Annotated in this window: 42 protein-coding genes and 2 pseudogenes (1 of these 44 running past the window's edge); 35 read left to right on the forward strand and 9 right to left on the reverse strand. The window is 71.1% G+C overall.

Annotation, left to right across the window (positions count from 1 at the left end):
* From hflX to IEX31_RS08065, 4 genes are all read left to right on the forward strand, one after another.
* A protein-coding gene (hflX, locus tag IEX31_RS08050; protein WP_188742907.1) for a GTPase HflX crosses the window boundary here: on the forward strand, nucleotides 1-518 show its end. 1,012 nt of this gene lie to the left of the window's left edge; the window shows 518 of its 1,530 coding nt (coding positions 1,013-1,530); the start codon falls outside the window, past its left edge; the stop codon is at nucleotides 516-518.
* A gap of 224 nt (nucleotides 519-742) precedes the next feature.
* Nucleotides 743-1,729 (forward strand): methylenetetrahydrofolate reductase, encoded by a 987-nt coding sequence (locus IEX31_RS08055; protein ID WP_188742908.1) that lies wholly within the window; start codon nucleotides 743-745, stop codon nucleotides 1,727-1,729.
* On the forward strand, nucleotides 1,726-4,071 hold the full coding sequence (metE, locus tag IEX31_RS08060; RefSeq protein ID WP_188742909.1) for a 5-methyltetrahydropteroyltriglutamate--homocysteine S-methyltransferase: 2,346 nt from the start codon (nucleotides 1,726-1,728) through the stop codon (nucleotides 4,069-4,071). Before IEX31_RS08055 ends, metE begins: the two co-directional genes overlap by 4 nt.
* A 233-nt stretch (nucleotides 4,072-4,304) precedes the next feature.
* The gene (locus IEX31_RS08065) at nucleotides 4,305-5,069 is read left to right on the forward strand and encodes an alpha/beta fold hydrolase (protein WP_188742910.1); all 765 of its coding nucleotides are present in this window, start codon (nucleotides 4,305-4,307) and stop codon (nucleotides 5,067-5,069) included.
* Between the two features lie 54 nt (nucleotides 5,070-5,123).
* On the opposite strand, the gene lexA is transcribed toward IEX31_RS08065, so the two are convergent.
* On the reverse strand, nucleotides 5,124-5,822 hold the full coding sequence (gene lexA, locus IEX31_RS08070; RefSeq protein WP_188742911.1) for a transcriptional repressor LexA: 699 nt from the start codon (nucleotides 5,820-5,822) through the stop codon (nucleotides 5,124-5,126).
* Between the two features lie 270 nt (nucleotides 5,823-6,092).
* On the opposite strand from lexA, the gene IEX31_RS08075 reads away from it, so the two are divergent.
* The 7 genes from IEX31_RS08075 to IEX31_RS08105 all read left to right on the forward strand — a co-directional run bounded on the left by IEX31_RS08075 (nucleotide 6,093) and on the right by IEX31_RS08105 (nucleotide 11,268).
* Nucleotides 6,093-6,491: a LysM peptidoglycan-binding domain-containing protein gene (locus IEX31_RS08075; RefSeq protein WP_188742912.1), complete on the forward strand. Its 399-nt coding sequence runs from the start codon at nucleotides 6,093-6,095 to the stop codon at nucleotides 6,489-6,491.
* Nucleotides 6,492-6,537: 46 nt separating this feature from the next.
* On the forward strand, nucleotides 6,538-7,638 hold the full coding sequence (locus IEX31_RS08080; protein WP_188742913.1) for a histidinol-phosphate transaminase: 1,101 nt from the start codon (nucleotides 6,538-6,540) through the stop codon (nucleotides 7,636-7,638).
* A 9-nt stretch (nucleotides 7,639-7,647) separates the two neighbouring features.
* Nucleotides 7,648-8,262: an imidazoleglycerol-phosphate dehydratase HisB gene (gene hisB, locus IEX31_RS08085; protein ID WP_188742914.1), complete on the forward strand. Its 615-nt coding sequence runs from the start codon at nucleotides 7,648-7,650 to the stop codon at nucleotides 8,260-8,262.
* Nucleotides 8,259-8,897 (forward strand): imidazole glycerol phosphate synthase subunit HisH, encoded by a 639-nt coding sequence (gene hisH, locus IEX31_RS08090; protein WP_188742915.1) that lies wholly within the window; start codon nucleotides 8,259-8,261, stop codon nucleotides 8,895-8,897. The genes hisB and hisH overlap by 4 nt, the downstream gene beginning before the upstream one ends.
* 96 nt (nucleotides 8,898-8,993) lie before the next feature.
* Nucleotides 8,994-9,740, forward strand: coding sequence for a bifunctional 1-(5-phosphoribosyl)-5-((5-phosphoribosylamino)methylideneamino)imidazole-4-carboxamide isomerase/phosphoribosylanthranilate isomerase PriA (gene priA, locus IEX31_RS08095; protein ID WP_188742916.1), 747 nt, complete (start codon nucleotides 8,994-8,996; stop codon nucleotides 9,738-9,740).
* Nucleotides 9,724-10,581, forward strand: a complete 858-nt coding sequence (locus IEX31_RS08100) for an SseB family protein (RefSeq protein WP_188742917.1) — start codon at nucleotides 9,724-9,726, stop codon at nucleotides 10,579-10,581. Before priA ends, IEX31_RS08100 begins: the two co-directional genes overlap by 17 nt.
* A gap of 36 nt (nucleotides 10,582-10,617) precedes the next feature.
* On the forward strand, nucleotides 10,618-11,268 hold the full coding sequence (locus IEX31_RS08105) for a hypothetical protein (RefSeq protein WP_188742918.1): 651 nt from the start codon (nucleotides 10,618-10,620) through the stop codon (nucleotides 11,266-11,268).
* Here the strand turns inward: IEX31_RS08105 and IEX31_RS08110 are convergent.
* The 5 genes from IEX31_RS08110 to IEX31_RS08130 all read right to left on the reverse strand — a co-directional run bounded on the left by IEX31_RS08110 (nucleotide 11,155) and on the right by IEX31_RS08130 (nucleotide 20,373).
* Entirely contained in the window at nucleotides 11,155-12,738 is a 1,584-nt protein-coding gene (locus tag IEX31_RS08110; protein WP_188742919.1) for a dynamin family protein, read from the reverse strand. The genes IEX31_RS08105 and IEX31_RS08110 overlap by 114 nt on opposite strands.
* Complete coding sequence (locus tag IEX31_RS08115) at nucleotides 12,735-14,636, reverse strand: dynamin family protein (protein WP_188742920.1); 1,902 nt, start codon at nucleotides 14,634-14,636, stop codon at nucleotides 12,735-12,737. The genes IEX31_RS08110 and IEX31_RS08115 overlap by 4 nt, the downstream gene beginning before the upstream one ends.
* 101 nt (nucleotides 14,637-14,737) lie before the next feature.
* The gene (locus IEX31_RS19265) at nucleotides 14,738-15,829 is read right to left on the reverse strand and encodes an IniB N-terminal domain-containing protein (protein ID WP_188742921.1); all 1,092 of its coding nucleotides are present in this window, start codon (nucleotides 15,827-15,829) and stop codon (nucleotides 14,738-14,740) included.
* A gap of 123 nt (nucleotides 15,830-15,952) precedes the next feature.
* Nucleotides 15,953-18,571 carry a LuxR C-terminal-related transcriptional regulator gene (locus IEX31_RS08125; RefSeq protein ID WP_188742922.1) on the reverse strand — a complete coding sequence of 873 codons (2,619 nt, stop codon included), beginning with the start codon at nucleotides 18,569-18,571 and terminating at the stop codon, nucleotides 15,953-15,955.
* Nucleotides 18,568-20,373 (reverse strand): Hsp70 family protein, encoded by a 1,806-nt coding sequence (locus IEX31_RS08130; RefSeq protein ID WP_188742923.1) that lies wholly within the window; start codon nucleotides 20,371-20,373, stop codon nucleotides 18,568-18,570. The genes IEX31_RS08125 and IEX31_RS08130 overlap by 4 nt, the downstream gene beginning before the upstream one ends.
* Before the next feature lie 175 nt (nucleotides 20,374-20,548).
* Between IEX31_RS08130 and IEX31_RS08135 the strand changes: the two genes are divergently transcribed.
* The 5 genes and pseudogenes from IEX31_RS08135 to IEX31_RS08155 form a co-directional block, all read left to right on the forward strand.
* Nucleotides 20,549-22,078 carry an alpha/beta hydrolase gene (locus IEX31_RS08135; protein WP_188742924.1) on the forward strand — a complete coding sequence of 510 codons (1,530 nt, stop codon included), beginning with the start codon at nucleotides 20,549-20,551 and terminating at the stop codon, nucleotides 22,076-22,078.
* Between the two features lie 82 nt (nucleotides 22,079-22,160).
* Nucleotides 22,161-23,570, forward strand: coding sequence for a pyridoxal phosphate-dependent decarboxylase family protein (locus IEX31_RS08140; protein ID WP_188742925.1), 1,410 nt, complete (start codon nucleotides 22,161-22,163; stop codon nucleotides 23,568-23,570).
* A gap of 44 nt (nucleotides 23,571-23,614) precedes the next feature.
* A complete protein-coding gene (locus tag IEX31_RS08145) occupies nucleotides 23,615-28,174 on the forward strand; it encodes an ATP-dependent helicase (RefSeq protein ID WP_188742926.1) in 4,560 nt (1,519 codons plus the stop codon).
* A pseudogene (locus tag IEX31_RS08150) lies at nucleotides 28,161-28,936 on the forward strand (DNA-formamidopyrimidine glycosylase family protein). Before IEX31_RS08145 ends, IEX31_RS08150 begins: the two are co-directional and overlap by 14 nt.
* 49 nt (nucleotides 28,937-28,985) lie before the next feature.
* Nucleotides 28,986-29,717, forward strand: a pseudogene (locus tag IEX31_RS08155) (glycosyltransferase family 2 protein); the annotation flags it as partial.
* Between the two features lie 218 nt (nucleotides 29,718-29,935).
* Here IEX31_RS08155 and IEX31_RS08160 read toward each other — a convergent pair.
* Nucleotides 29,936-30,286 (reverse strand): DUF1844 domain-containing protein, encoded by a 351-nt coding sequence (locus IEX31_RS08160; protein ID WP_229662195.1) that lies wholly within the window; start codon nucleotides 30,284-30,286, stop codon nucleotides 29,936-29,938.
* Nucleotides 30,287-30,561: 275 nt separating this feature from the next.
* Here IEX31_RS08160 and infC point away from each other — a divergent pair, with 275 nt between their 5' ends.
* The 17 genes from infC (at nucleotide 30,562) to IEX31_RS08245 (ending at nucleotide 47,406) form a co-directional block, all read left to right on the forward strand.
* Entirely contained in the window at nucleotides 30,562-31,179 is a 618-nt protein-coding gene (gene infC / locus IEX31_RS08165) for a translation initiation factor IF-3 (RefSeq protein WP_188742963.1), read from the forward strand.
* A 54-nt stretch (nucleotides 31,180-31,233) separates the two neighbouring features.
* The gene (gene rpmI, locus IEX31_RS08170) at nucleotides 31,234-31,428 is read left to right on the forward strand and encodes a 50S ribosomal protein L35 (RefSeq protein WP_188742929.1); all 195 of its coding nucleotides are present in this window, start codon (nucleotides 31,234-31,236) and stop codon (nucleotides 31,426-31,428) included.
* Between the two features lie 49 nt (nucleotides 31,429-31,477).
* Nucleotides 31,478-31,864, forward strand: a complete 387-nt coding sequence (gene rplT, locus IEX31_RS08175) for a 50S ribosomal protein L20 (protein ID WP_142140328.1) — start codon at nucleotides 31,478-31,480, stop codon at nucleotides 31,862-31,864.
* Nucleotides 31,865-31,950: 86 nt separating this feature from the next.
* On the forward strand, nucleotides 31,951-32,763 hold the full coding sequence (locus tag IEX31_RS08180) for a TrmH family RNA methyltransferase (protein WP_188742930.1): 813 nt from the start codon (nucleotides 31,951-31,953) through the stop codon (nucleotides 32,761-32,763).
* 57 nt (nucleotides 32,764-32,820) lie between these two features.
* Nucleotides 32,821-33,609 (forward strand): amino acid ABC transporter ATP-binding protein, encoded by a 789-nt coding sequence (locus IEX31_RS08185; RefSeq protein ID WP_188742931.1) that lies wholly within the window; start codon nucleotides 32,821-32,823, stop codon nucleotides 33,607-33,609.
* Nucleotides 33,610-33,662: 53 nt separating this feature from the next.
* Complete coding sequence (locus IEX31_RS08190; protein ID WP_188742932.1) at nucleotides 33,663-34,526, forward strand: glutamate ABC transporter substrate-binding protein; 864 nt, start codon at nucleotides 33,663-33,665, stop codon at nucleotides 34,524-34,526.
* Between the two features lie 69 nt (nucleotides 34,527-34,595).
* On the forward strand, nucleotides 34,596-35,243 hold the full coding sequence (locus tag IEX31_RS08195) for an amino acid ABC transporter permease (protein WP_188742933.1): 648 nt from the start codon (nucleotides 34,596-34,598) through the stop codon (nucleotides 35,241-35,243).
* Complete coding sequence (locus tag IEX31_RS08200) at nucleotides 35,240-36,184, forward strand: amino acid ABC transporter permease (RefSeq protein WP_188742934.1); 945 nt, start codon at nucleotides 35,240-35,242, stop codon at nucleotides 36,182-36,184. The genes IEX31_RS08195 and IEX31_RS08200 overlap by 4 nt, the downstream gene beginning before the upstream one ends.
* Nucleotides 36,185-36,229: 45 nt before the next feature.
* Complete coding sequence (gene pheS, locus IEX31_RS08205) at nucleotides 36,230-37,270, forward strand: phenylalanine--tRNA ligase subunit alpha (protein WP_188742935.1); 1,041 nt, start codon at nucleotides 36,230-36,232, stop codon at nucleotides 37,268-37,270.
* Nucleotides 37,271-37,273: 3 nt separating this feature from the next.
* Nucleotides 37,274-39,799: a phenylalanine--tRNA ligase subunit beta gene (gene pheT / locus IEX31_RS08210; protein ID WP_188742936.1), complete on the forward strand. Its 2,526-nt coding sequence runs from the start codon at nucleotides 37,274-37,276 to the stop codon at nucleotides 39,797-39,799.
* A gap of 271 nt (nucleotides 39,800-40,070) precedes the next feature.
* Complete coding sequence (gene argC, locus IEX31_RS08215; protein ID WP_188742937.1) at nucleotides 40,071-41,114, forward strand: N-acetyl-gamma-glutamyl-phosphate reductase; 1,044 nt, start codon at nucleotides 40,071-40,073, stop codon at nucleotides 41,112-41,114.
* Entirely contained in the window at nucleotides 41,111-42,262 is a 1,152-nt protein-coding gene (gene argJ / locus IEX31_RS08220; RefSeq protein WP_188742938.1) for a bifunctional glutamate N-acetyltransferase/amino-acid acetyltransferase ArgJ, read from the forward strand. Before argC ends, argJ begins: the two co-directional genes overlap by 4 nt.
* Before the next feature lies 1 nt (nucleotide 42,263).
* Nucleotides 42,264-43,166, forward strand: coding sequence for an acetylglutamate kinase (gene argB, locus IEX31_RS08225; RefSeq protein ID WP_188742939.1), 903 nt, complete (start codon nucleotides 42,264-42,266; stop codon nucleotides 43,164-43,166).
* A gap of 14 nt (nucleotides 43,167-43,180) precedes the next feature.
* The gene (locus IEX31_RS08230) at nucleotides 43,181-44,383 is read left to right on the forward strand and encodes an acetylornithine transaminase (RefSeq protein WP_188742940.1); all 1,203 of its coding nucleotides are present in this window, start codon (nucleotides 43,181-43,183) and stop codon (nucleotides 44,381-44,383) included.
* Nucleotides 44,384-44,414: 31 nt separating this feature from the next.
* Nucleotides 44,415-45,347: an ornithine carbamoyltransferase gene (argF, locus tag IEX31_RS08235; protein WP_188742941.1), complete on the forward strand. Its 933-nt coding sequence runs from the start codon at nucleotides 44,415-44,417 to the stop codon at nucleotides 45,345-45,347.
* Nucleotides 45,344-46,777 (forward strand): argininosuccinate lyase, encoded by a 1,434-nt coding sequence (gene argH / locus IEX31_RS08240; protein WP_188742942.1) that lies wholly within the window; start codon nucleotides 45,344-45,346, stop codon nucleotides 46,775-46,777. Before argF ends, argH begins: the two co-directional genes overlap by 4 nt.
* Nucleotides 46,778-46,785: 8 nt before the next feature.
* Nucleotides 46,786-47,406 carry a DNA-3-methyladenine glycosylase gene (locus IEX31_RS08245; RefSeq protein ID WP_188742943.1) on the forward strand — a complete coding sequence of 207 codons (621 nt, stop codon included), beginning with the start codon at nucleotides 46,786-46,788 and terminating at the stop codon, nucleotides 47,404-47,406.
* Nucleotides 47,407-47,517: 111 nt separating this feature from the next.
* On the opposite strand, the gene IEX31_RS08250 is transcribed toward IEX31_RS08245, so the two are convergent.
* Nucleotides 47,518-48,117, reverse strand: coding sequence for a hypothetical protein (locus IEX31_RS08250; protein ID WP_229662196.1), 600 nt, complete (start codon nucleotides 48,115-48,117; stop codon nucleotides 47,518-47,520).
* 71 nt (nucleotides 48,118-48,188) lie between these two features.
* A complete protein-coding gene (locus tag IEX31_RS08255) occupies nucleotides 48,189-48,812 on the reverse strand; it encodes a DNA-binding protein (RefSeq protein WP_188742944.1) in 624 nt (207 codons plus the stop codon).
* Nucleotides 48,813-48,963: 151 nt separating this feature from the next.
* On the opposite strand from IEX31_RS08255, the gene tyrS reads away from it, so the two are divergent.
* Both tyrS and IEX31_RS08265 read left to right on the forward strand, forming a co-directional pair.
* Nucleotides 48,964-50,265: a tyrosine--tRNA ligase gene (gene tyrS, locus IEX31_RS08260; protein WP_188742945.1), complete on the forward strand. Its 1,302-nt coding sequence runs from the start codon at nucleotides 48,964-48,966 to the stop codon at nucleotides 50,263-50,265.
* 11 nt (nucleotides 50,266-50,276) lie between these two features.
* Nucleotides 50,277-51,659 (forward strand): CoA transferase, encoded by a 1,383-nt coding sequence (locus tag IEX31_RS08265; RefSeq protein WP_188742946.1) that lies wholly within the window; start codon nucleotides 50,277-50,279, stop codon nucleotides 51,657-51,659.
* Nucleotides 51,660-52,106 lie beyond the last annotated feature (447 nt).

The following is a 52,106-nucleotide window of genomic DNA, read 5'->3' on the forward strand; positions in this document are numbered from 1 at the left end:
CCGACACGGTCGGCTTCGTGCGGAACCTCCCGCACCAGCTCGTCGAGGCGTTCCGCTCGACACTGGAAGAAGTGGCCGACGCCGACCTCATCGTGCACGTCGTCGACGCGGCGCACCCCGACCCGGCCGGGCAGATCGCCACCGTGCGCGACGTCATCGGCGAGGTGGGGGCGCGCGACATCCCCGAACTCGTCGTCTTCAACAAGGCCGACCTGATCACCCCCGAGGAGCGCCTCGTGCTGCGCGGCCTCGAGCCGAACGCGGTCTTCGTCTCGGCGCGCACGGGGGCTGGTGTCCACGAGGTGCTCGACGCCATCGGGCGCATGCTGCCCGACCCGGCGGTCGAGATCGACCTGCTCGTGCCGTACGACCGCGGCGACATCGTGTCGACCCTCCACGAGACCGGTCGGGTGCTCTCGGTCGAGTACGTCGAGGACGGCACGCGCGTCCGGGCGCTCGCCTCGCCCGAGCGGGCAGCGCACCTGGCCGAGTTCACCGCGGCATCCGTGCCCGCGTAACATTCCGCGTCTCCCGGTGTCACACGAAGTCACACGCGTGACCGGGCCGTGGAAACTGCCGTATCGTTGCACCTGATCGTGGCGAGCGGCCGGATGCCGCCCGCCTGGAGCGACCGCCGAGCCCGGCACCCGCCCGCGAGACCCACCCGCCGTGACGGCTGGACGGGACGCGGCGTGTGCCGCGTGTCCGACCTCCCGGTGCGGCATCCGCCACCAGGAGCACCATGACAGGAACCGCGCCAGACGGCGGCGACTGTCGGCCGCGGCCGCCGATCTCGTTCGAGCTGTTCCCGCCTCGGACGGATGCCGCGGCGCTCGCGCTGGGCAGAACCATCGACCGGCTCGCCGACGTGGACCCATCGTTCATGTCGGTCACGTTCGGCGCGGGGGGATCCTCGCGCGACCGTTCGCTGACCCTGCTGCGCCATGTGCTCGAGCACACCCGGGTCGAGCCGATGGCGCACCTGACGTGCGTCGGCTCGAGCCACGCCGAGGCCAATCGCCTCGTGCGCGAGTTCCTCGACGCCGGGATCACGAGCTTCCTCGCGCTGCGCGGCGACCCCCCGGCCGGCGCCGACCCCGAGGCGGGCCTCGGCGACCTGCGGAGCGCCGCCGAGCTCGTGCAGCTCATCCACCGCGTGCAGGAGGAACGCGAGCCGTTCGGTCAGGCGGGCATCCCCGGCATCCCGGGCGCCACGAGCATCCGCGAACGGCCACGGCCCGAGCGCGTCGCCGTGGCGGCGTTTCCGACCGGGCACCCGCGTTCCCGCGACGCCCAGCAGGACATCGACACGCTGCTCGCCAAGGAGGTCGCCGGGGCGAATCTCGCCATCACCCAGCTGTTCTGGGACGCCGACGACTACCTCGGCTTCGTCGCGCGTGCCCGTTCGGGCGGCGTGACCATGCCGATCCTGCCCGGCATCATGCCGGTCACCACGCCCGCCCGCCTCGCACGGCTCGCTGAGCTCACCGGCGTTCCGGCGCCGGGCGGGCTCGCCGCCTCGCTCGCGGCCGATCCCGACCCCGACCGGCAGTTCGCCATCGGCGTCGAGCACGCCGCACGCCTCACCGACGACGTGCTCGACGGCGGCGCTCCGGGACTGCACCTCTACACCTTCAACCGCCATGAGGCCGTACTCGCCGTGCTCGACCGGCTCGGCCTCCGCACCCGCGCGTACGCGGGCACCGAGAGGAACTCGAGAACACCATGAACGCACCCGCCTTCCCCACCGGAACCATCCTCGGCTACCCACGCATCGGGCGTCGCCGCGAGCTCAAGCACGCCGTCGAGGCGTTCTGGGCCGGCCGCATCGACGCCGCCGAGCTCGAGGCCCGCGCCGCCGAGCTCCGTGCGGCGACCCGCGAACGCCTCGTCGTGCTCGGACTCGGCCGCGACGACTCGTCGATTCCCGAGTCGTTCTCCTCCTACGACCAGGTGCTCGACGCCGCCCTCACCGTCGGCGCGGTGCCCGAGCGGTTCCGTCGGCTGCAGGACGAGCACGGCGCGGTCGACCTCGCGGGCACCTTCACCATCGCACGCGGCGAGGGTGACGACGCCCCGCTCGAGATGACGAAGTGGTTCGACACGAACTACCACTACCTCGTGCCCGAGATCGGTCCCGACACCCCGTTCACCCTGCACGCCGAACGCCTCCTCGCCGAGTTCGCCGAGGCGAAGGCGGCCGGCTACCTCACCCGCCCGGTCATCGTCGGGCCGGTCACGTTCCTGTTGTTGTCGAAGGCCGCAGACGGCGCTCCCGCGGGCTTCCGGCCACTCGATCGCCTCGACGACCTCGTTCCGGTCTACGTCGCGCTCCTCGCCGAGCTGTGTACCGCGGGCGTCGAGTGGGTACAGCTCGACGAGCCTGGGCTCGTGAGCGAGAGCATCGACGAGCCGCGCGAGCGCATCCTCGAGGCAATCGGCGTCGCCTACGACCTGCTCGGCGCGGCCGACCACCGCCCATCGGTGTTCGTCGCGTCGCCGTACGGCGGCCTCGACGACGCCCTGCCGGCCCTCGCGGCGACCCCGGTCGAGGCGATCGGCCTCGACCTCGTGCGCGGCGACCTCCCCCAGCACCTCGATCCCGCGACCGCCGAGTCGCTCGCCGCGAAGACGCTCGTCGCGGGCGTGATCGACGGGCACAACATCTGGCGCGGCGACCTCGCGCACGCGTTCGACCGGATCGAGGCGCTGCGCTCGCTCTCGGGCGACGTGTCAGTGTCGACGTCGACGTCGCTCCTGCACGTGCCGCACGACGTCGCCGACGAGCGCGAGCTCGACGGGCGCCTCGTGAGCTGGCTTGCGTTCGCCGACCAGAAGGTCGCGCAGGTCGCGACGCTCGAGCGCGGTCTCGTCGCCGGACGGGAGACGATCCAGCACGAGCTCGACGCGGCATCCGCTGCCCTCGCCGATCGCGCCGGTGCGCCCGGCGTGCGGGTGGCGGGCGTGCGCGACCGCCTCGCCGCCCTCGCCGACCGCGACTTCACCCGGGCGGCCTACGACGAGCGCGTCGCGGCACAGGCGACGCTCGAGCTGCCCGAGCTGCCGACGACGACGATCGGCTCGTTCCCGCAGACCGGGGAGATCCGCCGCGCCCGCGCCCGACTCCTCAAGGGCGAGCTGACGGATGCCGCGTATCGCGAGCTCATGCACGAGGAGATCGCCCGGGTCATCCGCCTGCAGGAGGACCTCGGCCTCGACGTGCTCGTGCACGGCGAGCCCGAGCGCAACGACATGGTGCAGTACTTCGCCGAACTGCTCGACGGCTTCGCCGTGACGCAGCACGGCTGGGTGCAGTCGTACGGCTCGCGCTGCACGCGCCCGTCGATCCTCTGGGGGGACGTCTCGCGGCCTGCGCCGATGACCGTGGACTGGTCGACGTACGCCCAGTCGCTCACCGACAAGCCGGTCAAGGGCATGCTCACCGGGCCGGTGACCATCCTCGCGTGGTCGTTCGTGCGCGATGACCAGCCGCTCGGCGACACCGCCCGTCAGGTGGCGCTCGCCCTCCGCGACGAGATCGCCGACCTCGAGGCCGCCGGCATCCGCATCATCCAGGTCGACGAGCCGGCGCTGCGGGAGCTGCTGCCCCTGAAGCGCGCCGACCAGCCCGCCTACCTCGACTGGTCGGTCGACTCGTTCCGCCTCGCGACAGGCGGTGCCGCGCCGGCCACGCAGGTGCACACGCACCTCTGCTATTCGGAGTTCGGCGCTGTCATCGACGCGATCCGCAACCTCGACGCCGACGTCACGTCGATCGAGGCTGCGCGCAGCCGAATGGAGGTGGTCGACGACCTCGCGACGAGCGGGTTCGACCACGGCATCGGCCCTGGCGTCTACGACATCCACTCGCCGCGGGTGCCGAGCGCCGCCGAGGTGCAGGCGCTCCTCGAGCGCGCCGTCGCCGAGATCCCCGCCTCACGGCTGTGGGTCAACCCCGACTGCGGCCTGAAGACGCGCGGCTACGACGAGACGGTGGCGTCGCTCGGGAACATCATCGAGGCGACGCGTGCGGTGCGGGCCACCCTCCGGGAGCCGGTGCCGGTCGACTGACCCGAGGCGCTGCGGGCGGCCAGGTCTCATGTTTCCGTTCCCGCGTCATGTTCCCCGCGCAGCGGGAACGTGACGCGGGAACGGAGACATGGGCGGGTCGGATGCCGCGGCGACGTGGCATCCGACCGCCTCGCTGCTCGGCGGTGGACCGCCGATGCCACACCGTCGCCGTGAATGCAGCCCCGCCCGCCGCATCAGGCGATCGTTCAGGGAGGTGACGTAACGTCGTCTACATGCGACTCGCGGTACACGAATCGGGTGGGGGCACCAAGACGGCCATCCTCATCCACGGCATCATGTCGGACTCGCGTGCGTGGCACCGGGTCACGCGCGAGCTCGAATCGCACGGATTCCGGGTGCTCGCCGTCGACCTGGCCGGACACGGGCGCAGCCCGCGGGCGCGGAACTATTCGCCGGGGGCGTGGGCCGACGATGTCGTCGAGACCCTCGAGCCCCTGCTCGACGGCCCGCCCGAGGTGGTCATGGGGCACTCGCTCGGCGGACTCGTCGCGAGCCTCGTGGCCGATCGCCTGGCACCCCGCGCCGCGATCTACATCGACCCCGCGTTCTCGTTCCCGTCGGGCATCCGAGGCTTCGCGTTCAAGCTGTTCTTCGCGATCGCGCCGCGACCGAAGCGCTCGGCACTCGTACGGATGAACCCCAAGTGGAGCGCCGCGGACGTCGACATCGAGCTCGCGACCCTCCGTGACTGGGACAAGCGCACGATCCTCGGATTCTCCGATACCCGCCACCTCGTGCCGCCGGCTCGCCTCGTGGCGCCGAGCCTCGTCGTGCTCGCTGAGAAGAGCCTGCTCATCACCGAGCGGGTCGCGGGGCAGCTGCGCCGCAGGGGCATGACGGTGGCGACCGTCCCGGGCACCGGCCACACGGTGTTCCGCGATGACCACGCCGGATTCATGGACGCCGTGTGCGGTTGGCTGTGCGACCACGTGCGCCTGGCGGAGCCCCTGCCGGCCCGGATCGCAGTGGCCGCGTAGCGACGTCGCATCGGGCCCCGTGAGGCGGGTGCCAGGTCGGCGGCTGGACGTGCCTCAGACGGCGCGGAGCACGGCGACGACCTTGCCGAGCACCTCTGACCGGTCGCCCAGGATCGGCTCGAACGCCGAATTGCGGGGGAGCAGCCAGGTGTGCCCGTCGCGCTGGCGGAAGACCTTGACCGTCGCCTCGCCGTCGAGCATGGCCGCGACGATCTCGCCGTTCTCCGCGGTGCGCTGCGACCGCACGACGACCCAGTCGCCGTCGCAGATCGCGGCGTCGATCATCGAGTCGCCGACGACCTTGAGGATGAACAGCTCGCCCTTGCCGACGAGCTGGCGGGGAAGCGGGAAGACCTCGTCGATCTGCTGCTCGGCCGTGATCGGGATGCCCGCCGCGATGCGCCCGACAAGCGGCACCATGGCCGCGTCGCCCACCGGAGCGGGGCCGCCCTCTCCCGAGGCCGCCGACCGGTCGGAGGTGTCGGGAAGCTCGATGAGCACCTCGAGCGCGCGTGGTCGGTTCGGGTCGCGACGAAGGTATCCCGCGAGCTCCAGCTGGTTGAGCTGGTGGGTCACGCTCGAGAGCGAGGAGAGGCCGACGGCGTCGCCGATCTCGCGCATGCTCGGCGGGTAGCCGCGCGAGGAGACGGAACGCTGGATCACCTCGAGGATCGCGACCTGCTTGGCGCTGAGGTTCTTCCGGCGTCGCTGCCGGCCGGTCTCGCGCGCATCGTCGATGTCGGTGCTCAACATCTCCGCCCTTCGTTGCGGTCGCACGCGACCGGATGTCAGTGGTGTCTGTTCGACTGTCGGGTGTCTGTTCGACTGTCGTCGGACATTCGAAACTGTATCCGGCTGCGGCCGGTGCGGCAAACATTCGTTCGAGTGTGTCGCGGAATCCGTGGCGCGAATCGTCGGATGCGAGGCTTGCGAGTTCGAACAGTCGAAGATATATTCGGAACAGAGTTTCGCATCCGGTCCTCCCGGCCGAGGACCGGATGCGGCTCCCATCGGAGGTGTGACATGAGCGCAGCGATCGTTCCCAACGGGTTCGCCACGTCCGGTCGGTCGCGACCCGCCGACGTGGCGGCGTCGTCTCCGACGCCCGCCCCGACCCGGCTCCGGCTCACTCGCCGCGGGCGCATCGTGTTCACGGCGCTCGGCTCGTTGCCCTTCGTGGTCTGGGCAGTCGTCACGATCCTGGGCTCGGGCGGTGCCGCAGCCGACATCGGTGCGCTGGTCGGGGCGCGCACGTTCGAGTACGTCACCGTGCACCAGGGAGACTCGCTCTGGGCCATCGCCGAGTCGATCGCGCCGCAGGGCGACCCGCGTGTGGTGATCGACGAGATCATGCGGCTCAACGGCCTCGACGAAGCGACGCTCGAGCCCGGCCAGCGCCTCGCCCTGCCGGTCGTCCCGTGACACCGCACGGGCGGGGCGATCTCGCGCGCGTGGCTAGCATGGTCTGGTGACGAGCCTCGACGACCTTCCCATCCGTGATGACCTGCGCGGTCGCACGCCGTACGGCGCCCCGCAGAAGTCCGTCCCCGTCGCACTGAACGTCAACGAGAACACGCATCCGATCCCCGAGGATGTCGCGCACGACATCGTCGCCCGCGTCGCCGCAGCGATCCTCAGCCTCAACCGCTATCCCGACCGCGAGTTCACCGAACTCCGCGAAGCGCTGGCGGAGTACCTCGGTCACGGCCTCGACTCCGACCGCATCTGGGCCGCGAACGGTTCGAACGAGGTGCTGCAGCACCTCCTGCAGGCCTTCGGCGGGCCTGGACGCACCGCCCTCGGATTCGCGCCCACCTACTCGATGTACGGGCTCCTGGCGTCGGGCACCGGCACCGAATGGGTCACTTCCGGGCGCGACGCCGACTACGAACTCGGCGCCGACACCGCGGTGGCCGCGATCCGCGAGCACGACCCCGACCTCGTGCTGCTGTGCGCGCCGAACAACCCAACGGGCACGCCGGTCTCCCTCGACACCATCACCGCGGTCGCCGACGCCGCGCGCGGCATCGTCGTCGTCGACGAGGCATACGTCGAATTCGCCGATCCCGGCACGCCCAGTGCGCTGACGCTCCTCGAGGGGCGGCCGCGCCTGGTCGTCTCCCGCACCATGAGCAAGGCCTTCGCGTTCGCGGGCGCCCGGGTCGGATACCTCGCGGCCGATCCCGCAGTGATCGACGCGTTGCGCCTGGTGCGGCTGCCGTACCATCTCTCCGCGCTCACCCAGGCGGCGGCCCTGGGCGCGCTCGCGCACGCCGACGAGATGCTCGCGATGGTCGACGAGATCCGTTCGCAGCGCGACCGCATCTCGACGGAGCTGGCGGGAATTGGCTTCCGCCCGTACCGGAGCGGCGCGAATTTCGTGCTCTTCGGCGGGGTCGACGACCCGCACGCGGTGTTCGAGGCGCTCCTCGCACGAGGCATCCTGATCCGCGAGATCGGGTTGCCGGGCAGCCTCCGCGTGACGGCGGGAACCGAGGCGGAGACGACCGCGTTCCTCGAGGCGATCGCCGTGTTCGCCCCGGCGAACGCCGCGCGACGTGGCGAATAGGATGGACGCATGACCTCTTCCGGCTCCCCGCGTACCGCGCGCGTTCAGCGCGAGACGAGCGAGTCGAGCATCGACCTGTCGCTGAACCTCGACGGTTCGGGTGTGAGCGACATCGAGACGACCGTGCCGTTCTACGACCACCTGCTCACGGCGTTCGCGAGGCACTCGCTCACCGACCTCACGCTCCGCGCCAGCGGCGACATCGAGATCGACGTGCACCACACCGTGGAGGACGTCGGCATCGTGCTCGGCCAGGCGATCCGCGAGGCGCTCGGCGACAAGCGCGGCATCTCCCGGTACGGCGACGCACTCGTGCCCCTCGACGAGGCGCTCGCGCAGGCCGTGGTCGACATCTCCGGGCGTCCCTTCCTCGTGCATTCGGGGGAGCCCGCCGGATTCGAGTACCACCTCATCGGCGGTCACTTCACCGGCTCGATGGTGCGCCACGTCTTCGAGGCCATCGCGTTCAATGCGGGCCTCACGGTGCACGTCACCGTCCTCGGCGGCCGCGATCCGCACCACATCGCGGAGGCCGAGTTCAAGGCTCTCGCGCGTGCGTTCCGGCAGGCCAAGTCGCTCGACCCGCTCGTCGCCGGGATCCCGTCCACCAAGGGCGCGTTGTGAGCCGGACCAGGCGAGTCGTGCTGCTCGACTACGGCTCGGGCAACGTGCACTCCGCGGCCAAGGCGCTCGAGCACGCCGGCGCCGAGGTCCAGGTCACGGCGGATCGCGCCGCCGCGCTCGAGGCCGATGGGCTCGTCGTACCCGGCGTCGGCGCGTTCAAGGCCGTGATGGACCAGCTTCGCGCCGTGCGCGGCGATGGGATCGTCGACGGTCGCCTCGCGGGCGGCCGCCCGGTGCTCGGCATCTGCGTGGGCATGCAGGTGCTCTTCGAGCGCGGCGTCGAGCGGGGCGTCGATACCGAGGGCCTCGGCGAATGGCCGGGCACGGTCACCGAGTTGCCTGCGCCCGTGCTGCCGCACATGGGTTGGAACACCGTCGCGCCCGACGAGGGCTCCGCGCTCTTCGCGGGCATCGAGCACGAGCGCTTCTACTTCGTGCACTCGTTCGCCGCGCAGGCGTGGCAGCTCGACGTGATGCCGCCGTTCCCGACGCCGAGGCTCACCTGGGCCGAGCACGGCGGCCCGTTCCTCGCCGCGGTGGAGAACGGCCCGTTGTCGGCGACGCAGTTCCACCCCGAGAAGTCGTCGGATGCCGGCATCCGCCTCTTGGCAAACTGGCTGGCAACGCTCGGCTGAACGCACGGCGTCATGCGCGAACGGCGGCGTTCGCCTCGGACTAGGATCCTGTGACTGTGCCGACGTGGCGTTCACAGCCGACGAACAAGGACAGTGATGAGTGAGTTCAGCAAGACCCCGCGCCTCGTGCTGCTCCCGGCGGTCGACGTCGCGGGCGGCAAGGCCGTCCGCCTGACGAAGGGCGAGGCGGGTACCGAGACGAACTACGGCGACCCGGTCGACGCAGCGGCCGACTGGGCCGCGCAGGGTGCCGAGTGGATCCACCTCGTCGACCTCGACGCCGCCTTCGGTCGCGGCTCCAACGCGGGCGTGCTCAAGAAGGTCATCCGGCAGGTGCGAGGCGTCAACGTCGAGCTCTCGGGCGGCATCCGCGACGATGCGTCACTCGAGCACGCGCTCGAGATCGGCGCGAAGCGCATCAACCTCGGCACGGCGGCGCTCGAGAATCCCGAGTGGGCGGCGTCCGTGATCGCGCAGTACGGCGAGGCGATCGCGGTGGGCCTCGACGTTCGAGGCAAGACCCTCGCCGCACGCGGCTGGACGAAGGAGGGCGGCGACCTCTGGCAGGTCATGGACCGCCTCGAGGAGGCCGGTGCCGCCCGCTACGTCGTGACCGACGTGGCCAAGGACGGCACCCTGCAGGGGCCGAACCTCGACCTGCTCCGACAGATCATGGAGCGCACGCGCCGGCCGGTGGTCGCCTCCGGCGGCGTGTCGAGCCTCGACGACATCGCTGCGCTGCGCGAGCTCGTGCCGCTCGGCCTCGAGGGCGCGATCGTGGGCAAGGCCCTCTACGCCGGCGCGTTCACGCTGGCCGAGGCGCTGGATGTCGCCGGCCACTGACCCTGACGAGGGCGCGACGGATGCCGCGGCCGCGCGCCGCGGCGACGTCCCGCAACACGTGGCCGCCGACTCCGCGGGCGTGCCGTGGGCCGGGCGGGCGTTCCAGCCGAACCCGCACGCGGACGATGACGGTCGCGCACCCGAGGGCCTGGCCGCGGCGATCCGGCGCTTCCACGCGGGCGACGGCGGACAGGCCGAAGTCGTCGCCGAATTCGCCCGCTCCCGCCTGTTGATCCCGCTCCTCGCCGAACTCGGCGACGGCGGCACCGAGGTGGGTGCGCACGGCCTCGCGGTCGACAAGAGCCAGGAGCTGTCGATCGTGACGGTCGAGGGACCCGACGGCCGGCGCGTGCTTCCGGTGTTCGCATCGGTCGACGCGATGACGCGGTGGAACCCCGCGGCCCGGCCGGTCCCGGCGGACGGCGTGCGCGTGGCCCTCGCTGCGGCCGACGACGGAACCGACCTCGTGGTGCTCGACCCGGGCTCCGACGGCGAGTTCGTGCTGCGCCGGCCTGCGGTGTGGGCGGTGGCGCAGCAGCAGCCGTGGCATCCGTCGTCCGAGGCTCCCGAGGTGCGCGCGGCGTTCGAGCGCTCGATCCGCACGGAGCTCTCGGTGCTCGGCATCGAGCTCGCGGCGGGAGATCCCGACGCCCGGCTCGCCGGTCCCGAGCTCGTCGTGCGGCTCTCGCTCGTCGACGGACTCACCCGCGTCGAGCTCGACGCCGTGCTCCAGCGGCTGGCGAAGCGGTGGGCGGCCGACGACGCGATCGCGACCCTCGTCGACTCGCTCAACGTGCGACTCAGCGGCGCACGCCCGGCACCCGACGCTCCATCCGGCTGACCGCGCCCGACGCAGACGCGTCGTATGGTGGCGGGTATGGGGGAACGCGAATCGGATCGACCCGTCGACGAGGCGGGGGACCAGGGCCCGCAGGCCGAGCGACGGATGCCACTGCGGCCGCCGTCGCTCGACGACGCCGCGCCCCCGCCGCCCCCACGGCCGCCGCTCACCGACGAGACCAAGCCGCCGGTACTGCGTGCCATCCCCACGCCCGGCGTGGTCAGGACCGCACGCACGCTCTGGATCCTCAGCTTCGTGCTCGGCGGCGCCGCGGTCTTCATCGCGTTCCTCGGCCGTGACGGGATCGTCGACGAGCTCACCGAGCGTCTCGGCCGGCTGGCGCCGGGCTACGACGCCGACGAGATCGCCTCGCTGGTCGACGTCGTCTACTGGTCGAGCATCGCCGGGCTCGGGCTCATCATCACGATCGAGGCGGTGCTGCTCGGCTCCCTCATGAAACGTCGCGGCGGGGCGCGGTGGCTGCAGCTGATCGTCCTGGTCCTGCACGCGGGCGCGGCGCTGGTGGGGTCGGCGTTCCTCGCGATCGGCGACCGCGCCCTGCTCATGGCGGCCCTACTGATGGTCGGCTTCGTCCTCTGCGTCGTCGCGTGGGGACTGTGCCTCGCGCCCGCCGCCAACCGCTGGTTCCGGATGCTGGACGAGGCGCAGCGGGCTGCGCTGGACTGACGTCGGCGCAGATTCGACGACGAGCGCCTCGCACGTTCGCGTGACCACCTGGCATGCCTCGAGGGCGGCGCGGTCGAGCAGCGGGCTTCCGAGCAGCATCCGCCACCGCTGGAGCGCGTCGATCGCCGACCGGTGGACGTCGTCGGCGGGTGCGTCGTCGGGCAGGCCGAGCCGACGCCTCGCCGAGGTGCCCGACCCTCCGATGAGCCGCTCGGCATCGGCGGCCTGCTCGGGCGCGAGCCCCAGCCCGATGGTGCGCGCGGCCGACAGCAGCGAGAGTTCGCGCAGTTCGTGCGCGTTCGCCTCCAAGCGCTCGATGGCGTTCGCGAGGTCGGGGGAGCTCGGACCGGGACGCTGCCGGATCAACGCTCCGAGCGCCGTCAGGGCGGTCCGCACCTTCAGCACGTCGGCGCGGGAACGGAACTGGTCGGACACGTGCCGCAGCAGGTCCTGCATGCCACTGCGCCGGTAGAGCTCGTCGGCGAGCTCGGTGGAGTCGTCGCAACCCGAGCGGATCACCACGGCCGAGAGCCGGATGCCGAACATGCCGTAGCGGTCGAGGAGGCCGACGCGATCCTCGGGCGACACGTCGATCGAGGCGTCCGACCGCACGAACCGGTCGACCGACACGAGCATCCGCTCACGCGACTGCCGGCCGAGCCGCGCGATCTGACGGAGCGCATCGAACTCGCGCTGCCGCAGCGTGCGCGCCGACTGGGCGACGAGCCCGGCGATCGGCACGACGTCGAGAGCGAGCGAACGCAGCGCCGCATCGGACCGGTACCGCTCGGCGATGGTCCGCGCGGAGAGCAGGGCGTCGATTCGACCCGCGCCGATCTCGTCGGCGCGCGACAGCACGGCCAGCGCGTTTACGGTGGCCGACGTGCCCACAGAGGTGTCGTGGAACGCCGAGAGGAAGCCGAGGTCTGCCGAGTGCAGGTGGCGCATCAGGTAGATGATGGCGTCGGCTTCCGATGGGGTGTCCTGCGGGATGAGGAAGGACGCCGACCGTGCGGAGACCTCGGTCGACAGCGAGGCGATGCCCGGCGTGTCGATGAGGGTGACCTCCTCGAGCCGCTTCGACGGCCACTGGACCTCGACGCGTTCGACCTCCTCGACGGGCGTTCCGCCGAGATCGATGACCAGTCTGCCGTCATCGCGTCGCACGGGCAGCGACCGTTCGGCGCCGCCGAGCACGTGCATCGTGATGCGCGGGGTCGGCCCGTGGCGGTACCAGGTGATCACCTTGGTGCATTCGCCGGCATCGGTCGGTGCGATCTCCTCGCCGATGATCGCGTTCAGCAGCGTGGACTTGCCCGCCTTCACCATGCCGGCGATGGCCACTCGAATCGGTTCGCCGAGGCGCCGGCGGTACTCCCGGATGCGTCGAAGCGCCTCGGCGTCGTCGCGGTAGTCCGTCTCGGCGGCGTCGAGGAGTGCGTCCGCCTCGTCGAGCAGGCGCAGGTTCACGCCGGGGCCGTTCCGGCCTTCGCACGCGCCGCGCCGACGGCGGAGACGGTTCTCGGGTCCTCCGGTGATGCCGACGACGGGCGCGCGCTCCCGTCGATGTCGATCGCGGCGGCGCGCTTGGTGAGTGCGTCGACCCGCGCGAGGTCGCGCCTGAGGGCGGTGACGCGCTTGTCGCGCTCGGCGGCGTACAGGCTCGCCGCCTTCTGCGCCGCGAGCACCGAGTCGGCCAGGGAGCGGTGATGCTCGTCGGCGATCGTGGTGAAGTGGTCGCGGGTCGTTCGCTGCACGAGCCGGAGCCGGTCTCGCAGCTGTTTGCCGACCTGGAAGATGATCTCGTCGACCTGTCGGCGGATGAGGACCTTCGCCTCGTTCCGGCGGCGCTGCAGCCGGGCCTCGGTGTCGTCCTTGTAGGCCTTCCGCCCGATCACGGCTCCGGCGGCCAGCGACAGGGGGTTGATGATCGACATGCCGATGATGCCGGTGATGATGCCGACCATGAGCACGCCGCCGTACGAGCCCTTGAGCCCGATGTAGAACTTCTGGCCGAGCCCCAGGCGCCCCGAGTCGAGCTCCGCGACCTCGCCGACGGCGTCGAGCACGTCGCGAGTGTCGTCGACGTTGATGACCGGGAGGGCGACCTCGTCCTCCGTGAAGTGGCGCGCGACCTTCTCGGAGAGCCAGGTCGCGCGCTCCTGGGTCCACACGAACGTGTCGGTGACGGCGGATGAGACGCGGCGTTCGAACCACTCCACGAACTGGTCCCAGACCGGCCCCGGGTCGCCCTCGTCGATCGAGTCCTCGGCCTCACGCTGGATCGAGCGCATCCGGTCGCGGAGGTCGTGCTCCATGTCGGCGATCAGGTCGGTGACCCCGTCGTTCAGCGTCGTCTGCCAGCGCGACGAGAGCCGTCGCAGCTCGTCGGCCCGGCCCTTGGTCGCCTCGAGCTGGGCGACGATCTCGGGAGTCTTCTCGGGGCTCTCGAGCGCGCCGAGCTCCGCGTCGATGGCGAGCCGCACGTGTTCCGAGGTCGAGAGCAGGTCGCTCGCCGTCGATCGTCGTTGCAGCAGCTCGGCCTGCCCGACGATGTCCCTGCGGAGGTACGACACGAGCGCCGGGAACCCCGACTCCGCATTGAGTTCGGGGTCGGATGTCTCGACCGCCGTGAGGCGCAGGTGCGACGACACGGGGAACAGCGGGATGTCGGGATCGATCGCGCGGAGGTGCGCGCGGTCCAGATCCTCGACCCGGCGCCACTGGGGATACATGTCGGTCTTGGTGAGGACGCAGGCCACGTTCGGCGTGATCCGCATGGCGTGGCGGAGGAACTGGATCTCGGGCTCCGTGTACTCCTGCGAGGCATCCGACACGAAGAGCATCGCATGGGCGGAGGGGAGCGTCGCCAGCGTGGTGAGCGCGTGTGCGGAGGTCAGGCCGCCGACCCCTGGGGAGTCGATGAGGGTGAGGCCGCCGCGCAGGAGCTTCCGCGGAAGGAAGACCTCGGCACCCGTCACCTGACGGTCGGACTCGGGTGCGGCACGCTCGGACACGTAGTCCGCGAGCTCGGTGGGCGCGACCTCTCGCCGTTCCACCGGGGCGCCAGATTCCACCGTGCCATCGCTCGACCGCTGCGTGAGCACGAACGCCGCGGGCATGTCGCCGTGCCGCACGCTCGTCGGCACCGCCGTCGCGATGTCGTCGTCGACGGGGCAGACCGGCGCGTTCACGAGCCCGTTCACGAGCTGGCTCTTGCCCTGCTTGAACTCGCCGACCATGATCACGCGGATGCTCGGGTCGAGCAGGCGTTCCTTCGTCTGCTCGAGCCGACGACGCAGGTCGGCACGCGAACTGCGCTCGGCCAGCGCGATGCCCAGGTCGACGAGTTCGATCAGGTGTTGCATCGCCGCGATCCCCCTTCGCAGGTTGTACCCCATTCAAGCAGACCACGCACGAACCCGGCCCGGCACGGGAACATCCGTGCCGGGCCGAGCCGCCGTGGTGACTACAGGGTCACGTCTTCGACCTCGACCTCGACCTCGGTCAGGTCGCCGGGGCCGGTCTCGAGGTTGTTGTCGCTGAACGACTCCTCGACCACGACGTTGTCCTCGACGACGGTGTTGTCGTCGAACGAGTCGACCGCGACATTGTTGTCCTCGATGACGGTGTTGTCGTTGGCCTGGAACGAGTCCTCGACCACCACGTTGTCGTCGAACGAGTCGACGACGTTGTCGTTGGCCTGGAACGAGTCCTCGATCTCGACGTCCACGTCCGTGTTGGTCGAGTTGTCGACGGAGTTGTCCTCGTTGAAGGAGTCCTCGATGTCGACCTCGACCTCGGTCTCGGTCTCGTTGAACGAGTCCTCGATGTCGACCTCGGTCGAGTTGTCCTGGAAGGAGTCCTCGATCTCGACGGAGTTGTCCTGGAAGGAGTCCTCGATCACCGTGACGTTGGTGGTGGAGTTGTCCGAGTTGTCGTTGAACGAGTCCTCGATCTCGAGTTCGTTCTCCTCGTTGAAGGAGTCCTCGATGTCGACCTCGAGGTCGTACTCGGTGTTGCCGGCCACGATGGTGCCGCCGGTCGTGGCGACCATGCTGCCGTCGCCGACGGTCGTCGAAGTGTTCTCGATGTCGTTCTCGACGGCGACGATGCTGTCGTTCGCCCAGATGGCCTGGTTCACCGACTGGTCGTTGATGACGTCGCGGTCGTCGATGTACGAGTACGTGTTCACGACGCTCACGAGCTTGGCCTTGGCCGCGGCGTAGTCGCCGTGGTCGTCCTTGCCGCCCCAGCCGCCGCCATCGCCGCCGCCCCAGCCGCCGCCATCGCCGCCGCCCCAGCCGCCGCCGCCATCGCCGCCGCCCCAGCCGCCGCCGCCGACGTTGATGGAGTTGCCCCCGGTGTCGTACTCGCGATTGCCGACCGGCGAGAAGTCGAGTGCGACCGGCAGGACCGCATCGACGTCCGCGGCGCAGATGCCGTTGAGACCGGCGTTGTGCAGCGCGGTGTCAGGGTCGGCGACGAAGTCCGCGCCGGCCTGTGGGTTCTTCAGCAGGCCCATCAGGAAGTCGAGCAACGCCGTGGTGATGTTCGTCATGATCAGTTCCCCCTCAGTGAGGTGTGCATTCGTCGACCGGCGTCAGTGCCGGCCCTCACGAGGAAGTCTGTCGTCTCGCGTTGCCGCGGTCATCGGTGCACATACCCGTCCCTCCCCGCGCCGTTAGGGGTTCGGGCTGCCGGGCCGCCTAGGGGGTATGGGGGCCGGCGCCGGGGCCGGCCGGCTCGCCGAACGATCCTCATCCTCGTCGAGCACCAGGCGGAGTCGGGCGAGCAGTTCTGATCGGGTGGTGACCCCGAGGCGCCGACGAATGCGGGCGATGTGGTGTTCGGCGGTACGCGGCGAGATGAAGATGGCGCTGCCGATCTCCGCGTAGGTCTTCCCCTCGAGCACCAGACGCGCCACCTCTCGCTCCCGTGCGGTGAGCCCCGCATCGTCGGGCCGATCGAGCTCCGAAGCGTCGTCGTGGTCACCGGGCTCCTCATCACGGTGATGGTCGGCGTGCAGGCTGCGGGCGAGGGCGAGGAGTTGCAGCGTGTCCGCGTGCTCCGCCGCCCGGCCGGCGGCGTGTCCGGCCAGCCGGCCCGCGTCCCAGCGGTACCCGGCCGCCGCGAGCTCCCGCACCGCTCGCTCCACCGCAGGAACGTCCACCTGGCCGGCGAGGGCGGCAGCCCAGACGCGGCCCGCCTCCGCCAGGGTCCGCGAGACCCGGTTCGCGGATGCTGCGTCGACCAGCACTTCCGAGTGGCGCTCGAGTTCCGCCCGATCCTCCCGGAGGATCGCCGACTGGATGCCCGCCCAGTGCAGGTTCATCGACCACGTCGCGGGCCGGCCGGCGCAGTCGAGCAGCTTCCATGCCGCGGCAAGCGGCTCCTCGACGAGATGCGATTCGTGCAGGCGTGCCGCGGCGATGACGAGCTCGGCGAGCGCCGGGAGCCCCATGAGGTCGACCGGCATGCGCGCGACCGTCGGCCGGGCGGCCCGCCAGGCCTTCACGAGGTTCGCGAGGTCGTCGGTGCGGCGGGCGAGGCCGATGCGCACGGCGTGCGCGAGCACCTCGGAGTGCAGTCCGAGCGGGCGCTGGGACTCCTCGACGCCGGTGAGCAGGGCACGTGCCCGGGCCGGGCGGTCGGCTCGCAGTTCGATCAGGGCCTCGGTGAGACGCAGCCGATGCCGGAACGCCGGTCCACCCTGCACGGCCTCCCCGGCCGCGTGGAGCACCTCCGCCGCGATGCCGAGCTCGCCGGCGTTGACCGCGACGTGAGCGGCGAGCACCGCCGGGACCTCGGGCAGTGGAATCGTCTCGCCGGATTCGTTCATGAGGCTCGAGGCCTGGAGCAGGGCCGAGAGGCCGCGGTCGGCGGCCCCTTCGAGCGCGGCGATCATGCCCTCGGCCATCAGGGAGACGGCCACCTGCGACGAGCCCGGATACTCGGGGTCGGGTGCCGCGGCGTATGCCTCCCGTGCCCGCCTGATGTCGCCGACCGCCGCGAAGCAGACGGCGGCAAGCGGTGCTGCGCTCCACGCTCCCGCGTCGTCGAGGCCGGCATAGGCGGCGGCGGCGCGCCCGAGCATCCCCTTGCGTGCCCACGTGGCCGCCGCCACGCTCAGCGCGCGTGGAAGATCCGGATGCCCGGTTCCGGCCAGCACGTCGTCGACCAGTCGCTCGGCGGTTCGGACGTCACCGGCCGACCATGCGGCCTGGGCCCGCCTCCCCGCGACCGATGCCGCGTCGGTGCCGGCATCGATGGCCGCCGCATAGTGTCGCCAGGCTTCCACCGGGTCGGTGAGGAGCAGACCGTCGCCACGGTCGACCAGCGCGCGTGCGACACGAGGGTCTCGGAACCCGCCGACGGACAGTCCGAGTGCCGAATCGCCGAGGGGGAGCCCTGCCGCCTCCATGGCGTCGACGAGCTCGCGTCGCATTGCCCAGAGTTCGTGCGCCGGAGTGCTCTGCATCAGGCCCAGTCGCACGATCGGCAACGGTGATCCATCGGGGGAGACGAGACCCGACGCCCGGCTCCGGGATGTGAGTTCGTGCAGGTCGGAACGACTGAACCGCGGTGCCGTGGACAGCACGGGGCCGGATGCCGCGAATCCGACGGCGAGCGCCAGCAGGTAGTCGAGGAACTCCTGGTCGTGTCGGTCCAGTCGGTGTCGGAGCCGTTCGAGAAGGGTGGCGGGCAGCGGGCCGGCCTCCCGAGGGTCCCATCCCTCGTCGCGCACGGCCGCCACGACGAGGTCCACCATCCGGGGATTCCCGCCCGCGAGTTCGGTGATACGTTCGGCGAGCCCCTGCGGTTGCTCGGCGCCCAGCAGCTCGCTCGTCCGGGCCCGGACCCGGGTCGGTAGCAGCGGATGGAGCAACAGGTGCGGTCGCTGTCGGCCCAGTCGCTCGACGAGCTCTGCGGCGAGCGGCGATCGTGGCCAGGACCGGAACGCGGCGATGACGTGCGGTCCGCCGTCGACGACGAGAGCGGACAGTCGCGCGATGTCATCGTCCCCGAGACGTTCCAGGTCGTCGATCAGGAGCGTGATGCGCCGCCCGTCCGCGTCGACGTGCGCGAGCGCATCGAGACCGTCGGCCACTTCGATCGCCTCGGCCCGGAGCGCGGCAGCGATCTCGCGGAGCAGCGTCGTCTTGCCCGAGCCGCCGGGGCCCGTGATGCCGGCGTGCACCGCCGCGTCGTCATCGAGGATCTTCCGCACCAACTCCGCGGACTCCTCCCACCCGGCCAGACCTGCGTTCCGTCGCTCGGCCGACGAGCGCGGCTCGGTCATGGGGTCGGTGCGGCCGGCTCGGTTGCGTCGGGCGATGGTGCGGGCTCGGGTGCCGGTTCCGGTGCGGGCTCGGGTGCCGGTTCCGGTGCGGGTTCCGGTGCGGGCTCGGGTGCCGGTTCGGGTGCGGGCTCGGGCGCGGGCTCGGGTGTGGGTTCCGGTGTGGGCTCCGGTGCCGGTTCCGGTTCGGGCGCGGGAGTCGGGTCGTCGGCCGGGTCCACCGAGGTGGCCGGGTCGGTCGTCGACGCGGCCGGGGCATCCGTCGTTCCGGAGGAACCGCTCGGCGCCGCCGTCGTCGTGCTGTCAGCCGTCGCGTCGTTCGTCGGTTCGTCGGCTCCCGTGTCGTCCGGGACGAAGGGATCGAGCGCGCTGTCGAACGGCGGCGCGAACCTCGGTTCGAACGGTGGCGCGAGCGGGCCTTCACCTTCCGCCAGCGGCGCGGCGCCGACGGCGTACCGGCCGAGGAGGTCCCCGGCCAACCGGGCTGGCCCGCCATCCTGATCGTCGGGCCGCTCCGGGGTGCCGATCGCGAGCGGCGTGATGGGGATGAGGATCGCCAGCACGGCCGCGACGACCCCGGCCAGCACGGTCGCCCGAAGACCCACCGACATGCGATGCCACTCGAGGATCCTCGGCGGTGCCGCCGTCGGCGCGGATGCGGGCTCGGCCGCCGGAGCATCCGTCGACGTCTCGCCGGTGAGGTCAGCGGTGACGACGAACGGTTCCAGCCTCCGCGCGGCGGCCACGGCCGCGCCCAGGCTGATCGATGCCTTCGGGTCGGCGTCGACGGCGACCGGGAGTTCGAGCTCGGCGGAGACGAGTTGCGCGACCGCGGGGATGCGCGAGGACCCGCCGATGAGCAGCACCGTGGCGACATCCGTCACGTCCATTCCGGCATGGTCGATCGCACGCCGCAGCGTGTCGATGGTGCTCCTGAGCGATTCGTCGATCATCTGCTCGAACTCGGGCCGCACGAGGCGAACGCGCGTGTGGCTTCCGGGGAGGAGGAGCGGCACGCTCGTCTCGGAGTCGAACGAGAGCGCCTCCTTCGCGTCGGTGCACTCACGTCGCACCCGTGCGAGGGCGAGGGCCGACTCGGGCACCTCCTCGTCGAGGCCGTCGAATGCGGCGGGCATCAGCGACTTCACGTGCTCGAAGATGCGCTGGTCGAAGTCGGCGCCGCCGAGGCGTTCGATGCCTGCCGGGGCGCCGATCACGTGGAAGGCGTCGTCATCCTGCTTCCGGAGCAGGGCGACGTCGAACGTGCCGCCGCCGAGGTCGTACACCGCGATGGTGTCGCCGGTCGCGGCCTTCTCGCGGTCCAGGTAGTGCAGGCCGGCGGCTTCCGGTTCACTGACGAGCTCGACGTTCGCGAGGCCGACGCCGGCGAGGGCGGTGCGGATGCGTCCGAGCCGATGCTCGCCCCACGACGCCGGGTGCGACACGGCCACGATGGCGGGGGCGGAGCCCTCGTGCCCCTCGGCGCGTTCGACCACCCACTGCGCGACGACGGCGAAGATGTCCTCTGCCGCCACGCTGAGGCCGCCGACGATGATCGGCGTCTCGTCGCCGATGCGACGCTTGAACTCGCGCACCACACGGTCGGGTTCGTCCATCGCTCGCCGCTCGGCCATCTCGCCGACCACCACGCCGCCGTCCTCGCCGAGGTACACGACACTCGGCACGGCGGCCCGGCGCGTGCCGAGCTCGAGCGGCTCGTGCGCCATCGACCCGTCGGCCCGACGCCGACCGATCGCGGCGGCCGTGAAGCTCGTACCGATATCGATGCCAAGCACGTACGGCATCACATCGTCCCCCTCGTGATCGCACGCCGGCCCCATCGCCCGTAGCGCGCCGATCACTCGCGAGTATTCCTCGGCAGCGGGGATGCGGCAACCCCGAGGGCCACCCTCTTTCGGGGTACACGTGCCCAATTCGGGGTACAGCGCTCGGGCGCGCGCCCGTCATACTGGGGGCATCATGGAACGTTCACCGAGGGCGGTCGTGGCGACCGTGGTCGGCTCGGCGCTGACCGCGCTGGCGCTGAGCGGATGCGGGATGTCCCTGTTCTTCCCGGTCGTCGAGGAATCCACGCCGTTCCCGCAGGACGTGGACCCATCGATCGAGCCCTACTACTCGCAGGTCCTGCGGTGGGAGCAGTGCGGTGACTTCCAGTGTGCCACGGCGACGGCACCACTCGACTGGGACGACCCGTCGGCCGGTGACATCGAACTCGCGCTGATCCGACAGCCCGCGCGGGAGGACCGGATCGGATCGCTCCTCGTGAATCCGGGCGGACCCGGCGTTTCGGGGTACAACGTCGTGGCGGAGGCCCTCGACACCGCCGTCACGGAGCCCATCCAGGACCGGTACGACATCGTGGGCTTCGACCCGAGGGGAGTCGGCCGGTCGACGGCCGTGACCTGCCTCGAGGACGACGATCTCGATCGCCTCCTGTACGGCAGCGCCGCCGGCTCCCGAGGCAGCGACACGTGGCTCACCGCCCAGAACGAGCGCACCCACTCCTTCGGCCAGGCGTGCCTGGCGAACACGGGTGCGCTACTCGCGAACGTCGACACCGTCAGCACCGCTCGCGACCTGGACATGCTGCGCGCCGCCCTCGGCGAGGAGCACCTCGACTATCTCGGCTTCTCGTACGGCGCGTACCTGGGCACCGTCTACGCCGGCACGTATCCCGACCGGGTCGGCCGGATCGTGCTGGACGGCGCGATCGACCCGGCGCTCGGCGACGCGCAGATCACCATCGCCCAGGCCCAAGGCCTCGAGGCCGCCCTCCGCTCGTACCTCGCCGCCTGCATGCCGGCCGCGACCTGCCCGTTCCAGGGCACGGTCGACGACGCGATGGCGACGGTTCGAGGCATCCTCGACGCCGTCTCGAAGAATCCGATCGCGTCGACCGACGGCCGGTTGCTCACCGCGGACACCCTGCTCATCGCGATCGCGGCCCCGCTCTACGACGCCGACACGTGGCCGGCACTCGACACGCTCTTCGGCACCGTCGTCGCCGGGCAGGCCGAGTTCGCCCTGACGATCGTCGACGGCTACTACGGGCGCACGCCTGAGGGCGAATACGACGGCAACCAGATGGAGGCGCTGCGGGCCATACGGTGCCTCGACTACCCGGCCCAGAACAGCGTGGCCGTGATGAAGGAGCAGGGGCGGGCGCTGACCGAGGCCGCGCCGCACCTCGGACCGTATCTCGCCTACGGCGACCTCGCCTGCCTGTCGTGGCCGCACCGCTCCGAACGCGCCCCCGCGCCGATCACCGCTCCCGGCGCCGCCCCCATCCTGGTCCTCGGCACGACGAACGACCCGGCCACCCCGTACGCGTGGGCCGTGGCCGTGGCATCCCAGCTCGAGAGCGGGGTTCTCGTGACCCTGCAGGGCGAGGGGCACACGGCGTTCAACGCCGGCAACGCGTGCGTCGACGCGATCGTGGAGCAGTACCTGCTCGACGGGGTCGTGACGGCCGCGGACGTCGTCTGCTGACCCCCGTTCCGGTCGTTGACCCGTCACCGGGCGCGGGCGCATGATCGGAGGGCGCATCCGACGCGCAGGATCCAGGTGTGTCATGGCCGACCGGCACGAGGGGGGGGAGGACCGCCCGTACGACGCGGTGCTCGAGACCGCCGAGCGGCATGCGAAGGCGTGGCTCCGGGGCATCCGTGATCGCCCGATCCCGCCACGACTCGGGTCCGAAGACATCAAGGGGCGCCTCGGCCGCGAGCTGCCCGAGACGGGCGAACCCGCCGTCGACGTGATCGATCGACTGGCGGAGGGAGCCGAGCCCGGACTCAGCGCCATCGGGTCTCCGCGCTTCTACGGGTGGGTGATCGGCGGCACCCAGCCGGTGGCGCTCGCCGCCGACTGGCTCGTCTCGGCCTGGGACCAGAACACGGGGCTTCGCACCATCACGCCCGCCGCGGTCGCTGCGGAGGAGATCGCGGAGGCGTGGCTCGTCGACCTGCTCGGCCTGCCCGGAGGAAGCCAGGTGGGATTCACCACGGGCGCGACCATGGCGCAGTTCACGTGCATGGCCGCCGCCCGCGACGAGGTGCTGCGGCGCGCCGGGTGGGACGTCGAGACGCAGGGCATGGCGGGCGGACCCGCGATCCGGTTCATCGTGGGGGAGGAGCGACACGGCACCGTCGACCTCGCGGGCCGTTACCTCGGCCTCGGGTCGCCGATCGTCGTGCCCTCCGACATCGAGGGCCGCATCCGCGTCGACGAGCTGCGTGCCACGCTCACGGCCGGCGGCGGACCGACGATCGTGCTGCTGCAGGCGGGCAACATCCACTCGGGGGCGTTCGACGACTTCGGGCCGGCCATCGCGGCCGCGCACGAGGCGGATGCGTGGGTGCACGTCGACGGCGCGTTCGGCCTGTGGGCGAGTGCCTCGCCGCGGCTTCGCCACCTGGTCGCCGGCGTGGACGCCGCGGACTCGTGGTCGACGGATGCGCACAAGACGCTCAGCGTGCCCTACGACTGCGGGCTCGCGATCGTGCGCGACGCGCACGCCATGCACCGCGCCCTCAGCATGCACGCGAGCTACCTGCAGGTCACCGACGAGGGCGCCGACCCGCACGAGAAGGTGCCCGAGCTGTCGCGGCGCGCCCGCGGCCTGCCGACGTGGGCGGTGCTGCGCTCGCTCGGCCGCACGGGCGTGGCCGCGCTCGTCGAACGGATGGCGGATGCCGCGCGCGGCATCGCCGACGGCGTGGCGAAGCTGCCCGGGGTCGAGGTGCTCAACGACGTGGTCTTCACGCAGGTGTGCATCGCGCTCGACGACGACCAGGCGACCGAGGCCCTGAGCCGGCGGCTGTGGGACGACGGGGAGGTGCTCGCGATGACGTCGCGCTGGCACGACCGGGCCGTCGTCCGCTTCTCGGTGAGCAACTGGCAGACGGACGCCGCCGAGGTGCGCCGCACGGTCGACGCCGTCGGGCGGGCCCTCGACGAGGTGCGCGCCGGCGCCGGCTGAGCCGCTCACGGCCCGGCGTCAGGGGCATCCGCTTGAATGGAGGCATGGCGGAGGCGTTGGACGCGTTCTCGCCCGCGACCCGGGCGTGGTTCACCGAGTCGTTCGCCGAGCCCACGGTCGTGCAACGCGATGCGTGGGAGGCCATCTCGCGTGGCGAGCATGCGCTCGTGGTGGCGCCGACCGGGTCCGGCAAGACGCTCGCCGCGTTCCTCTGGGCGATCGACCGGTTGCACGCATCGGGGGCGGATGCCGCGACGTCGGGCACGAAGGTCGTGTACCTGTCGCCCCTCAAGGCGCTCGGCGTCGACGTCGAACGCAACCTGCGCGCACCGCTCGTGGGCATCGCCCGCACGGCGGCGGCCCGTGGGTTCGAGGTGCCCGAGGTGAGCGTCGGCGTGCGATCGGGCGACACGCTGCCCGCCGAGCGCCGGTCGCTCGTGGCACATCCGCCCGAGATCCTCATCACGACGCCCGAGTCGCTGTTCCTCATGCTCACCTCGGCCGCCCGCGAGACGCTGCGGGGGGTCGACACGGTGATCGTCGACGAGATCCACGCGCTCGCCGGCACGAAGCGCGGCGCGCACCTCGCACTGTCGCTCGAACGCCTCGACGCGATCACGGCGGCGCCCTTGCAGCGCATCGGGCTGTCGGCCACCGTGCGGCCGCACGAGGAGGTCGCACGCTTCCTCGCCGGCACCCGTCCGGTGAGCATCGTGGCGCCCCCGAGCGGCAAGCGGTTCGACATCAGCGTCACGGTTCCCGTCGAGGACCTCTCCGACCTCGCCACCGAGTCGGGCTCGGGGTCGGTGTGGCCGCACGTCGAGGCGGCGATCCTCGATGAGGTGCTCGCACACCGCTCCACCATCGTGTTCGCGAACTCGCGCCGGCTCGCCGAGCGCCTCACGGCGCGGCTCAACGAGCTGTGGGCCGAACGCACCGCGGAGGCGGTCGAGTCGCCGCCCGCACCCGTGCTCGCGCCCATTCCGGTGGCGGCCGGCGACCCGTTCCTGCCCGCAGCGCGGCCGCCAGCCGAGCTCCCGGGCGCGTCGGGCGTCACCGCCGGCGCGGAGCCGGTGCTCGCCCGCTCCCACCACGGGTCGGTCAGCAAGGAGGAGCGCGCGCTCGTCGAGGCCGACCTGAAGGCCGGACGGCTGCGCTGCGTCGTCGCCACCTCGAGCCTCGAGCTCGGCATCGACATGGGGGCCGTCGACCTCGTCATGCAGGTCGAGTCGCCCCCGTCGGTCGCGAGCGGCCTGCAGCGCATCGGGCGTGCCGGGCACCAGGTGGGTGAGATCTCGAAGGGCGTGGTGTTCCCGAAGCACCGCGCCGACCTGCTGCACTCCGCGGTGGTCGCCGAGCGCATGGTGGCGGGCGCCATCGAGGCGATGCGCGTGCCGACGAACCCGCTCGACGTGCTCGCCCAACAGACCATCGCCGCCGCCGCGATCGACGAGTGGGATGTCGAGCACTGGTTCGAGCTCGTCCGCCGCTCGGCGCCGTACGCCACGCTCCCGCGCTCGGCGTTCGACGCGACCCTCGACATGCTCGCGGGCCGCTACCCCTCCGACCGCTTCGGCGAACTTCGCCCGCGCCTCGTGTGGGACCGCGACGCCGGCACCATCACCGGTCGCCGCGGCGCGCAGCGCCTCGCGGTCACGAGTGGCGGCACCATCCCCGACCGCGGGCTCTTCGGCGTCTTCATGATCGGCGAGGCCGGGCCGGGCCGCCGCGTCGGCGAGCTCGACGAGGAGATGGTCTACGAGTCGCGCGTGGGCGACGTCTTCGCGCTCGGCGCCACGAGCTGGCGCATCCAGGAGATCACGCACGACCGGGTGCTCGTGGTGCCTGCCATCGGCGAGCCCGGACGCCTGCCGTTCTGGAAGGGCGACGGCATCGGGCGTCCGGCGGAGCTCGGCGAGGCGATCGGCGGATTCATCGCCGAGATCGCGGGCTCGTCGCCCGACACGGGCCTCGCCCGCGCCCGCACCGCCGGTCTCGATGCGCGCGCGGCATCCAATCTCGTCGCGTTCGTCGACGACCAGCGCGCTGCGACCCGGATCGTGCCCGACGCGACGAACCTCGTGGTCGAGCGATTCCGCGACGAGCTCGGCGATTGGCGCATCGTGCTGCACTCGCCGTACGGCATGCGCGTACATGCGCCGTGGGCGCTCGCCGCGGGCGCGCGGGTGCAGGAGCGATTCGGCGTCGACGCGAACGCGGTGGCCAGCGACGACGGCATCGTGCTGCGCATGCCCGACACCGCCGACGAGCCGCCCGGCGCCGAGCTGTTCACGTTCGAGGCGGCCGAGCTCGCCGAGCTCGTGACGCAGCGCGTCGGCGACTCGGCCCTGTTCGCGTCGCGGTTCCGCGAGTGCGCGGCACGGGCACTGCTGCTGCCGCGGCTCAACCCGGGCCGTCGCTCTCCGCTCTGGCAGCAGCGGCAGCGCGCTTCGCAGCTCCTCGAGGTGGCGCGCGACTACCCCGACTTCCCGATCATCCTCGAGGCGGTGCGGGAGTGCCTGCAGGACGTGTACGACCTGCCGGCCCTGACCGCGCTCACCGAGCGCATCGCGTCCCGCCGGGTGCGCTTCGTCGAGGTGACCACCGAGACGGCGAGCCCGTTCGCCTCCAGCCTGCTGTTCGGGTACGTCGGCGCGTTCATGTACGAGGGCGACGCGCCGCTCGCCGAACGCCGTGCGGCGGCACTCTCGCTCGACCCGGGCCTGCTCGCCGAGCTCCTCGGCACCGTCGAGCTGCGCGAGCTCCTCGACCCCGAGGTGGTCGAGGAGACCGAACGGATGCTGCAGCGGCTCGTGCCCGATCGCGCCGCCCGCGGCGACGAGGGCGTCGCCGACCTCCTCCGCGAGCTCGGACCCCTCACTGCGGTCGAAGTCGCCGAGCGCACCGAAGAGGCGACGGATGCGGCGGCCGCCCTCGCGGCGCTGGTCGCCGCCCGCCGCGTGGCCGAGGTGCGGTTCGCGGGCGACGCGCGGTTCGCGGTCGTGGAAGACCTCAGCCGGCTCCGCGACGCGCTGGGTGTGCCGATCCCGCCGGGCCTGCCCGAGGTGTTCGGGGAGCCCGTGCGCGATCCGCTCGGCGACCTCGTGAGTCGCTTCGCGCGCACGCACGGCCCGTTCACGGCGGCCGCCGTCGCCGATCGCTTCGGCATCGGGCAGGTGGTCGCGGCGTCGGCGCTCGCACGACTCGCGGCCGAGCGCCGGGTCGTCGAAGGGGAGTTCCTCCCGCGCGGTGCCGGCGCCGAGTGGTGCGACAGCGATGTGCTCCGGCGCATCCGCCGTCGCTCGCTCGCCGCGCTCCGGAACGAGATCGAACCGGTGCCGCCGCGCGAGTTCGCCAGGTTCCTGCCCGAGTGGCAGCATGTCGGCGGCCGGCTCCGCGGCGTCGACGGCGTCGCGGCGGTCATCGAGCAGCTCGAGGGCGCGCGCATCCCGGCGTCGGCGTGGGAGTCGTTCGTGCTGCCCGCGCGCGTCGGCGGCTACCGGCCCGACATGCTCGACGAGCTCACGTCCTCGGGCGAGGTGCTCTGGGCGGGCGCCGGGTCGCTCGCCGGCGATGACGGCTGGGTGAGCCTGCACCTGGCCGACACCGCCGATATCACGCTGCCGACCCCGGCGGCCGCGCCACTCGATCCGCTCGAGACCGAGCTCCTCGCCACGCTCGGCGACGGTGGCGGCTACTTCTTCCGCCAGCTCGTCGAGGCGATCGGCGCCAGCGACGTCGAGACGGTCATCGACGCGCTCTGGCGCCTCGTTTGGGCGGGCCTCGTGACGAACGACACGTTCGCGCCCGTGCGCGGCCTCGTCGCCGGCCGCGGCGCGCACAAGACCGCACCGGCGACGCCGCGGGCGCGGCTCCGCGGTCGTTCGCTGACCCGTCGCGCGCTCGCCGCCGACGTCCAGTCGACGCGTGCCGCGGCCGCGCGAGCCGACCCGCCGCGCATCGCAGGCCGCTGGGCGATCCTACCGCTCGCGAGCTCGCAGGCCACGCTCCGAGCACACGCGCTCGGCGAGACGCTCCTCGAGCGCTACGGCGTTGTGACCCGGGGTTCGGTGATGGCCGAGGGCGTGCTCGGCGGCTTCGCCCTCGCCTACCGGTCGCTCTCGACGTTCGAGGAGTCCGGCCGAGTGCGCCGCGGGTACTTCATCGACGGGCAGGGCGGGGCGCAGTTCGCGTCGACGGCGGCGGTCGACCGGCTGCGCAGCGCCCCCCGCGACGCGGCCGTCGCGCTCGCGGCGACCGACCCGGCGAACCCGTTCGGCGCGGCGCTCGACTGGCCCGAGGCGGCCGACGGCGGGCACCGGCCTGCCCGCAAGGCGGGTGCGTTCGTCACCATCGTCGACGGCGGGGCGGTCTTCTACCTCGAGCGGGGCGGGCGGACGACGCTCGTGTTCACCGACGACGAGGAGGCACTCGCCGCCGCGGCATCCGCGCTCGCCGAAGCGCTCGCGCGTGCGGGCTCGCCCAAGCTGCGCATCGAGACGGTGAACGGCGGCGGGGTGTACGGCTCGGTGCTCGATGCGCCGTTGCGTGCGGCGGGATTCCGGGAGACGCCGAGGGGACTGCGCTTCGATGCCCGAAGGTGACACCGTGCACCAGACGGCGCGGCGGCTCGACCATGCCCTCAGCGGCCAGATCGTCATGAGGAGCGACTTCCGGGTGCCCGCGTTCGCGACCGTCGACCTGGCCGGCGAGACGGTGCACTCGGTGGCGGCCCGCGGCAAGCACCTCCTCGTGCGCATCGGCGACCGGGTGGTGCACTCGCACCTGAAGATGGAGGGCGAGTGGCGCGTGTTCCGACCGGGGGAGCGGTGGCGGCGCCCCGCCCACCAGTCCAGGGTCGTCCTGGAGACGTCCGACGCGGTCGCCGTCGGCTTCGACCTCGGCGTGCTCGAGGTGTTTCCGGCGGCCGAGGAGCACGACCGCATGGCCTGTCTCGGTCCCGACCTCCTCGGTCCCGATTGGGACGCCGACGAGGCGGTGCGGCGCATCGCGGCGTCGCCCGACGTGCCGATCGCGGTGGCCCTGGGCGATCAGCGGAATCTCGCGGGGCTCGGCAACGTGTACGTCAACGAGCTGTGCTTCCTGCGCGGGCTGCTGCCCACCCGCCCGGTGTTCGACGTCGAACTGCCCTGCTCGTCGACCTCGCGGGCCGGGTCATCCGTGCCAATCGCGACCGCATCTCCCGCACGACGACGGGCGTCGACCGTCGCGGCGAGCGCCTCTGGGTCTACTCCCGCGGCGGCGAGCCGTGCCGGCGGTGCGGCACGCGCATCGAGCACGGACGTCTCGGCCGCAACGAACTCGAGTTGCGCGAGACCTTCTGGTGCCCGAACTGCCAGCGGTGACCGTCGAGGCCGTATCCTTGCCCCGATGTCCCTCAAGATCTCCGTCGTCGTGCCCTCCTACAACGACGCCGTCATGCTCGAGCAGTGCCTCGACGCGCTCGGCAAGCAGACCAGGCCCGCCGACGAGATCGTCGTGGTCGACAACCGCTCGACCGACGCCACCGTCGACGTCGCGCGCGCGGCCGGCGCGCGGGTCGTGAGCGAGTCGCTTCGCGGAATTCCGGGGGCCACCGCCGCCGGCTTCGACGCCGCGTTGGGCGACGTGCTCGGTCGTCTCGACGCCGACACGATCCCGCCGGCCGATTGGGTCGAACGCGTCGAGCGCGCCTTCACCGACGACCCCCATCTCGATGCCCTCTCGGGTCCCGGCAGGTTCTACGGCGGCACGGCGTTCATCCGCTGGTACGCCGAGCACGTGCACATGCCGATGTACTACCACTTCGTGGCATGGGTGCTCGGACACGACGTGCTCTACGGCTCGAACCTCGCGATCCGGGCGTCCGCCTGGCGCGTGCTTCGTGAGCACGTGCATCGCGAGCGCGCCGACGTGGCCGACGACCTCGACCTCACCATCAACCTCCAGCCGGGCATGCGCGTGCGCTTCGATCCCACGCTCGACGTGCCGGTCTCTGCCCGGCCGTTCAAGAGCTGGGCGAGGAACAACGCGGCCGTGCGGATGGCGCGCGACACCGCCCTCATCAACCGCCGTGAGATGCCGTTCCTCGAGCGCCGGCGGGCCTGGGTCGCGAGCCGCCGCGTGGACGGGAACGCTCCGCGGTGACGGACGCACGACGCGAGTAGGGTGTTGCCGCGCCGGCTCGAACTCGTTCATGTTTCAGGAACGTGCGGCGCCGTGCGCACTGGATCCGAACGAATCGCCACGCTGACTGAGCCCGGCCGTTGTCTCTCTCCTGAATTCTGCAACGTGGCTTACGGGAAGGGGCTTGCGCAGACCGACCCCGCCAGTTGCTGCGCTCCTGGATTCTGCCGGGTGGTACACTAGCTGACCGGGCCGGTCCACTTCTCGCCGGGACCCTGGCCGATGGGGTCGGCGATCGCGGATGCCTCGCGGAACGCGAGCTGCAGCGAGCGCAGGCCGTCGCGGAGCGAGCGTGCGTGCATGTCGCTGATCTCGGGTGCACCCGCGGTGATGAGCCCGGCGAGGGCATTGATGAGCTTGCGAGCCTCGTCGAGGTCGAGCTGCTCGTCGGGGTCGTCGGCGAGCCCGACCTTGACGGCGGCGGCGCTCATGAGATGCACGGCGGCCGTCGTGATGATCTCGACGGCCGGGACCTCGGCGATGTCGCGGGTCGCGCCCTCGACGGTGGACCCGTCTGAACTGTTGCTCACAGACATCCTCTGTTAGACTACTGCGGGCCCGGGGCCAGTCCCCGGTACGAAAGTGGAGTTCCTCCCACCCGCGCATACCGCTTCATCAAGGTTACCGGGTCGATCGCCCTCCGCTTTCCCGCCGCTGAGCAGCCAGCACAGTACGGGAAAGTAGACAGGGGGCCGTAGTGCTCGCACGGTGTGAGTCCGTGCCAGCCTGCGTGGATCTTCCGCTCTCGTCGACGGGCGGCATCCGCCTCCCGTTCGAGCAACAGCTTGAGTAGAGGAGAACACGCATCAGCGATCCCCGTACCAATGACCGTATCCGCGTTCCCGAGGTCCGCCTCGTTGGTCCCGGCGGAGAGCAGGTCGGCGTCGTGAAGATCGAGGTGGCCCTGCGGCTCGCGCAGGAGGCCGATCTCGACCTCGTCGAGGTCGCACCCAACTCGAAGCCGCCGGTCGCCAAGATCATGGACTACGGCAAGTACAAGTACGAGGCTGCGCAGAAGGCGAAAGAGGCCCGGCGCAACCAGGCGAACACGATCCTCAAGGAGGTTCGGTTCCGTCTCAAGATCGACAAGCACGACTACGAGACCAAGATGAAGCGCGCCGTCGGCTTCCTGAAGTCAGGCGACAAGGTGAAGGCGATGATCCTCTTCCGCGGCCGCGAGCAGTCACGCCCCGAGATGGGCGTCCGCCTCCTGCAGCGCTTCGCGGAGGACGTGGCGGAGTTCGGCACGGTCGAGCACAACCCCACGATCGACGGTCGCAACATGGTCATGGTCATCGCGCCCCTCAAGAACAAGTCCGAGGCCAAGGCCGAGGCGAATGCACAGCGTGCTGCGGCGAAGGCCCGGCCGGCGGCGGACGCCGCGGGCGGCCCGGCGCAGGCGGCCGAAACCACCGAGGCGTAGGCCAGGCACCCCCGTCCGCCACCCCGTGGCGGCAGAACCAAGGAGAAACACGAGATGCCGAAGCAGAAGACCCACTCCGGGTCCAAGAAGCGCTTCAAGATCACCGGCAGCGGCAAGATCAGGAAGCAGCAGGCAGGTATGCGCCACAACCTCGAGGGCAAGTCCTCGGTGCGTACGCGTCGCCTGAACCGGGACAAGGTGCTGTCGGCGCCCGACACCAAGGTCGTCAAGAAGCTTCTCGGCCGCTGAGCCGGCAGCATACACAGCCAATTCGGGCCCGTAAGGAAGAAACAGAGTCATGGCAAGAGTGAAGAGGGCGGTCAACGCCCACAAGAAGCGCCGGGTCATCCTCGAGCGCGCCGAGGGCTATCGCGGCCAGCGTTCGCGTCTCTACCGGAAGGCGAAGGAGCAGGTCACCCACTCCCTCGTCTACTCCTACAACGACCGCCGCAAGAAGAAGGGCGACTTCCGTCGCCTCTGGATCCAGCGGATCAACGCGGCATCCCGTCAGAACGGCCTCACGTACAACCGCTTCATCCAGGGCCTCGCCCTCGCGGGCATCGAGGTCGACCGCCGCATCCTCGCCGAGCTCGCCGTGAACGAGCCCGCGACCTTCGCGGCCCTCGTCGAGAGCGCCAAGCAGGCGCTCCCCGCCGACACGTCGGCTCCGAAGAGCGCGGCGTAACCACCCCGCTCCGAACGGCCCTGCACCCGCTGTCTGAACCAGCACGGGTGCCGGGCCGTTCGCCGTCCCGCCCATAGACTGGCCGCATGCTCGAGAACCCGAGATCCCCGCGAGTCCGGGCGGTCGCGAAGCTCGCGAAGAAGCCGGCGCGCGCCGAGAGCGGGCTGTTCCTCCTCGAAGGTCCCCAGGCCGTCGCCGAGGCGCTCACGTTCCGTCCACAGCTCGTGGTGGAGCTCTACGCCACTCCCGCTGCGCTCGACCGGTACACCGACATCGCGCAGACCGCGGTCGACGCGGGCGTCGACGTCGAGTCCGTGACCGAGGAGGTCCTCGACGCCATGGCCGACACTGTCACGCCGCAGGGCTTCGTGGCGGTGTGCCACCAGTTCCCGACCGCTGTGAAGGACATCTTCGCCGCATCCCCGAAGCTCGTCGCGATCCTCGAGGAGGTGCGGGACCCGGGCAATGCCGGCACCATCGTGCGGGCAGCGGATGCCGCGGGCGCCGACGCGGTCGTCTTCACGGGTCGCACGGTCGACCTCTACAACCCGAAGGTCGTGCGCTCGTCGACCGGGTCGATCTTCCACCTGCCCGTCGCGATGGGCGCCGGGCTCGACGACGTGCTCGAGCGCGCCCGCGTCGCGGGCCTCACGGTGATCGCCGCCGACGTCAAGGGCGAGGACCTGCTGACCGTGCGGAACGACGGCGTGCTCGACCGTCCGACGGCGTGGCTGTTCGGCAACGAGGCGCGAGGGCTCAGCGATGAGCAGCTCGTGCTGGCCGACCATGTCGTCACGGTGCCGATCTACGGCCATGCCGAATCGATGAACCTCGCGACCGCGGCATCCGTCTGCCTGTACGAGAGCGCGTTCGCGCAGCGCAGCGCGGGTCACGAATAGGTAACCCACCGCGCCGCGCCTTGGCGCGCGGCCTCGATGCACCCTAGTTTTGGGGATATGGAGCCAACGCAGCAGGCGCCCGCGACGTCGAACATCTCGGTGCGGCGCGGCGAACCCCTCGTCGTGATCGACCACGTCGACAAGCACTACGGCGATCTGCATGTGCTGAACGACATCAACACCGTCGTCAACCGCGGCGAGGTCGTCGTCGTGATCGGGCCCAGCGGCTCGGGCAAGTCCACGCTGTGCCGGGCGATCAACCGCCTTGAGACGATCGACTCGGGCACCATCACCATCGACGGCGAGCGGCTGCCCGAGGAGGGCGCTGCCCTCGCGAAGCTCCGTGCCGATGTCGGCATGGTCTTCCAGTCGTTCAACCTGTTCGCCCACAAGACCGTGCTCGAGAACATCACGCTCGCGCCGATCCGGGTGAAGCGGATCTCGCGCAAGGAGGCCGACGCGAAGGCGATGGAACTGCTCGAGCGCGTGGGCGTCGCGAACCAGGCCAAGAAGATGCCGGCCCAGCTCTCGGGCGGCCAGCAGCAGCGCGTCGCCATCGCGCGCTCGCTCGCGATGAACCCGAAGCTCATCCTCATGGACGAGCCCACGAGCGCGCTCGACCCCGAGATGATCAACGAGGTGCTCGACGTGATGATCGGCCTCGCCGAGCAGGGCATGACGATGATCGTCGTGACGCACGAGATGGGCTTCGCCCGCAAGGCCGCCAATCGTGTGCTGTTCATGGACGGCGGCCGCATCGTCGAGGAGGCGACGCCCGCCGACTTCTTCGACCACCCCCAGTCCGATCGCGCGAAGGACTTCCTCTCGAAGATCCTCGAGCACTAGGCCTGCGCTGCTACGAGCGGCGAGGAAACACCAAGATGAGAAGAGGCAGAGACATGACACGCATGAGAATCGCACTCGCGGCGGCGGCGGCGGCGTCGGCCCTCGTCCTCGCCGGCTGCGCCGGCGGCGGCGATGGCGCGGAAGAGCCCACCGAGGAAGCCGCCCCCACGTTCGAGGCGGGCACGACCATGGCCGAGCTCGCCGACGCGGGCTCGATCACGGTCGGCACCAAGTTCGACCAGCCCCTGTTCGGTCTCATCGGCCCGTCGGGCGTGCCCGAGGGCTTCGACGTCGAGATCGCGAAGATCATCGCCGGCGAGCTGGGCATCTCGGAAGAGGACATCGAGTGGGTCGAGACCGTGTCGGCCAACCGCGAGCCGTTCATCGAGAACGGCCAGGTCGATATCGTCGTCGCGACGTACACGATCAACGACACGCGCAAGGAGGTCGTGTCCTTCGCGGGTCCGTACTACATGGCGGGCCAGTCCATCCTCGTGCTCGCCGACAACGACGACATCGAGAGCGAAGACGACCTCGTCGGCCAGCCCGTGTGCTCGGTGACCGGCTCGACGCCGGCCGCCAAGCTCGCCGAGATCGGCGCGGAGCCGGTCCTCACCGACACGTACTCCAACTGCCTCGAGCCGCTGCGCAGCGGTCAGGTGGTCGCCGTGTCGACGGACAACGTGATCCTCGCGGGCCTCGCCGCCCAGAACGAGGGCGAGTTCAAGGTCGTCGGCGAGCCCTTCACCGAGGAGCCGTACGGCATCGGGCTTGCGCTCGAGGACGACGAGTTCCGCAACTGGATCAACGACGTGCTCGAGGCCGCCTACGAGGACGGTCGCTACGAGGAGGCGTGGAACTCCACGGCCGGTGAGGTCCTGCCGTTCATCGAACCGCCGGCGGTCGACCGCTACTGAGATCGAGTGCGGCCCGGGCGGAGCGCCCGGGCCGCGCCCGACCACCCCAACCGACCGGAACGGAGGCGTGTGGACGCCGTCATCGAGAACCTGCCGACGTACTGGCGCGGCTTCAGCATGACGCTGCTTCTGCTCGGCGTGAGCGGCATCTCCGCACTCGTGCTCGGCACGATCATCGCCTCGATGCGCATCTCGCCCGTGGCGTCGCTGCGCGCGTTCGCCACGTTCTACACCGAGCTCGTGCGGAACACGCCGCTGACGCTCGTGCTGTTCTTCTGCGCGATCGTGCTGCCCTACCTCGGTTCCCGGCTCGACTACGTCACCGCGGCGATGATCGGCCTCTCCGTGTACACCTCGCCGTTCGTCGCCGAGGCCCTCCGATCGGGCATCAACGGTGTTCCCGTGGGCCAGGCGGAAGCCGCTCGAAGCGTGGGGTTCGGCTTCGGCCAGACCGTCGGACTGATCGTGATGCCGCAGGCGTTCCGAATGACCATCCCACCGCTCATCAACGTCTTCATCGCCCTCACGAAGAACACCTCGGTCGCGGGCGGCTTCTTCGTCTTCGAGCTCTTCGCCGCGGCGCGCGAACTCGCGAACGCGAACGGCGACGCGGTCATCGCGATCCTCCTGGGCGCCGCGACGCTCTACCTCGTGATCACGGTGCCACTCGGCATCCTCGCGGGCCAACTCGAACGCACGTGGATGGTGCACCAATGAGCGGCGCAAGTGTTCTCTTCGATGCGCCCGGTCCGAAGGCGCGTCGACGCTCACTCATCTCCTCGATCGTCTCCGGCGTCCTGATCCTCGCCGGACTCGGCTGGATCGCGCTCACGCTCGCCGCACCCCGTGAAAGCGGTGGCATCACGCTTCCCGGCTACTTCGACCCGAGCAGGTGGGATGTCTTCGCCGACCCCGAGGTCTGGGAGCGCATCATCTTCGTCGGTGTCGTCGGAACGCTCTCGGCAGCGCTCACGGCATCCGTGTTCGCGGTCGTCCTCGGCGTGATCCTGTCGCTCCTCCGGAGTTCCGATGTCGCCTGGATCCGGGTGCCGACGGCAGTCGTGCTCGAGTTCGTCCGCGGCATGCCGGTGCTGCTCATGATGCTGTTCATCCTGCTCGTCCTGAACACGGGTGCGTTCTGGGCGGTCGTCGCCGCGCTCACGCTCTACAACGGCGCGCTCATCGGGGAGGCGCTTCGCGCCGGTCTCGCGTCCCTTCCCCGTGGCCAGCGCGAGGCGGGACTCAGTCTCGGCATGCGGCCGTTGCAGTCGAAGATGCTCGTGGAGTTCCCGCAGGCGTTCCGGCAGATGCTCCCGATCATCGTCGCCCAGCTCGTCGTGCTGTTGAAGGACACCTCGCTCGGCTACATCGTGGGCTACACCGAGCTGCTGCGGGTGAACATGAACCAGCTTGCGACGTTCTATGGCAATCGCTACCTGTTCTCGTTCTTCGTCGTCACCCTGGTGCTCTATCTCATCATGAACCTCTCGCTGTCGTGGTTCGCGCGGTGGCTGTCAAGGCGCACGGCGTCGAGGTCGAGCGGTATGCGTCTCCCGCCCGACGACGCGACGCAGGCGATCCTCGTGGCGCAGGCGACCGCGGCGGCGCAGCAGTCTGACGCGACCGGCGGGGACCCACGACCGTCACCGAGGTCGTGAGGCGGGCACGAAGCCACCCGTCGCGCACCGGTAGACTCGTCTCTCGTGTCCGAGCCCCTCGAAATCACCGAGCACGCCGTCGCAGCGGCCGTCGACGCCGCCCTCGCGGCGATCGCGTCGGCCGCCGACTCCGCGGCACTGAAGACCGTCCGCACCGAGCACACGGGCGAGAAGTCGACCCTCGCGCAGCTCAACGCACAACTCCGCAACGTACCGAGCGACCAGAAGGCCGCACTCGGCAAGCTCGTCGGCGGCGCCCGCGGCCGGGTCAACCAGGCCTTCGCCGCGCGTGAGGCCGAGATCGGTGAGGCCGAGGCGGCCGCACAGCTCGAGGCGGAGACGGTGGATGTCACGGCGTTGCCGTCGCGGTACCGGGCCGGCTCGCGGCATCCGCTCACCCTCCTGCAAGACCGGGTGTGCGACGTGTTCACCGGCATGGGCTGGGAGATCGCCGAGGGCCCAGAGGTCGAGAGCGAGTGGTTCAACTTCGACGCGCTCAACTTCGACGCCGACCACCCGGCACGCGCGATGCAGGACACCTTCTTCGTCGACCCACCCGAGTCGCACCTCGTGCTGCGCACGCACACGAGCCCGGTGCAGATCCGCTCGATGCTCGAGCGCGACCTGCCGCTCTACGTGCTCGCGCCGGGCCGCGTGTACCGCACCGACGAGTTCGATGCGACGCACCTGCCCGTGTTCATGCAGTTCGAGGGCGTCGCCGTCGACAAGGGCCTCACCATGGCCCACCTCAAGGGCACCCTCGACCACTTCGTGAAGTCGATCTTCGGCGACGAGGCGAAGATCCGTCTGCGCCCGAGCTTCTTCCCGTTCACCGAGCCGAGCGCCGAGCTCGACTTCTGGCACCCGACCTTCAAGGGCGGCGCGCGCTGGATCGAGTGGGGCGGCTGCGGCATGATTCACCCGAACGTGCTGAAGGCCGCGGGCATCGACCCCGAGGTGTACACGGGCTTCGCGTTCGGCATGGGGATCGAGCGCGGGCTCATGCTCCGCAACGACGTGCAGGACATGCGCGAGATGGTCGAGGGAGACATCCGCTTCTCCCAGCAGTTCGGAATGGTGGTCTGACCCATGCGAGTGCCGCTCAGCTGGCTCGCCGAATACGTCGAACTCGTGCCCGGCACGACCCCCGAGGAGGTGCACGCCGCGCTCGTCGAGGTGGGCCTCGAAGAGGAGGACGTGCACACGTTCGAGGTGCAGGGAGCCATCGTCGTGGGCGAGGTGCTCGAGTTCGTCGAGGAGCCCCAGTCCAACGGCAAGACCATCCGCTGGTGCCAGGTGCGGGTCGCCCCCGAGGGTGAGACCGCGGCCGACGGCGGCGACGCCGTGCACGGCATCGTGTGCGGGGCGCGCAACTTCTTCCCGGGTGACAAGGTCGTCGTGACGCTGCCCGGTGCCGTGCTTCCGGGGCCCTTCCCGATCGCGGCGCGCAAGACCTACGGGCACGTCTCCGACGGCATGATCGCCTCGGCGCGCGAGCTCGGCCTCGGCGACGACCACGAGGGCATCCTGCGCCTCGCGACCCTCGGCATCGACGCGCCCGTCGGCACCGACGCCATCAAGCTGCTCGGGCTCGACGACGCCGCAGTCGAGATCAACGTCACGCCCGACCGCGGATACGCGTTCTCGATCCGCGGCGTCGCGCGCGAGTACGCCCACGCCACGGGTGCACGGTTCCGCGACCCGGTCGAGCAGATGAGTCCCGCGGAGGTGTCGGGCGACGCGTTCCCCGTCGAGATCCGCGACGAGGCGCCCATCCGCGGCCGCGTCGGCTCGACGGTGTACGCCACGCGCATCGTGCGTGACGTCGATCCCAAGCAGCCCACCCCGCCGTGGATGGTCGCACGGCTGAAGCTCGCCGGCATCCGCTCGATCTCGGTGCTCGTCGACATCACGAACTACGTCATGCTCGAACTCGGCCAGCCGATCCACGGCTACGACCTCGACCGACTGCGCGGCGGCATCGTGGTGCGTCGCGCGACGCCCGGCGAGACGATGACGACGCTCGACGGCAAGGTGCGCACGCTCCACCCCGAGGACCTCCTGATCACCGACGACCGCGGGCCGATCGGCCTGGCCGGCGTCATGGGCGGCGCCGACACCGAGATGTCGGATGCCACGACGAACGTGCTCATCGAGGCCGCGAACTTCGACCCGGTCTCGATCGCGCGCACGGCACGCCGGCACAAGCTCCCGAGCGAGGCGTCGAAGCGCTACGAGCGCGGCGTCGACCCGCAGATCGCCGCGGCCGCCGCGACCCGCGTCGCGCAGCTCATGGTCGACCTCGCGGGCGGCACGGCCGACATGGGCGGCTCGCTCATCCACGAGGCTCCCGTGCGCGAGGCGATCGAGCTCCCGACCGGCTACGTGTCGGGGCTGATCGGGGTCGAGTACACCGACGACGAGGTGCACGACGCCCTCGCCGAGATCGGTGGCACGATCACGGTCACCGACACGGGCTTCGAGGTAGTGCCGCCGTCGTGGCGTCCCGACCTCACGGGCAGGGCCGATCTCGCCGAGGAGGTGGCCCGCATCGCCGGGTACCACCGCATCCCGTCGGTGCTGCCCGTCGCCCCTCCCGGTCGCGGCCTCACGCGCTCGCAGCGCGTGCGTCGTCGCGTCGCCGACACCCTCGCCGCGGCCGGCGCCACCGAGGTGCTCTCGTTCCCGTTCGCGACCGAGGCCGAGAACGGCCGGTACGGCAGCGTCGACGGCGAGCCCGTGGCATCCGTGCGCCTCGCGAACGCGCTTGACGCGAGCACCGCGCTCATGCGGCGCTCGCTGCTGCCGGGTCTCATCGGCGCCGCCCAGCGGAACCGGTCACGTGGCCTCAACGACCTGTCGCTCTTCGAGGTCGGGATCGTGTTCCTTCCCGAGCCGGGTCGTACCTATGGCACGCCCGGGCTGCCGATCGGCGACGCGAAGCCGTCCGACGACGAGCTCGCCGAGCTGCAGGCGGGGATTCCGCCGCAGCCGCGCCACGTGGGCGTGCTGCTGGTCGGCGACGTCCTCACGAAACAGCCGGGCCAGGCCGCCGTGCCGGCCGGCATCGTCGACGCGCTGGACGCCGTGCGGCAGATCGGGCTCGCGACGGGCGCCGAATTCGAGTTCGCGCAGGGTTCGCACCGGGCCCTGCACCCCGGTCGCACCGCCGAGCTGCGGGTCGAGGGTCGCACCGTCGGGTATGCCGGCGAGCTGCTTCCCGCACTCGCGGAGGAGGCCGACCTGCCGCGCGTGGTGGCGGTCGTCGAACTCGACCTGGACGCCGTCATCGAGCTCACCGATCCCGCCCTCGAAGCGCGTGCGATCGGCACGTATCCGGCCGCGACGCAGGATCTCTCGCTCGTCGTCGATCGAGCCGTGCCGGCCGCGGCCGTCGCCGCCGTCGTGCGCGACGGCGCGGGTGCACTCCTGGAGGACCTGCACCTCGTCGACGACTACCGAGGGCAGGGCGTCCCTGAGGGATCGAAGAGCCTGACGTTCGCGCTCCGGTTCCGCGCGGCGGACCGCACGCTGACCGCCGCCGAGGCCAGCGAGGCGAAGCTCGCCGGCGCGGCCGTCGCGGCCGAGCGGTACGGCGCGAGGATCCGCGAGTAGCGGGCGGGCCGAGCCCTCCAGAACGGGTTGCGCAGCGGCGTGGACTCGGTGACCGGCGGCCGTCGATTTTGCCGCTGCGCACCGGCTCGATATGGTCGTTGGCATGTCCATCGTCCGGTTCGCCGCCTCCGCACGCATCACGCGTGTCGTCGAGCTCGGCAACCGACGTCGTGGCGCTCGCCGAATCTCGGCGACCCCTGCTGCGGCCTAGTCGGGCCGGTGCGGGCGTCGCCGGAACGTCGCCCGACCGCTCAGACCCTAAGGTGGATCCATGACGTACTCCGTCGCCGTTTCCGGCGCGTCCGGCTATGCCGGGGGAGAGATCCTGCGCCTGCTCGCCGATCATCCCGACTTCGATGTCCGCACCGTCACCGCGCACCAGAACGCCGGACAGCCGCTCGTCGCCGTGCAGCCGCACCTGCGCACCTACACGCACCTCACGCTTCAGGAGACCTCCGCCGCGACGCTCGCCGACCATGACGTGGTGTTCCTCGCCCTCCCGCACGGGGCATCCGGTGCCATTGCCGCCGAACTCGCCGATGACACGCTCGTCATCGACTGCGGCGCCGACCACCGCCTCGAACGCGCCGCCGACTGGGCCACGTTCTACGGCGGCGAGCACCACGGCGCGTGGAGCTACGGCGTACCCGAGCTACCGCGCCTCACGGGCACGCAACGCGATCGCCTCACCGGCGCACGTCGCATCGCGGCGCCCGGCTGCAACGCCTCCACCGTCGCGCTGTCGCTCGCGCCCGGCATCCGGGCGGGCGTCATCGAGAGCCGCGACCTCGTCACGGTGCTCGCGGTCGGCCCGTCTGGCGCGGGCAAGAGCCTGAAGGCGCACCTGCTCGGCAGCGAGATCCTGGGCTCGGCGAACCCCTATTCGGTGGGCGGCGTGCACCGGCACATCCCCGAGATCACGCAGGCCCTGCGGTGGGCCGGGGCCGCCGATCCGACGATCTCGTTCACGCCGGTCATCGTACCGATGTCGCGGGGCATCCTGGCGACGTCGACCGCTCGCATCGTGCCGGGCACTGAGGTCGCAGCCGTACGTGCGGCCTGGGAGGACGCCTATGCGGGGGAGCGGTTCGTGCAGCTCCTTCCCGCCGGCCAGTTCCCCCGGACGGCCGACGTACTGGGCGCGAACACGGCACTCATGGGCCTCGCGGTCGACGAGGACGCCGGCCGCGTCGTCGTGGTCACGGCCGTCGACAACCTCGTGAAGGGCACCGCGGGTGCCGCCATCCAGTCCGCCAACATCGCGCTCGGGCTCGCCGAGTCGACCGGGCTCCCCGTGAACGGAGTCGCACCGTGACCGTCACGCTCCCCGCCGGATTCGAGGCCGCAGGCATCGCCGCGGGCCTCAAGCGCTCGGGCGCGCTCGACCTCGCCGTCGTGGTGAACCGCGGCCCATCGCATGCCGCCGCGGCCGTGTTCACCTCCAACCGGGCGAAGGCGAACCCGGTGATCTGGTCGCAGCAGGTCATCCAGGATGGAGTGGCCTCGGCGATCGTGCTCAACTCGGGCGGCGCGAACTGCTTCACGGGGCCTGAGGGCTTCCAGGTCACGCACCGCACCGCTGAGGCGGCCGCGTCGGCGCTCGGCGTCTCGGCCGGCGACGTGCTCGTGTGCTCCACGGGCCTCATCGGCGAGCAGCTCGACGGCGAGGTCGTCGAGGAAGGCGTGCTCTCGGCGGTCGACCGGCTCGGGGCCGACGGCGGCGAGGACGCCGCGCGGGCCATCATGACGACCGACACCACGCCGAAGACAGCGGTGGTGCAGGTCGACGGATGGCGCATCGGCGGCATGGCGAAGGGCGCGGGCATGCTCGCGCCCGGCCTCGCGACGATGCTCGTGGTGCTCACGACCGATGCCGACCTGCCCGCGGCGGAACTCGATGCGGCGCTCCGGCAGGCGACGCGCGTCACGTTCGACCGGCTCGATTCCGACGGCTGCATGTCGACCAACGACCAGGTCACGCTCATGGCGTCGGGCGCATCGGGCGTGGTGCCCGACGCCGCGACCTTCACCGAGGCGCTCACGACCGCCTGCCGCGACCTCGCGCTGCAACTGCAGGCCGACGCCGAGGGCGCGAGCCACGACATCGCCATCGAGGTGGTCGGAGCCGTCAGCGAGGACGACGCCGTCGAGGTGGCGCGCTCGGTCGCCCGGAACAACCTCTTCAAGGCCGCGATCTTCGGTAACGACCCCAACTGGGGGCGCGTGCTCGCCGCGATCGGCACCACCAAGGCGCCGTTCGACCCCTACCTCGTCGACGTGTCGATGAACGGGGTGCGCGTGTGCCACGCGGGCCGGCCCGACCAGCCGCGCGAGCTCGTCGACCTCGCGCCACGGGCCACGCACGTGCTCATCGAGCTGCACGCCGGCGAGGCATCCGCCACCATCTGGACCAACGACCTCACGCACGACTACGTGCACGAGAACAGCGCCTACGCGAGCTGAGATGACGAACCCTTCGACCAGATCAGGGACCGAGGATGCCGCGGCCAAGGCGCAGGTGCTCATCGACTCCCTGCCCTGGCTGAAGCGCTTCCACGGCGAGACGATCGTGGTGAAGTTCGGCGGCAACGCCATGGTGAGCGCCGAGTTGCAGCGCGCGTTCGCCGAGGACATGGTCTACCTGCGCTACGCGGGCATCAAGCCCGTCGTGGTGCACGGCGGCGGCCCGCAGATCTCGGCGATGCTCGCGCGGCTCGGCATCGAGAGCGAGTTCCTGGGCGGCTATCGCGTGACGACGCCCGAGACCATGGACGTCGTGCGCATGGTGCTGTCGGGTCAGGTGAGCCGGGAGCTGGTCTCGCTCATCAACCGGCACGGACCGCTCGCGTCGGGCGTGTCGGGTGAGGATGCCGGCCTGTTCAGGGGTCGGCGGCGCGGTGCGCTCGTCGACGGCGACGAGGTCGACCTCGGGCTCGTCGGCGACGTCGTCGCGGTCGATCCCGCCGCCGTGCTCGCCGAGCTCGACGCCGGACGCATCCCCGTGGTCTCCTCGATCGCGCCCGATGCGGACGCGCCGGGCCAGTCGCTCAATGTCAACGCCGACTCCGCGGCCGCGGCCCTCGCGATCGCGCTCGGCGCCGCCAAGCTGGTGATCCTCACGGATGTCGCGGGGCTCTATCGCGACTGGCCGAATCGCGACTCGCTCGTCTCGGTCATCGACGTGCGCGAGCTCATCGAGCTGCTGCCGCACCTCGAGTCGGGCATGATCCCGAAGATGACGGCGTGCCTCGAGGCCGTGGAGGGCGGCGTCGCCAAGGCCGCCATCATCGACGGCCGGATCCCGCACTCCATCCTCCTCGAGGTGTTCACGCAATCGGGCATCGGAACGGAGGTCGTCCCCGTATGACCGGGCCAACCAGCATGACCGGCACCACCACCGATTGGCAACAGCGGTTCGATCGCCGAATCATGCGCTCGATGGCCATGCCGCTCGCGAAGCTCGACCACGGCCGCGGTGCGCGCGTCTGGGACGCCGACGGCAACGAGTACCTCGACTTCCTCGCCGGCATCGCCGTGAACTCGCTCGGACACGCGCACCCCGTGTTCGTCGAGGCAGTCTCGACCCAGGCGGCGCGCCTCGCGCACGTGTCGAACTACTTCACGTCGGAGCCCGCCCTCGAACTCGCCGAGCGCGTGACGCGCCTCTCGGGCGCCGGCGACGAGGGACGCGCCTGGTTCGGCAACTCCGGCGCCGAGGCGAACGAGGCGGCGTTCAAGCTCGCCCGCCTCAACAACTCCGGCGGCGCCCGCACGCGCGTCCTCGCGCTCGTCGACGCGTTCCACGGTCGCACCATGGGTTCGCTCGCGCTCACCGGCAAGCCGCACATGCGCGACGCGTTCGAGCCGCTGCCCGGCGGGGTCGAGCACATCGACGCCACCATCAGGGCGCTCGAGGCCGCCGTCGACGACGGGGTCGCCGCGCTGTTCGTCGAGCCCATCCAGGGCGAGGCCGGCGTGGTCGAGCTGCCCGACGGCTTCCTCTCCGCTGCGCGCGACCTCACGCGACGCCACGGCGTGCTGCTCATCGTCGACGAGATCCAGACCGGCGCCGGCCGCACGGGCGAGTGGTTCGGGTTCCAGCACGAGGGCGTCGTGCCCGATGCCATCACGATCGCGAAGGGCATCGGCGGCGGCTTCCCGATCGGCGGCCTCGTGACCTTCGGCCACGCGTCGACGCTGTACTCGAGGGGCCAGCACGGCTCGACCTTCGGGGGCAACCCGCTCGCCACGCACGTCGCCAATGCGGTGCTCGGCGAGATCGAGCGGGCGGGCCTCGTCGAGAACGCCGCCCTGCGCGGTCGGCAAGTCCGTGCTCGCGTCGAGGGGCTCGACTCGCCGCTCGTCGCGGGCATCCGCGGCCGGGGCCTGCTGCTCGGCGTCGCGCTCGCGGAGCCCGTCGCGCAGCTGGTCTCGAACGCCGCCATGCAGGCCGGGCTCATCGTGAACGCCGCCAACGACTCGACCATCCGCATCGCGCCGCCCCTCATCATCGACGAGGCCGACATCGACGAGTTCGCCGAGCGTTTCACGCGTGCGCTCGCCGCCGCCGCCGCCGCCCTCTGACCACGGACCCGATCCACACGAACGGAATCGCATGACCCGCCACTTCCTCCGCGACGACGACATCACGCCGGCCGAGCAGGCCGAGATCCTCGACCTGGCCGAGCGACTGAAGCGCGACCGCTGGGCCGTGAAGCCGCTCGCCGGGCCCCAGACCGTCGCGGTCATCTTCGACAAGTCGTCGACCCGCACGCGCGTGTCGTTCGCCGTGGGCATCGCCGACCTGGGCGGCTCCCCGCTCATCATCTCGACCGCGTCGAGCCAGCTCGGCGGCAAGGAGACGCCCTCCGACACGGCGCGCGTGCTCGAGCGGATGGTGTCGGCCATCGTCTGGCGCACCTACGGCCAGGCCGGCCTCGAGGAGATGGCTGCCGGAACCACCGTGCCCGTCGTGAACGCCCTGTCCGATGACTTCCACCCGTGCCAGCTGCTGGCCGACCTCCTCACGATCCGCGAGCACAAGGGTCGCCTCGCCGGACTCACCGTCACATTCCTCGGCGACGGTGCGTCGAACATGGCGCAGTCGTACGTGCTCGCGTGCGTGACCGCGGGCATGCATGTGCGGGTCGCCTCGCCCGAGGAGTTCTCGCCCGCGGCATCCGTCGTCGACGACGCCGACCGCATCGCCGCGTCGACCGGAGGTTCGGTGACGCTCTTCACGGATGCCGCGGAGGCCACCTCGGGTACGGACGTCGTGGTCACCGACACCTGGGTGTCGATGGGCAAGGAGGACGAGAAGGCGCACCGGGTCGCCACCTTCGGCGCCTACCGCGTGGACCGCGAGCTCATGGACCTCGCCGCGGCCGACGCCGTGTTCATGCACTGCCTGCCCGCCGACCGCGGCTACGAGGTCACGGCCGACGTCATCGACGGCGAGCAGTCGATCATCTGGGACGAGGCCGAGAACCGGCTTCACGCGCAGAAGGCGCTGCTCGTGTGGCTCCTCGAGCGGAAGGACGCCGGATGACCGACGAGCACGGCACCAACGAGGGCGCGCTCTGGGGCGCCCGATTCGCCACCGGCCCCTCGCCCGAGCTCGCCCGCCTGTCGAAGTCGACGCACTTCGACTGGCAGCTCGCGCCCTACGACCTGGCAGGATCCCGGGCACACGCACGGGCCCTCGCCGCCGCCGGCTACCTCGGCGACGACGAGCTCGCCGCCATGCTCGACGGACTCGACACGCTCGGGTCCCGCGTGGCCTCGGGCGAGGTCGTCGCCGCCGAGTCCGACGAGGACGTGCACGGCGCACTCGAGGCCGCGCTCATCGCGCTCGTCGGCCCCGACCTCGGCGGCAAGCTGCGCGCCGGTCGCAGCCGCAACGACCAGATCGCGACCCTCGTGCGCCTCTACCTCAAAGATCACGCCGCCACGATCGGCCAGCAGCTCGTGCATCTCATCGACGCGCTCGCGGCCCAGGCCGACACGCACCGCACGGCCATCATGCCCGGCCGCACGCACCTGCAGCACGCGCAGCCCGTGCTGCTCGCGCATCACCTGCTCGCACACGGCTGGGCGCTCTCGCGCGACCTCGAGCGGCTCGTCGACTGGACGAAGCGAGCGGATGTCTCGCCCTACGGCGGCGGAGCGCTCGCCGGGACGACGCTCGGCCTCGACGCGGCATCCGTCGCCCGCGACCTGGGACTCGCGCAGCCGGCCGAGAACTCGATCGACGGCACGGCCAGCCGCGACGTCGTCGCCGAGTTCGCGTTCGTCGCGGCGATGATCGGCATCGACCTCTCGCGCATCGCCGAGGAGGTCATCATCTGGAACACCCGCGAGTTCGGGTTCGTGACGCTCGACGACGGCTACTCGACCGGTTCGTCGATCATGCCCCAGAAGAAGAACCCCGACATCGCCGAGCTCGCGCGCGGCAAGTCGGGCCGGCTCATCGGCAACCTGACGGGTCTTCTCGCGACGCTGAAGGCGCTGCCGCTCGCCTACAACCGCGACCTCCAGGAGGACAAGGAGCCGGTCTTCGATTCGGTCGAGACCCTCGAGGTGCTGCTGCCGGCGTTCACGGGCATGATCGCGACGCTCACGTTCCACACCGAGCGCATGGCCGAGCTCGCACCTGCCGGCTTCTCGTTGGCGACGGATGTCGCGGAGTGGCTCGTGAAGCGGCGGGTACCGTTCCGCGACGCCCACGAGATCACCGGTGCGCTCGTGCGATACGCCGAGGAGCACGGCCTCGACCTCGACCAGGTCGACGACGCCGCGCTCGCCGCGATCTCGCCGCACCTCACGCCCGACCTGCGCGAGGTGCTCACGATCACCGGCTCGGTCGCGAGCCGGGACGGCATCGGCGGCACTGCGCCCGTGCGCGTCGACGAGCAGTTCGCCCGCCTCACCGACCGCGTGCGGCACCTCGTCTCCGGACTCCCGGGGTCGAAGCACTGACCGATCGCATGTCGGCGAGGCTCGTCACCGTCGGGCGCGAGTACTTCGCGCGCGACCCGGTGGAGCTCGGCCCGCTGCTGCTCGGCGCGGTGCTCGCGTACCAGAGCGACGAGGGCCCGGTGGCCGTGCGGCTCTCGGAGGTCGAGGCGTACCGGGGCGTCGGCGAGGACCCCGGATCGCACGCGTTCCGCGGCGAGACGCGGCGCAACGCCGTCATGTTCGGCGAGGCCGCGCACCTGTACGCCTACTTCACGTACGGCATGCACACGTGCCTCAACATCGTGGCGGGGCATCCGGGCACCTCGGCCGGGGTGTTGCTGCGCGGCGGCACGATCGTCGAGGGCATCGAGCTCGCCCGCGAGCGGCGGGCCGGGGCATCCGACCGCGACCTCGCCCGGGGACCCGCACGACTCGCCGTGGCGATGGGAGTGCCACTCTCGGCGGGCGGATCCGACCTGCTCGCCCCGCCGTTCTCGCTCGTGGTGGCAGCCGAGCCCGTGCCCTTCGAGCACGGGCCGCGCACCGGCATCAGCGGACCGGGCGGGGGAGCGGCGTTCCCGTGGCGGTTCTGGATCCCGGGCGACCCGGGCGTGTCGCCCTACCGCCGTCACGCGCGCTCGCACGCGTAGTCTCCCGGTGGCTCCTCCTCGCGACGGCGGTCGGAGGTCGAGCCGCCCGCGCGAGTATCGGCCGCCGTCGTCGGGTATGCCGACCGCGCGCGCCGCGCGCCGCGCGACGCGTCAGCGCAACGCGAGGTGCACGACGAGCGCCGCGGCGCACGCCCAGATGAGGCTCGCGAACGTGCCGATGATGAACCGCTCGCGTGCCTCGGGGGCTTCGAGCTCGGTGAACCGCCCGACGCCCTTGACGGCGACGACGATGGCGAGCGCCTCGGGGAATCCCGCGATGATGGCACCGGCCGACGCGATGCGCTCGAGCACGCCGATCGTGAGGCCGCCGCGGAGCACCTCTCGACGGGCCCCCGTGGTGACCCCCATGCGCTGCTCGTCGGCCGTCGGCCGCTCGGTGATGATGATGCCACCGTGGAGACCGGGCGCGACGGTGCCCATCGCGAGTCGCAGCGCCGTGGCCGCGGCCGGGCTCCCGCCGAACACCGCGATCGTGAACCCGAGGATCGTGACGAGGGGGGCGAAGCCCATGCGCGCCGGCTCGCCGAGCGTCGCCGCGGCCATGATCGCGACCGCGAGCGTACCCGCCGAGAACCACAGGTAGGGCGCGCGGGGCCGGAGGAAGGCGAGCACCGACAGCGCCGTGGCCGCGACGAGCGAGGCCAGCAGCGTCGACCAGGAGACGGCTTCGGCGACGGCGGCGAGGTTCACGGGGCTCCTTCCGGCGCGGCCCGGCGGCTGCGGCTTCGAGCAGTGTAGCGAGCCGGCGCCGGGCGACGCGATCACTCCCGCGCGGTGCGTTCGGAATCGGCGTGGAGCCGCTCCAGCAGCCGCACGAGCGCCGGGCGGGCCTCCTCCTCGGCGCGCCACCTGGCCGCCTTGAGCCGGGCGCTCACGGCGGCGGCGCTCACGTCGAGGAGCGCCGCGGCCTCCTTCTGCTGATGGCCCGCTCGCATCAGCTCGACGACCTCCCAGCCGTGTTCCGAGCGGCGGTCGCGGAGGAGTACCAGCAGCCGAATCAGTGCTTCGACGTCCGCGGACGCGGTCGTCAGCTCAGGCGAGCCGGCGCGGAGTGCGAAGCGGCCGTCGGCGCGCTTCGCGGCACCGACTGCCTCGCGCGCGGCGACGAAGGCGGCGCCGGTGGCCTTGCGAGCGGCGTCGGGAAGGGGCATCCGGATGCCGCCCACTCCGACGCCGACGCTCCACCACCCGGTGCGCGTGGTGTCGAGCACGATCCCGATCGTCGCCTCGGCCGACGCGGTGACCAGCTGGATCTCATCGCCCGCCGTCTGGTCGGCGGGCAGCGCGAGGTCGTCGCCGTACGTCGCGGTGAGCTCCTCGACGAGGTCGCCAGTTCGGTCGGTGTCGCGGCGGCTCGCGACCTGGTCGGCGGTGATGACGAACACGTATGGCCCTCCGATGAGTGATACGACCTTGAACAGTCAGCATCAATGGTACAGAGCTGACTGAGTCATATCAGTGATCAGTGCTTGATGCGGCGGAATCAATCCTGGAACCTGAATCAAGTCATCGGGGCCCGCTGGTACCCTTGCTGGCGTGTCAGACCCAGTGATCCTCGCATCCCAGCAGAACGACGCCTCCTTCGAGGACGTCTGGGAGGAGCTCGTCTGGCGTGGCCTCGTGCACGTGTCGACCGACCAGGCTGCGCTGAAGGAGCTCCTCGCGGGCGAGCCGATCACGTATTACTGCGGGTTCGACCCCACCGCGCCCAGCCTGCATCTCGGCAACCTCGTGCAGATCCTCACCATGCGCCGACTGCAACTGGCCGGCCACGAGCCCCTCGGGCTGGTGGGCGGCTCGACGGGGCTCATCGGCGACCCGCGACCCACGGCGGAGCGCACGCTGAACACGAAGGAGACCGTGGCCGAGTGGGTGGGCTACCTGCGCGCGCAGGTGAGTCGGTTCCTGTCGGGCGAGGGCGACAACGCCGTGCGGATGGTCAACAACCTCGATTGGACGGCCGATCTCTCGGCCATCGACTTCCTGCGCGACATCGGCAAGCACTACCGCGTCGGCACCATGTTGAAGAAGGATGCCGTGGCGTCGCGTCTCAACTCCGACGTGGGCATCAGCTACACCGAGTTCAGCTACCAGATCCTGCAGGGCTTCGACTACCTCGAGCTGTACCGACAGTACGGCTGCGTCCTGCAGACCGGCGGCAGCGACCAGTGGGGCAACCTGACGAGCGGCACCGACCTCATCCACAGGGTCGAGGGCGAGCACGTGCACGCCATCGGCACGCCGCTCGTCACGAACTCCGACGGCACGAAGTTCGGCAAGAGCGAGGGCAATGCCATCTGGCTGGATGCCGCGATGTGCAGCCCGTACCGCTTCTACCAGTTCTGGCTCAACACCGACGACGCGGACGTCGTGTCGCGGCTGAAGATCTTCACGTTCCTCAGTCGGGCGCGCATCGAGGAGATCGCGGAGCTCGTGGAGCGGGAGCCGTTCCGCCGCGAGGCGCAGCGAGTGCTCGCGCACGAGGCGACCACGCTCGTGCACGGCGAGGAGGCCACGGCGAAGGTCGTCGCCGCGTCCGAGGCCCTCTTCGGTCGCGGCGACCTGTCGGCGCTCGATCCCGACACGCTCGAAGCGGCGCTGCGGGAGTTGCCGAACACCACGACGTCGCCGGATGCCCCGATCGCGCAGCTGCTCGCCGACACCGGGCTGGTCTCGAGCCAGAGCGAAGGCCGGCGAGCCATCGCCCAGGGCGGAGTCTCGCTCGACAACGTGAAGATCGACGACGAGACGGCGACCATCGAGGACCGCGTCGCGCGCGGCGGCATGGCGGTGCTCCGGCGCGGCAAGAAGACGCTCGCGGGCATCTTCGTCGAGTGAGGGACCGCTCGATGGCGACCGGCTCGGCCGAACGGCTCGTGCGTCGCGTGTGGGCCGAGTTGTCACGCGCCCCCTCGGAACTGGACGCCCTCGGTACGTTGCCCGAGGCGCCGCTGCCGGCCCGTCTGGACGTGTCGGGACTCGCGGTCGGCGCGGTCGCGGCCGCGAGTCTCGCCGCCGCCTCGAAGGTCGGCGGCGGCCTCGGGGCGGGGAGGCTCCGACTCGACGGCGACCGGATCGCGGCCGCATTCACGGAGGACCGGGTGTTCCGCTGGAATGGGGAGCGGCCTGACGTGCGGGCGCCGCTCTCTGGCTTCTGGTGCGCCGCCGATGGGTGGGTGCGCACGCACGGCAACTACCCGCATCATGCACGAGCGCTGCGCCGGGTGCTCGGCGTCCCCGAGTCGGCCGGGAGCGACGAGGTCGCCGCGGCGATCCGCGATCGCCGGGCCGAGGAACTCTCGGCCGCGGTCACGGCCGCCGAGGGGCTGTGCGTCGTCGTTCGCGCCGAGGATCCGCCCGTCGACGCCGAACTCCTCGAGCGACCCCTGATCGAGGTGACGAGCCTCGGCGCGGCATCCGCTCGCCGGCGTCCGAGGTCGACGGATGCCGCGGCCGCACCACTCGCGGGCGTGCGCGTGCTGGACCTCACGCGAGTCATCGCCGGACCCGTCGCCACCCGAACTCTGGCGCTGCTCGGCGCGGACGTGCTCCGAGTCGATCCGCCCGAACCCGCCGAGCTGGGCTGGCAGCACGTGCTGATGGGTGCCGGGAAGCGCTCGACGATCCTCGACGTGCGCCGGGCGAGCGACGCAGCGACGTTCAACATGCTGCTCGGCAGTGCCGACGTCGTCGTGCTCGGCTATCGGCCGGCGTCGCTGGCCCGGCACCGGCTCGATCCGTGGAGTCTCGTGGCGTGGCACCCGGGGCTCGTCATCGCACAGTTGTCGGCATGGGGGTTCGATGGCGACGAAGCCGAACGCGCGGGCTTCGACAGCCTCGTGCAGGCCGCGAGCGGCATCGCATTCGTCGAAGGCGAGCCCGATCGGCCCGGCGCGCTGCCTGCGCAGGCGCTCGACCACGGCACGGGGTACCTGCTCGCGGCCGCGGTGATCACCCTCCTCGAGCGCCAGAGCTCCGAGGGCGGTTCGTGGCTGGCGCGGATGACGCCGCGCCGAACGGCATCCGAACTCCTCGCGATGCCGCGCACAGCCGAGCTCGAACCGGCCGCGGCGCTCTCCGGCCACGAGCACCCGGCGCAGGCCGCAGAGGTGAGCGGCGCCATCGGCGAACTGCGGCTGGTCCGCCCAGCGATCGTGCTCCAATCGCCGCTCGAGGAGTGGCCGGCCGCACCGCATCGATGGGGTTCGGATCGCCCCGAGTGGAGGGGCTGACGCGCGACACGCCCGGGATGCAACATCGAGTTGCACGCCCCCCGGGTTACACGTAGAGTATCCACTCGTTGCCCCAAAGGTGCGAACGAGCGAGAGAGTTCATCGAACACCTGCTCATCGCCCTCAAGCGGAACGATTCCAAGCCTCGAACAGACCTCTGGTCGATCGCTTGAAGCATGCGGACTCGTCCTTCGGGATGACCGGGATGGAACAAACGAACCAGCCTCGGATGGGATGCCGTTTCGGCGCCGAACCGGGTGCGTCCGTTTCTTGAGAACTCAATAGCGTGCACTATGTTCAATGCCAATTTTTGTATCCTGTGTTCTTTGCCCTTTTGGGGTGGGGGGGATGGGTTTTTTTGGATTGATGGACAGTCAGCAGTTTTGATTGTTTTTCAGCCTGAGATCAGATTTGCCTGATGCCTTTCGGGGTTGTTGGGTGCCAAGT

Source organism: Agromyces bauzanensis (assembly GCF_014645655.1).
Classification (GTDB): Bacteria; Actinomycetota; Actinomycetes; order Actinomycetales; family Microbacteriaceae; genus Agromyces; species Agromyces bauzanensis.

Coding starts and splice junctions, on each gene's coding strand:
- IEX31_RS08190 (WP_188742932.1), top strand. CDS start 33,663: ATGACACGCATGAGAATCGCACTCGCGGCGGCGGCGGCGGCGTCGGCC.
- IEX31_RS08185 (WP_188742931.1), top strand. CDS start 32,821: ATGGAGCCAACGCAGCAGGCGCCCGCGACGTCGAACATCTCGGTGCGG.
- pheT (WP_188742936.1), top strand. CDS start 37,274: ATGCGAGTGCCGCTCAGCTGGCTCGCCGAATACGTCGAACTCGTGCCC.
- IEX31_RS08230 (WP_188742940.1), top strand. CDS start 43,181: ATGACCGGCACCACCACCGATTGGCAACAGCGGTTCGATCGCCGAATC.
- IEX31_RS08245 (WP_188742943.1), top strand. CDS start 46,786: ATGTCGGCGAGGCTCGTCACCGTCGGGCGCGAGTACTTCGCGCGCGAC.
- argH (WP_188742942.1), top strand. CDS start 45,344: ATGACCGACGAGCACGGCACCAACGAGGGCGCGCTCTGGGGCGCCCGA.
- IEX31_RS08145 (WP_188742926.1), top strand. CDS start 23,615: ATGGCGGAGGCGTTGGACGCGTTCTCGCCCGCGACCCGGGCGTGGTTC.
- IEX31_RS08075 (WP_188742912.1), top strand. CDS start 6,093: ATGAGCGCAGCGATCGTTCCCAACGGGTTCGCCACGTCCGGTCGGTCG.
- IEX31_RS19265 (WP_188742921.1), bottom strand. CDS start 15,829: ATGACGAACATCACCACGGCGTTGCTCGACTTCCTGATGGGCCTGCTG.
- IEX31_RS08265 (WP_188742946.1), top strand. CDS start 50,277: ATGGCGACCGGCTCGGCCGAACGGCTCGTGCGTCGCGTGTGGGCCGAG.
- argB (WP_188742939.1), top strand. CDS start 42,264: ATGACGAACCCTTCGACCAGATCAGGGACCGAGGATGCCGCGGCCAAG.
- rpmI (WP_188742929.1), top strand. CDS start 31,234: ATGCCGAAGCAGAAGACCCACTCCGGGTCCAAGAAGCGCTTCAAGATC.
- IEX31_RS08130 (WP_188742923.1), bottom strand. CDS start 20,373: ATGCCGTACGTGCTTGGCATCGATATCGGTACGAGCTTCACGGCCGCC.
- IEX31_RS08100 (WP_188742917.1), top strand. CDS start 9,724: ATGTCGCCGGCCACTGACCCTGACGAGGGCGCGACGGATGCCGCGGCC.
- argF (WP_188742941.1), top strand. CDS start 44,415: ATGACCCGCCACTTCCTCCGCGACGACGACATCACGCCGGCCGAGCAG.
- rplT (WP_142140328.1), top strand. CDS start 31,478: ATGGCAAGAGTGAAGAGGGCGGTCAACGCCCACAAGAAGCGCCGGGTC.
- IEX31_RS08055 (WP_188742908.1), top strand. CDS start 743: ATGACAGGAACCGCGCCAGACGGCGGCGACTGTCGGCCGCGGCCGCCG.
- IEX31_RS08065 (WP_188742910.1), top strand. CDS start 4,305: ATGCGACTCGCGGTACACGAATCGGGTGGGGGCACCAAGACGGCCATC.
- hisB (WP_188742914.1), top strand. CDS start 7,648: ATGACCTCTTCCGGCTCCCCGCGTACCGCGCGCGTTCAGCGCGAGACG.
- IEX31_RS08180 (WP_188742930.1), top strand. CDS start 31,951: ATGCTCGAGAACCCGAGATCCCCGCGAGTCCGGGCGGTCGCGAAGCTC.
- metE (WP_188742909.1), top strand. CDS start 1,726: ATGAACGCACCCGCCTTCCCCACCGGAACCATCCTCGGCTACCCACGC.
- argC (WP_188742937.1), top strand. CDS start 40,071: ATGACGTACTCCGTCGCCGTTTCCGGCGCGTCCGGCTATGCCGGGGGA.
- IEX31_RS08140 (WP_188742925.1), top strand. CDS start 22,161: ATGGCCGACCGGCACGAGGGGGGGGAGGACCGCCCGTACGACGCGGTG.
- priA (WP_188742916.1), top strand. CDS start 8,994: ATGAGTGAGTTCAGCAAGACCCCGCGCCTCGTGCTGCTCCCGGCGGTC.
- IEX31_RS08105 (WP_188742918.1), top strand. CDS start 10,618: ATGGGGGAACGCGAATCGGATCGACCCGTCGACGAGGCGGGGGACCAG.
- IEX31_RS08135 (WP_188742924.1), top strand. CDS start 20,549: ATGGAACGTTCACCGAGGGCGGTCGTGGCGACCGTGGTCGGCTCGGCG.
- lexA (WP_188742911.1), bottom strand. CDS start 5,822: ATGTTGAGCACCGACATCGACGATGCGCGCGAGACCGGCCGGCAGCGA.
- IEX31_RS08115 (WP_188742920.1), bottom strand. CDS start 14,636: ATGCAACACCTGATCGAACTCGTCGACCTGGGCATCGCGCTGGCCGAG.
- IEX31_RS08125 (WP_188742922.1), bottom strand. CDS start 18,571: ATGACCGAGCCGCGCTCGTCGGCCGAGCGACGGAACGCAGGTCTGGCC.
- IEX31_RS08200 (WP_188742934.1), top strand. CDS start 35,240: ATGAGCGGCGCAAGTGTTCTCTTCGATGCGCCCGGTCCGAAGGCGCGT.